The organism is Corynebacterium bouchesdurhonense, from assembly GCF_900078305.2.
In the GTDB taxonomy this organism is placed as follows: domain Bacteria; phylum Actinomycetota; class Actinomycetes; order Mycobacteriales; family Mycobacteriaceae; genus Corynebacterium; species Corynebacterium bouchesdurhonense.
This window is the reverse complement of sequence record NZ_LT546025.1, coordinates 1-55,360: the sequence shown is the minus strand read 5'-3', so window position 1 is coordinate 55,360 and position 55,360 is coordinate 1. Positions and strand designations below refer to the sequence as shown.

Genomic DNA, 55,360 nt, shown 5'->3' with positions numbered 1-55,360 from the left:
CGCGACGATGGGGATGCCGGCGTGCTCGGGGCCCGCGGCGGAGCGGAACAATAGGTCGCCGCTTGGGTGGGGCAGGTGGCGCACGGTGGGATCTAGAGTGGGATCGGCCATGCCAGCCACGCTAGCGGGCCCCGGCCGTAGCCCGCGCGGTAGGATTGCCCCATGCAGACACCGGTTCCCCGCGAGCAGGTCCATCTCAGCGCCGCAGAAGTACAGGAGTTCTCCGAGCTCGCGGCGGGTTTTGAGCGGGTGGAGGAGCACCTGCTGGATCAGTCTCTGATGCTCTACATCACCCGCTAGCCGGGCAGCTGGTCGGCGGCGCCGGGGTAGGAGGGCTGCGCGCCGGGGCGGGTCACGGAGTACGCGCCCACCCTCGCGGCGTAGCCCGCGGCCTCGCGCAACGTGTCTCCGGCCACCAAACGGTGGCACAGCGCGCCCGCGAACGCGTCGCCGGCGCCCACGGTGTCCACGGCCTCAACGTGGGGCGAGGCCACGTGCGCCACACCCTCGCCGTCCGCCACCAGCGCGCCCGCCGCGCCGAGGGTGAGCACCACGGAGGCGAACCCGGCGCCGCGCAGGCGCTCGGCCAGCTCTTCCGGCTCGCCGCCCGCCGGCAACCCCAGCTGCTCGAGGATGAGGCCGGCCTCGTGCTCGTTGGCCAGCAGCGGGTCCGCGCGCAGCAGCGCCTCGCGCGGCACGTCCACCACCGGCGCGAGATTGATCACCACCCGCCCGCGCGCGAGCTCCGCCGCCCGCATGATGCCGTCCGCCGGGATCTCGCCTTGCATAAGCACCAGGTCAGCGGCCGCAATGGGGGCTGCATGCTTGTCGACGTACCCCGCGTCCACCGCCCGATTCGCCCCCGGCGCCACGATGATGGTGTTCTCGCCGTCGGCGGACACCGTGATCACGGCCAGGCCCGTCACCACCGGCTCGCCGCCGAGGGCGGCAACCTCCTCCACGTGGCTGAGGTCCACCCCAGCCTCGCGCAGCAGGGCGGTGGCGGGCGCGGCGTTGGCGTCCGTGCCCACAGCGCCGACCAGCGCCACCTCCGCGCCGAGCTTGGCGGCGGCGACGGCCTGGTTCGCGCCCTTCCCGCCGGCGGTGACGGCGCCCCCGCCGCCGAGCAGGGTCTCGCCCGGCAGGGGGTGGCGCTCGACGTTGACGGTGAGGTCCGCGTTGATTGATCCGACGACGGTGATCATGCGCCCCAGGTTAGGTGATTACGGCGGCCAGCAGCGCCCGGGTGTACTCGTGGCGCGGGTTGCGCCATATCTCCTCCGTCTCCCCGTGCTCCACGATGCGCCCGCCGGAAACTACCGCGATGCGCGGGCAGACCTCTCGCACCACCGAAAGGTCATGGGAGACGAAGATGAGCGTGCTGGCCGGGCCCTCGGCCCGCGGGGTGTCGACGGTAGCGCGGATCAGGTCCAGGACTTCGGCGCGTAGGGAGACGTCGAGGGCTGAGACGGGTTCGTCGGCAAGCAAAATGCCCGGGCTGGGGGCCGCGGCGCGCGCGATCGAGATGCGCTGACGCTGGCCGCCGGAGAACTCCCTTGGCAGACGGTTGTCCGTGATACCCACGCCGGCGAGCACCTCGCGGGCGCGCGCCTCGGCAACGCCGCCCTCGCGCACGCTGTCCACCACGCGCATGCGGGGGTCGAGGGAGGAGTACGGGTCCTGGAACACCATGCGCATGTCGCCGCGCGCGGTGACCGTGCCCGCGTCCGGCGCGATCAGCCCCGCAATGGTGTGCAGCAGGGTGGTCTTGCCGGAGCCGGAGCCGCCGACGATGCCGAGCTTCTCACCGGCTCGCACGGTCAGCGAGACGCGGTCGAGGGCGAGCGTGCGGCCGCGGCGCACGGTGACGTCTGCAAGTTCCACCACGGGCTCGCCGAGCGGGTTCGGCGCGGCCGGCGGGCCAGGGCGCGCCGCCTCCTCCAGGTGGCGGGCGTAGGCGGAGTCCGGCGAGGCGATGCGGCCGTCCTTGACCACAAGCTGGCGCGACGTCATGCGCCGCACCACGGCGAGGTCGTGGGAGATGAAGATCAGGCCCATGCCGCGCTGCGCCACCAGCCGGTCGATCAAATCCAGCACGTGGCGCTGCGAGGTGGCGTCGAGTGCCGTGGTGGGCTCGTCGCAGATGAGGTAGTCCGGGTTCTGCGACAGCGCCAGCGCCACCAGCACGCGCTGCCGCTGGCCGCCGGAGAGCTCGTGCGGGTAGGCCTCGGGGCGGTCCACACCCACCTCCGCCAAAAGCTCCCTGGGCACGAGTGCGCCCACGCGCTTCAGCGGATCCAGCGCCGTCATCGGCTCCTGGAACACCATGCCCACCTTCGCCCCGCGCACCTTGCGGCGCACGCGGTCGGGCGTGCCCACCATCTGCACGCCGTCGACGGTGACGGAGCCCGTGGCGGGGAGATCCGCAAGCCCCATGATGGACAGGGCGGTGAGCGACTTGCCCGAGCCGGACTCACCGATGATGCCCAGTCGCTCCCCGCGGTCGACCGTAAGCGAGACGCCGTGCAGGATGCCGGGGATGGTCAGCTGCTCAACGACGATCACGAGCGCCTCCGATTAGGTTGCATGCCAGCACGGTGGCCGCGATAGCAATACCGGGCCACAGGGCGAGGTGCCACGAGGTGGCCAGGTACGGCTGGGAGGCCTGTAGCATCCGTCCCCACGAGGCGTAGGGCGCGGGCGCGCCGAGGCCCAAAAAGCTCAGGCCCGCCTCCGCGAGGATGGCCAGCGCCGCGGCCACGGTGGCCTGGGTTACAAGCAGGTGGGCGATGTTGGGCAGCACGTGGCGCACCGCGATGGCGGGGCCGGAAACCCGGGCCATGCGCGCGGCGAGGATGTAATCGCGGCTCATCACCTGCAGGGTGCCCACGCGCGCCACGCGCACGAACCCGGGGATGCCCGCGATGCCGATGGCCAGCACCACGATCCAGATGGAGGCCCCGAAGACGGCGGTGAACACGATCGCGAGCAGCAGCGCCGGGAAAGCAAGCAGCAGGTCGCTCGCCGCGGTGATCGCCCGGCCGGCGCCGCGCCGCATCCCCGCCCAGACACCCAGCGGCACGCCCACCAGCGCGGACAGGCCCACCGCGCCGAGAACCACCAAAACGGTGAGGCGCGCACCCGCCATGACGCGGCTCAGCTCGTCGCGACCGAGCTCGTCGGTGCCCATCCGGTGCCGCAAGCTGGATCCCTCGAGGCGCGCCGCGGGGTCCGCCTGCAGTGGGTCGTACGGCGTCCACACCGCGGACAGCACTGCCGCGAGAACCACCAATCCCAGGATGACGTATCCCGCGCGCTTCATCGCCTGCTCCTCGGATCCACCGCCGCGTACAGCAGGTCCACCACCAGGTTCACGGCCAGGGTGAACGCCACCAGCAGCATCATCACGGTCTGCACGGCGGTGAGGTCCCGGTTGGCCACCGAGCTGACCAGCAGCGAGCCGAGCCCGGGCACCGCGAAGACGCGCTCGACCACCACCGCGCCGACCACCATGGTGGACAGCTGCAGCCCGGTCACCGTCAGCACCGGCAGGGCCGCGTTGCGCAGCACGGAGGAGTAGAGCACTTGGCTTATCGACGCCCCCTGCGCACGCCCCGTCCGCACATAGTCTTTCCCCATTTCCTCCGCCACCGCCGCGCGCACGTAGCGGGTGAGGATGGCCGCCTGCACCAGCGCCAGCGAAGCAACCGGCAGCACCGCGTGCGCCGGGGTGCCCCACCCGTTGGCGGGCAGCCACCCGAGGCGCACGGAGAACAACGCGACCGCGAGGATGCCCACGAGGAAGGACGGCACCGCCATACCCACCTGCGTCAGTGCGTCGAGGGCGAAGCTGGGCCGGCGGGCCAGGCGCACCCCCAGCGGCACCGCCACCACGAGCGCGAGCGCCATGGCGGTTAGCGTCAGCGTCAGCGAAACCCCGGCCCGCTCGAGGACGGTGTCGGTGATGTCGCGGCCCGAGGCCATGGACACGCCGAAGTCCCCGGTGACGAGCCCGCCGACCCAGTCCCCGTATTGGGTGAGCAGCGGGCGGTCCGTGCCCAGGCGCTGCGAGAGCTCGGCCACCGCCTCGTCGGTGGCGTTCACGCCGAGGGCGACGCGCGCCGGGTCCCCCGGCACCGCCCGGAGGAGCACGAAGATCACGGCACTGGCCGCGGCCAGCAGGCCGAGGAAGCGGCCAAGGCTGCGTAGCATCCTTCCGGTCATTGCACCTCCCTAATCGTGTTGTCCTTGATGCCGTTCAGCGGCAACGAGTCCGTCACCACGTTCGGGTTCACACCACTGACACCAGGGCGCATGAGCACAATGTTCGGCGCGTTCACGAGTGTCAGCGCTGCCGCGTCGCCCATGATCTGGTCCACGGCAAGCCGCATGCTCTCCGCGTCGCCCGCCTGGATCAGCTCGCGGGCGCGGGCGGAGTCGTAGCCAAGGTAGTAGTCCGGATTGCCAAAGAGGTTGCCCATGTCCCGCGGCTCCACGTGGGCCACGATGGAGGCCTGATAGTCGGCCTGCTTGAGCACTTTGTTCAACCAGACGGCGGGGAACTCGACGGTTTCCAACCGCACGTCGAAGCCGACGTCGCGCAGCTGGGAGAAGATCAGCTCCGCCGCGGTCTGCGCGTACGGCAGGCTCGGCACCGTGATGGTCACTTCAGGGGTGCGGCCGGCGAGGAGGCGACGCGCCTCGTCTGGGTCGAAGGGGAAGTAGTCCTTGCCGGTGAACCACGGGTCAGTCGGCGGCACGGGGGCGCCGCCGGTATCGGTGGCCAGGCCGTCGTAGACCACCTGGTTGACGGCCTCGCGGTCGATGGCGTGGGCGGCGGCTCGGCGCACGTCCGGGTCGTCGAACGGCGCCGCGTTGTTGTTCATGGACAACAGCACCTCGCCGTTGGTGGTGCCCACCGCTACCTGGATGTCCTCTGGCAGTGTGTGGATCAGCTGCGGCGCCTGCATCGACCACACCACGTCCACGTCCCCGGCGCGCAGCGCGTTGACAGCGGAGGTGGCATCGGCGAAGTAGCGGATCTGGGCGTCGCGGCCCTGCTCGCCCCAGTAGTCCTGGCGGGCGTGGAAGCGGATCGCGGTGCCCTCGTCGAAGCGGGCAACGGTGTAGGGGCCGGTTCCCAGCGGGTCCGTGGCCAGGCGGTCGACGCTGCGCTCGCTCATCATCGCGCCGGTGAAGGTGCCCATGGACCACAGCCAGCCCTCCGTCGGCTCGGTGAGCTCCACGCGCAGCGTCAGGTCGTCCACCGCCTCCGCACTACGCACTGGGTCCATCTGGGCTTTCAGCCCGTTGGTCCAGCCATTTTGGACGTAGTTGATGGAAAACGCCGCGTCGTGGGCGGTAAAAGGCGCCCCATCGGAGAAGGTCACCCCCTCGCGCAGGTGGAACGTGTACACGGTTTTATCGTCGCTGATGTCCCACGACGTGGCGAGGAAGGGTTGCGGTGTGCCGGAGGCGTCGATAAGCACGAGCGTCTCGTACACGTTGCCCATGAGCGCCTGCGGTGCGGCGGCGCCGCCGGTGGTGGTGAAGTCCAGGCTGGCGGGCGGTGCGGAGGCGGCGACCGTGAGCAGGTCTTGGCCGCCGTGAGGGGAGGCGCAGGCAGCAAGCGTTGCTACGGCGGCGAGTGGGCCGGCGAGCCGGGAGCACTTCATGCGTGGGAAGCGTACATGAGGTGCAGGCCGGGGCCTGCGCCGCCTCATCTGCTCCTAGCCTCGCAGGCCCCAAGCGTCCGCGAGGATCTCCATGGACGCGGCCTGCTCCTCCTCGGAAGCGGACTGCAGCGAAATCATGAGCTCGTCTGCCTTGGCGTGGTCCTTGAACCACTCCAGGTACTCCTTGACCTCTTCGCCGGTGCCCACTGCCGTGTAGCGGAGCATGTCGATGATCTGGCGGCCCTGGTAGGAATTAACGATGGTGTCCAGCTGCCCTTCCGTCAGGACCGTGCCCTGGCGCTGCACGAAGGCGCGGACGCGCTGGCGGTGCACGATCTCCTGCTGGCGCTTCGCGTCCTCGGTGGAGGAAGACGCGGTGACGTTGACGGCCGCGATGCAGTAGGGCTCGGGGTAGCGCTCGGAGGGCTCGTAGTTCTCCCGGTAGTACGTGGTTGCCTGCTCGAGCTGCTGCGGCGCGAAGTGGGAAGCGAAGGAGTACGGCAAACCCAGCTTCGCGGCCAGGGAGGCACCGAACATGGAGGAGCCCAGGATGTACAGCGGGACGTTGGTGCCCACGCCCGGGAACGCGGTGACGCCCGGGATGGGGGAGTTGTTAGAGAGCCACGCCTGCAGCTCCTGCACGTCCTGCGGGAAGTTTTCGGCGGCGCGGGGGTCGCGGCGCAGCGCCCTGCCAAGGGTCTGCTGGTCCGTGCCCGGGGCGCGGCCGAGGCCCAGGTCGATGCGGTCCGGGTAGAGCTCGGCGAGCATGCCAAACTGTTCCGCGCTGACGTAAGGGGAGTGGTTGGGCAGCATCACGCCGCCGGAGCCGAGGCGGATCTTCTTGGTATGAGCGCCGATGTGGGCGATGAGCACCGCCGGGGTGGAGGAGACGATGGTGCTCATGTTGTGGTGCTCCGAGTACCAGATGCGCGAGTACCCCAGCGATTCCGCCTGTTGCGCGAACTTCACGGAGCGTGCCGTGGCGTCGCGGACGGATTCGCCGGGGTACCGGGTGCAGAAGTCGATCAGCGAGAGCGGAGTGGTCATACCACTACGCTACGCCGTGACCACCTCGCCGTCGACTGCCTCGTTGGTGCCCACGATCATCGGCGGCTTAGGGTTGGCAAAGTCGATGATCAGGCCGATGACGAAGGCCACGAGCACGGGGACAACCCAGCCCAGACCGTCTTCCGCCAGCGGCGCCCAGTCCACGACGTTGCTCAGCGCATCGGCCGCCCAGCCCTGCGCAATGAAGGTCTCGAAGGCGGACCAGATGGTAGCCACCCAGATCGGCACGAACATGGCCCACGTGAAGCGGGTGCGGGAGCGGAACGCCGGCTCGATCAGGGTGACAAAGATCAGGGTGATCGCCGGCGGGTAGAGGAAGCCGATCACCGGGGCGGCGATGGACATGACAAACTCGAGACCCTGGGTGGCGAAGATGATTGAGGTGGCGGTGAAGATCACGGCCCACACCTTGTAGGAGCCGGCGAAGTTCTCAGAGAAGTACTCGGCGGTGGCGGTGATCAGGCCCACGGCCGTGGTCAGGCAGGCCAGCAGCACCACGAGGGAGAAGATGACCTGGCCGGGCTTGCCCATGGTCAGATTGGCGGCGTCAGCCAGCAGGCCGGCTCCGTTGTCGTACTGCTCGGGGTTGGGGATCACGCGGCCGATGCCGGCCAGGCCGAGGTAGATCAGGGCGAGTAGCACGCCCGCGCCGATGCCGGCGGTGATGGTGCCGTTCACGATCTCCTTGCCCTCGGCGTAACCCTTGGCGCGCAGGTTGGAGATGATCACGATGGAAAACGCGAGCGCCGCGATCGAGTCCATGGTGAGGTAGCCCTCGAGTAGGCCGGAGGTGAACGCGCCCTCTGCGTACTGCTCCGCCGGCACGCTCGCATCGGCGTCCCAGCGGGTCAGCGCCACGGAAATCATGATGATCAGCAGCACCACCAGGGCCGGGACCAGGAACTTACCCAGCTTGTCCATGATGGTGGAGGGGTTCCACGCCAGCGCCAGCGCGACGCCGAAGAAGATGACGTTGAATACGCCCGAGGCAACCAGCCCGTCAACGCCCAGCAGCGGCGTGATGGCGGTTTCCATGGACACGGCGCCGGTGCGCGGCAGCGCGTAGAAAGCGCCGATGGACAGGTAGGCCAGCACCGGGAAGAGCACGCCGAAGACGGTGCCGGCGCGCTGCGCCAGGTCGCGCACCGAGGCGCCGGACAGGGCGATGGCGATCACGGCCAGCACCGGCAGCAGCGCACCGGTGCTCAAAAAGCCCAGGATGGCGGGCCAAAAGTTGTCGCCCGCCTGCACGGCGAGCATGGGCGGGAAGATCAGGTTGCCCGCGCCGAAGAACATGGAAAAGAGCGCGAGCGAGGTGATGAGGATCGTCTTGGTGGATCCGGATCTACCCCGCGGAACCGCGGTGGAGCCCATGGGTGCCTCCTTGTAGTGGCCTGTGAGAAACAATTTCGTTCACAGTACCGCCCGTACCCGCCTGCGGGAAACTAATTCCACTAGGTGGAACAAATCTCCTCCACGGCCGCCAGCGGGATGCCCACCCAGTCCGGCCGGTTGTTGGCCTCGTACACCACCTCGTACGCGGCCTTGTCCGCCACATACGCGGCCAGGAGGCCCCCGTCCACCTCGCCGTAACCGAGCTTGAGCTTGTCGACGCACCCCTGGTACCACCCCTCCCGGAATCCCCCGACAGCCCGGGCGTAGCCGAACGAGCGGATCATGCCGGCCAAGTCGCGCGCCGGGACATCGGGCAGGCGACGCTCGGCGAGCGGGCGCGCCGGCTCGCCCTCGAAGTCGATGAGGAACCAGGTGTCCTCGCCCCGCAGGGTCTGCCCCAGGTGAAGGTCGCCGTGCACGCGCTGCACCCGTGCATCCCCATCGGCGAGCGAGCCGTAGAGGGCGCGCAGCCGCCCCTCGTATGGGCGCAGCGCCTCCGCGCGGCGCACGTACGCGTCCAGGTTCGTGTTGAGGCGGTCGCGCACGCGGGCGCCGGAGAGCATCTCGGTGCCGAACTCGGCGGCGAGGGACTCGTGCACGCTGCGCACCGCCGCGCCGAGCTCGTACGCGTCGGCGGGTTCCATGCGGCCCGAGGTGGCCAGCTCGAAGCCGTCTACGCCGCGCACCAGCTCCTGCTGCATCGCCAGCGTGCGGCCCTCGTCGGTGACGTAGCCCGTCACCTTCGCCACGTGCGGGTTGTCGATGCGGCTGAGCAGCTCCACGTCCGGGTTCAGCCCGTCCTCGAGCTTGCGGAACACCTTCACAATGCTCGCGCCCACGATCAGGTTGGTGTTGGACTGCTCGGCGCCCATCGGCCGCGCGCGCCCCGCCTCCAGGCTGCCGTGCACCTCGCCGAGCTCAGGGGCGTGCGCCACGTAGGCAGTGGCGCCGGCGGGGGTGGACAGCGCGTCTCCGGAAGCGTCGACAAGCAACTGGTAAAGCTCCGTGCGGTGCTCGAGCTCGACCCGCACGAGCTGCCAGGTGTACTCGCCGAGCGCGCGCTGCTTCTCGACGCCCACCTCGAGCACCCGCTCCGATTTCGAGGCGAAGAACCGCTCCCGCGTGATGTCGATGGTGTTGTGCATGACGGCTGCCCCTTTTATGAGATGTCGAACCAGAAGAACCCGTGCGGCGCGAGCGTGACCAGCCACGGCAGCTCGCCGATGGCCGGGAACTGCACCCCGCCGGAGAGCTCGCGTGGGACGACACCGTTGTACTGGGACAGCTGCATCTGCACCGGCTGGGGGCGCGAGCTCATGTTGTGCACGCAGAGGATGCGCTCGGTGCGCCCGCCCTCGTCGGTGTACTCGCGGATGAAGGCGAGCACCTGGTCGTTGCCGTGGTCCACTTCGGTGTAGGAGCCGCGTCCGAACGCCCTGTACTGCTTGCGGATGTGCACCAGCGTGCGCACCCAGTGCAGCAGGGAGTTGTCCCGGTTCATCTGGGACTCCACGTTGACGGCGTGGTACCCGTAATTGTCGTTGCGCACCGGCGGCAGGTAGAGGCGCTCGGGGTCCGCGGTGGAGAAGCCGCCGTTGCGGTCGTTGGACCACTGCATCGGGGTGCGCACCCCGTCGCGGTCGGTGAGCCAGATGTTGTCGCCCATGCCAATCTCGTCGCCGTAGTAGAGGAACGGCGAGCCGGGCAGGGACAACAACAGGGCATGCGCCAGCTCGAGGCGGTCGCGGTGCCCGCCGAGCAGCGGCGCGAGGCGGCGGCGGATGCCCACGTTCGCGCGCATGCGCGGGTCGAACGCGTAGGACTTGTACATGTAGTCCCGCTCTTCCTCGGTGACCATCTCCAGAGTCAGCTCGTCGTGGTTGCGCAGGAAGATGCCCCACTGCGCGCTGTCCGGGATCGCCGGGGTCTCGCGAAGGATGTCGATGATCGGCTGCGCCGACTCCTTGTGCAGCCCCATGAAGATGCGCGGCATGACGGGGAAGTGGAACGCCATCTGGCACTCGTCCCCGGTGCCGTCCTCACCTTGGCCGAAGTACTCCACCACCTCGTTTGGCATTTGATTCGCCTCCGCCAGGAGGAAGCGGCCGGGGTACTCTTCGTCGAAAAGCTTCCGCACGCGTTTGATGAACTGGTGGGTCTCCGGCAGGTTCTCCGAGGTCGTGCCCTCGCGCTCGAAGAGGTAGGGGATGGCATCCAGGCGGATGCCGTCCATGCCCAGGTCCAGCCAGAAGCGGATGACGTCGAGGACCTCCTCCTGCACCCGCGGGTTGTCGTAGTTCAGGTCCGGCTGGTGGGAGAAGAAACGGTGCCAGAAGTACTGCTTGCGCACCGGGTCCCACGTCCAGTTCGAGTCTTCCGTGTCGATGAAGATGATGCGGGTGCCGCTGTACTGGGTCTCGTCGTCCGTCCACACGTAGTAGTCGCCGTAGGGGCCGTCCGGATCCTGGCGCGACTGTTGGAACCACTCGTGCTGGTCCGAGGTGTGGTTGATGGGGAAGTCCGTGATGATGCGGATGCCGCGTTTATGGGCTGCGTCGACAAGCGAAACAAAGTCCTCCACCGTGCCGAACTCCGGCAGCACCTTGCGGAAATCCCGGATGTCGTACCCGCCGTCTTTCAGCGGCGAGTCGTAGAACGGGGGGATCCACAGGCAGTCCACGCCCAACCACTGCAGGTAGTCGAGTTTCTCCTCCAAGCCCTTGAGCGTGCCCGAGCCGGTGCCGTCCGGGTCGTAGAACGCGCGGACGAGCACCTCGTAGAACACCGCGTCCTTGTACCACTCCGGGTCAGGCCGCTCCCACGGCTGCTCGACGGGTGCGGGGGGCGTGAAGTCAGAAGCCTGGGGAGTATGGTCCATAGCCCGCTAGCGTAGCCGGACGGCGTCCCCGATGCGGGTGAGCGCCTCCTCCAAAATGGCGGGGCTCGTGGCGAAGTTCAGGCGTGCTTTGTGCTCGCCGCCGGGGCCGAAATCCGCGCCCTCGCTCATCGCTACGCGCGCGTGCTTGAGCAGCCACGCCGCCGGGCGCTCATCGGTGAGCGCGGTATTGCGAAAGTCTAGGAACATCAGGTAGGTGGCCTGCGGGACGTCGAACTCGATGCCCGGCACCGCCTGGGGCAGGTGCTCCGCCAGCCAGATGCGGTTGGCCTCAAGCTGGGCCACCTCCTCGTCCAGGAACTCGCGTCCTAGGTCGTAGCACGCCTCCGCGGCGACGATGCCGAGCGTGCCCACCCCGTCCTTGGCTACGTGGTTGATGGCGTTCCAGCGCCGCACGTCATCTTTGTTGGCGAAGATGATCTGGGCGCACTTCAGCCCCGCCACGTTCCACGCCTTGGAGGTGGCGGTGACCGTGATGCACACGTCCGGGTTTCGCTCTGCGGCGCACACGTGGCGGCCGTCGAACACCAGCGGCGCGTGGATCTCGTCCACGATGACGCGCCCGCCGTAGCGCCGGGCGATGGCGCAAATCTGGTCCAGCTCCTCCGCGTCGAAGATCCACCCGCCCGGGTTGAACGGGTTAGTCACTACGATGCTGCCAGCGCCGTTTTTGAACGCGGCCTCCACCTCCATCAGGTCGAGCCCGTTCAGGGAACCGACGTCAACGCGCTCCCGCCCGGCCGCCTCGGCAATCTCGAGGAAGGGGAAGTAGGCCGGCACCGGCACGATCACGTCGCCCTCGGTGAAGTACTGGATGGCCAGCAGCACGCCGCGCACCACGTCCGCCACCGGGAACACCATTGCCGGGTCCGGACGCCAGCCGTAGCGGTGCTCGTAGAAGTCCGCCACGGAATCGCCTAGGCGGTGGGCGCGCGGGGCGGGCGTGTAGCCGAACATCTCCCGCTCGCAGGCGTCGACGATCGCTCGCTTGACCGCCGGGGCGGTGGGGAAGTCGCTCTCCGCGATGAACAGCGGCAGCACGTCCTCGTCGTACTGCGTCCACTTGCGGGTGCCGCGGGCCTTCAGTGTCTCGATGTCGGGGAACTCCATGCGGCCCACGGTAGCGCGGGCCCGCGGCGGTCCGCTCCTATATATCCGTGTCCCCGGTGTCGGTTTTGTCGGTGTCTTCTGCTTCGTCGGCGTCGTCGGAGGCAGGTTGGCCGTCGTGGAAGCCGAACGCCTTCAGCCGCGCGCGGTCCGCCGCCGAGGAGGACGCCGTGAGCCGCAACAGCTCGGAGTAGATGCCGCCGGATGTGGCCAGCTGCGCCGGCGAGCCGATCTCGTCGATCCGGCCGTCGCGGAGCGTGATGATGGTGTCCACGCCCGCGATGGTGGACAGGCGGTGGGCGATCATGATGGTGGTGCGGCCCTCCATCAGCTCGTCCAGGCCGGCCTGCACGGCGCGCTCGGCCTTGGTGTCCAGCGCGGATGTGGCCTCGTCGAGCACCAGGATCGGGGCGTCTTTGAGCATCGCGCGGGCGACGGCAACGCGCTGCTTCTGCCCGCCGGAAAGGCGCAGGCCCCGCTCGCCGATCACCGTCGCGTACCCGTCGGCGAACTTGGAGATGAACCCGTGGGCGTTGGCCCGCTTCGCCACGGCAACCACCTCATCCATCGTCGCGTCCGGCTTGCCGTAGGCGATGTTCTCAAACACCGTGCCGGAAAACAGCGCCGGCTCCTGGAACACCACGCCGGTGGAGGCCCGCAGGTCCTCCACGCCGAGCTCCGTCACATCACGGCCGCACACCGTGAGCCGGCCGGCGGTAATGGGGTAGAGGCCCAGCAGCAGGTTGACAATGGTGGACTTGCCGCCGCCCGACTCGCCCACCAGGGCAATCTTCTCGCCTTCGCGGGCGGCGAAGGTGACGTCGGCAAGCACCTGCTCCCCCTCGGTGTAGGAGAAGTCCACGTGGTCGAACGCGATCACCGGCTCGCGCACGGGCAGCGCCCGGTGCGCGGCGGTGCTCAAGCGGGGCACGTCCGCGGCGGCGGTTGCGGCCACCAGCTCGGCGTTGGCGGTGGGCTCCACCGGCTCGTCCATCACCTTGAAGTAGTCGCGAGAACCGGCGATGGCGCGCTGCGCGGAATCGACGATCCAGCTCATCATGGTCACCGGCTGGCGGGCCATGGTGGTCATCTGAATGAGCATCACCATCTCGCCGATGGTGAAGAAGCCGTGCAGGGTGCGCAGGAACAAGATGAGGTAGATGCCGAAGAAGATCAGGTTCATGGCCACGCCGCGAGCGGTGTCCATGGAGTGCCACCAGCGCGACTGCGGGCGGGTGATGTCCACCGTGTTGGCGTAGTGGGAGCTGAATTTGTCCAGCTCGCGAGTCTCCGCCACGAAGGACTTCGTCACCTTGACTTGGCCCACCACCTCCGCGAAGCGGCCGTTGCCCTGGTCCACGTTGGCGTTCTTCTCCGATTCGAACTTCTGCCAGCGCTTGGAGGTCAGCGCCGTGAGCCACGTGTAGAGCGGAAACAGCAGCGCGAGCAGCACCGCGAGCGGCCAGTAGTAGTAGCCGGTGATGGCCAAGATGGCCACCACCTGCAGCAGCATCGGCAGGAAGTTGTTGGCGAAGGACTGGATGAACTGCGTGACGTTCGCAATCGAGCGGTCCAGGCGCGCGATGATGGTGCCGGTGACCTGATTATCAAAGTAGCGCTGGGGCAGCGCGAGCAGCTTGGCAAAGTACCGGGTGGACAGGATCTGGCGGAGGCGCGCCACCATCACGTCGCCCAGGTAGCCGGAGACGTTGCGCAGGATGGACGCACCCGCCTCCGCCGCGAAGAGGGCGAACGCGAGCAGCGCTACCCGGCGCACGGACTCGGCACCCGGGGCATCCGCGACGCCGCCCCCGCCGCCCCCGCCGGAGAGGTGCCCGACGATCGTGTCCGTGGCCTCGCGCAGGATGAACGGGGAGACTAGGCCCAGCGCCGCGACCGCGGAAGACACGAGAACCACGGCGAGGTAGAAGGGCCACAGGGCGGAGGCGCTGCGCAAGACTCGGACGAAAGGCTGCATGGCCGCCCACGCTACCGCGGGCTGTAGGATGGCGAGGAACTGTCAACGCCGAGCCGCCCAGCCTCGGCCGACCCATTGGGAGCTGCACCATGACCCACCGCCTCGCCACCACGGTTGTTGCTCTGGCGGTGGCCCTGCCGCTGGCGGCCTGCGCCGGCGCGGAGGATGATGCGGCGGAAAACGCGGCGGACCAAGCCGCGGAGGCCACCGAGGTGTCCGCTACCAGCACGATCGGCCGGCCGCAGGAGACGTTTGAGAAGCAGGAGGCGCCCGCCGCGGTCTCCACCGAGATCCAGGGCGAGCGCGTCAAGGATCCGGCGATGGACCTCTCCTACAAGTGGCAGGGCACTTCCTACGCGCCGAACGGCGGCACAGTGGTGGTAGTGGCGGTGACCAACCAGTCCGACGCGCCGATGCCCGCGGACACCCTGCAGCCCAAGCTGGAGTACAACGCCGGTAACAAGGACATGCGCGAGGCGAAGCCGATGGATGCGGAGGCCGCCGGCGTGGACACGGTCGGCCTCGACCTCCCGCTCGGCCCCGGCGCCACCGCCAACGTCAAGTACGCCTTCGACGTGGCCACCGGCAATCTCTGGGATGCCCGCTTCAGCATCGGCAACGTCACCTTCGAGGGGAACTTGAACAACTAATGGAGCTCGTTGTGCTTGTCGACGACTCCGGGCACCCCGTAGGCACCGCCGAGAAACACGCCGTCCACACCGACCACACCCCGCTGCACCTGGCGTTCTCCTGCTGGGTGCTGGGCGCGGACGGGCGGGTGCTGCTCACGAGGCGCGCCCTGGGCAAAAAGACGTGGCCGGGTGTGTGGACCAACGCGTTTTGCGGCCACCCCGGCCCTGGCGAGGAGACCCAGGCCGCCGTCTACCGCCGCGCGGAGGCGGAGCTGGGGCTCGCACCCGGCTCGCTTGCGTCGCTCGAGCTGGTGCTGCCGGACTTCCGCTACCGCGCGGTGGACGCGTCGGGGACGGTGGAGAACGAGATCTGCCCCGTTTACCTCGCCGTCCTCGCCGAAGACACGGGGAGCGCGGTGGGCGCGCAGCTGCGCCCCAACCCGGACGAGGTGGCCGAGTACGCCTGGGCCGACCCCGTCGGCCTGATCGCCGCGGTGGATAGCGCGCCCTTCGCATTCTCGCCATGGCTGGTGGAGGAGCTCGCCTGCGAGCCGCTGCGCCGCCGCCTCACAGGCACCGAGGCGGGCACCTAGGCAGTGCCGGCCACAGCGCCGAGGCTGCGGCGCTCCACGTGGCCGCCCTCGGCGAATGGCGCCCAGCCCACCTCGCCGGTGCGGAGGAATCGCAGCAGCCACGGGTCTGGGGCGAACAGCGCCGGCAGGTCCTCCGAGTGTCCCAGCGGCGCGCCGCCGGGGCGCACGTGCTCGGCCAGCCACACCGGGCCCGGCGCGCCGGCGGCCACCGCGCGGGCGGGGCGGCGCACGGAGGCGTCGGAGATGCGTTGGCGGGTGCGTCGGAAAGCAAGGCCCTCCCTGTAAAACTCCCCGTCCGCGTACGTGACCACGGTGGGCACCGGAGCGAGCTCAGTCGGGTCGAGCGGATGGGGGCCGAGGGCCATGTCGGTGGGGTAGTGGGCGCGGAAACGCTGGTAGGCGCGGTCCAGCTTGGCGGGGTTGCGCTCCGCGAGCTCGTTGAGCGCCTCGCGGGTAAGCGGGACGCCGAGCGCACCGCGCGCCGCCCACTTCCGCGCCTCGAAGCCGCGGCGGGGGAACGCGGGGGAGATGGCCAGGGCGCGGCGGAACTCGCCCCGGTAGTGGTCGCGGCGCGTCAGCCACAGCGCGAGGGACCCGCCCGCGGACTGGCCAACCACCGTCACGTTGGTGGGGTCCCCGCCGAATGCCTCGATGTTGCGCTGGATCCAGGTCAGCGCCGCGGCGCAGTCCGCCGCCGCGCGGTAGTGCCCCGGTGCGTCGGCCGTGACCGGCAGCATGCCCGGGAACTTCAGCCGGTAGCCCACCCGCACGTGCACCACGCCCGCGGCGGCAACGCCGGTGGGGTTCGACACCAGCTCGGTGTGGCTGCCCTCCTCGAATCGGCCGCCGTGGATCCACACCACCACCGGCAGGTCCGCCATCGCCCGCGCCCCGGCGGGGGTGGTGATGGACAGGGCTGGGGTGGCGGGTGCGTCTGAGGTTGCGTCGATAAGCATGCCCCGCTGCGGCGCAACCGGATCGTCGAAGGGGCGCGCAACGCGCGCGTACGGCACGGAGCGGAAGTGGTTGCACCTCCCGTCGCGCACCCCGATCACGGTGCCGGCGGGGCAGGTGACCTCGGCGGTGCGCGCTGGGGAGCTCATGCGGAACATCGTAACCCCGGCGCGGCGCGCGGCGTTTTATAGAGTGTTCGCATGACCAACCCCCTGCTGGAAGCGTCCGCCCTGCCGTACAACCTGCCGGACTTCGCCGCGATCCGCCTCGAGCACGTCGAGCCCGCCTTCGAGCAGGCGCTCGGCGCGCACGCCCGCGAGATCTCCGACATCCTCACCGAGGCTGAGCCGACGTGGGAGAACACGGTGGAGGCCTTCGAGCTGTCCGGGCGCGACCTGGAGCGCGTGCTGGCCTGGTTCTTCAACCTGCAGGGCACGGACGCCACCGACGAGTTCGACGCCGTGGCGGACCGGATCGTGCCGAAGCTGTCCGCGCACACGGACTCGATTTACCAGAACGAGGAGCTGTACCGCCGGCTGCGGGAGGTGGTCCCCCCCGCGGACGAGGAGTCGCGGCGGCCCCCCGGGCTGCTGCGGCGGCGCTTCGAGCGGCGCGGCGCGAGGCTGGCCGCCGCCGGAAAGACCCGCCTGCAAGAGATCAACCGGCGCCTCTCGGAGCTCTCCGAGCGCTTCGGCCGCAACCTGCTCGCGGACACGCGGGCCCTGGCCGTGCGCTTCGAGCGCGCCGAGCTCGCGGGCCTGGGCGAGGAGCAGCTCGCCGCCTACCGCGAGGAGGACGGCACCTACCTCGTGCCCATCGAGCTGCCCACCACCCAGTCCCTCCAGGCGGAGCTGCAGGAGGCCTCGGCGAGGCGCAAGCTTTTTAACGCCTCCCGCGCCCGCGGTGCCGACTCCAACCGCGACCTCGTTCTCCAGTCCGTCGCCCTGCGCCGCGAGCGCGCGCAGCTGCTCGGCTTCAACTCCCACGCGGATTACGTAATTGCGGAGGAGACCGCCGGTACCGCGGCGGCCGCCCGGGCCCTGATCGCCGACCTCGCGCCGGCCGCCGCCGCCAACGCCGAGGCGGAGCGCAAGCTGGCAGCCGAGCTCGCCGGCCACGACATCGACGGCGCCGACTGGCCCTACTGGCAGGCCCGCCGCCGCGAGGCGGAGCTCGACGTGGACGAGGCCGAGCTGCGCAAGTACTTCCCGCTTGAGCAAGTGATTGTCGACGGCGCCTTCCACGCCGCCAACCTCCTCTACGGCGTGAAGGTGCACAAGCGCGAAGACCTCGCGGGGTACCGCGACGACGTGGACGTGTGGGAGGTCACCGAGGAAGACGGCACCGGCATCGGCCTGCTCTTGACCGACTACGCGGCGCGCCCGTCCAAGCGCGGCGGCGCGTGGATGAGCTCGTTTGTGGACCAATCCACGCTGGCGGGCACCAAGCCGGTGGTGGTCAACGTGATGAATGTAGCCGGCGAGCTGCTGAGCATCGACGAGGTGACCACCGTCTTCCACGAGTTCGGCCACGCACTGCACGGCCTGCTGTCCCACGTGCGCTACCCCTCGATGTCCGGCACCAACGTGCCCCGGGACTGGGTGGAGTTCCCCTCCCAGATCAACGAAAACTACGCCTTCGCCCCCGAGATCGTGCGCAACTACGCCCGCCACGTGGACACCGGCGAGGTGATCCCCGACGCGTTGCTCGACGCGGTGCGCGCCTCGCGCCAGTTCGGCCAAGGCTTCGCTACCGCCGAGTACCTCGCGGCGTCCGCCATCGACCTTGCTTGGCACTCCCTGAGCGCGGCAGACGGGCCGCTGCGGGAGGGACCGGGCGCGATCGAGGCGTTCGAGGCCGAGGCGCTGCGCGAGGTGGGCCTGGACGTGGAAGGCCTGGAGCCGCGCTACCGCTCAACCTGGTTCAACCACATCTTCGCCGGCGGGTACTCTGCCGGCTACTACTCCTACCTGTGGGCCGAGGCCCTGGACGCAGACGGCTTCGAGCTGGTGCAGCGCGAAGGCATCACCCGCGCCACGGGCCAGAAGTTCCGAGACGCGATCCTGTCCAAGGGCGCCTCGCGCGACTACACCGAGGCCTACCGCGCCTTCCGCGGCCGCGACAAGGACACGCGGCCCCTGCTGGTGCGCCGCGGCCTGGCCGGGGTGGATCTGTAAATGGGCTGGCTGCTCGAGCTCAGCCCCTGGCTGCAGCTGCCCATCGTGCTCGCGGTGCTGCTGCCGCCGGCCGGCCTCGTCGCCTGGGCGGGGTTGAAGCTGGTGGACTGGCTGGGTGGCCTCGCCGCCCGGTGGGCTACCCTTGAACACCATGGCTAACCCGGAGGAGTTGCGGCGCCGCGACCAGGAGCTGCCGAAGGCGCAGCGCAAGTACCCGCGCTCGCGCGTCACGCAGGTTATGTGGATCATGATCGCCCTGGTTGTGGTGGCGGCGATCGTTAGCGCGCTCTAGCGCCCGTCCCCGGGCACCGAGCGCGCCGGGCTGGGCCCCGCCGCAGCACCCTCGCCCCAGAACTCGAAAGTAGCAATTCGTTATTCCCCGAAAACACGGCCTTAACGAGCTGCTACTTTCGAGTTCTGGCTGTCCGGGCCGCCGCCTGCCCGCGCCGCGCCGCCGCCGCGCTACGGCCGGCGGGAGGCCTCCGCGACGCGGTGGAAGAGCTCCATGTCGGCGAGGTCCTCGATCAGCACCGCCTCGCCGCCGCCGGTGCACAGCGGGATGCACCAATTGGAGTACTGCGTAGCGTTTGTGCCAGGCTGGTTTTGGATGCGCACGTCACCCACCATGTCCACGAGGTTGGTGCACGTCATGGCGGACGGGGTGGAGGCCACAAAGCGGGTCAGGCCTACCAGGAGGGACTCCACATCCTCGTACTCGCCGAGGTCTTTGTCTAGGAAGTCGACGCGCGCAAGCGGCGTGCCCTCGAACGCGCCCTCCGCCTGCGCGTGGGCGAGCACCTGGCTGATCCACACCGCGTCGGAGGCGTTGAGCTCCTCGAGGGACTCTTTGACCAGGCCGAGCTCGTGGCGCAGGGCGTTGTGGGCGCCCACCATGTAGCCGGCCGTGGGCGGGAGGTCGTGGGTGCCGATGGCGGTGAGGGAGAGGTTGCGGTACTGCTCGCTCGGGCGCGGTGAATTGTCCGGCGGGGTCGACTCGAACCACACCACGGTGGTGCCCAGGATGCCCTTGTCGCGCAGGACCTCCTGCACCCACGGCTCGAAGGTACCCAGGTCCTCGCCCACCACCACGGCGCCGGCGCGCTGCGCCTCGAGGGCGAGGACGCCCACCATGGCCTCGTGGTCGTAGTTCATGTAGGCGCCCTCAGCCGGTGTGCCCATGCGCGGGAGCCAGAACAGGCGGAACAGGCCTAAGACGTGGTCGACGCGGATGCCGCCGGAGTGGCGCAGCACTGTGCGCAGCAGGTCGCGCCAGGGGGCGTAGCCGGACTCCGCCAGGGCCTGCGGGTTCCACGGCGGCTGGGACCAGTCCTGGCCCTGCTGGGAGTACTGGTCGGGCGGAGCGCCCACGGAGGCGTCGGCCACCAGGGAGGCGGCCAGGGTGTGCGCGTCGGCGCCGTCGGGGTGGATGCCCACCGCCAGGTCGGTCATGATGCCGATGCGCATGCCGGCGGCCAGCGCCTGCTCCTGGGCCACGCGGCGCTGCTCGTCGGCGATGAACTGCAGCCACATGTAGAAGCGGGTTGTTTCGGCCAGCTCCTCGCCACCGCCGTGCCGAGTCACCCCGCCGCGCCCCGCAGCCCCCGTAACCTCCGCGGCCTCTGCAGCCAGCGCAGCCTCCGCGGCCAGCGCCGCCTCGGCGCACCAGCGCGCGAAGTCCTCCAGGCCCTCGCCCTCGTCCAGCGCGAACAGCTCGAAGCTGCGGGTGCGCTCTTCGTCCTCGCCGGAGAGGTAGAACAGCTCGCGCAGCACCTGGAGCTTGGCGGCGAAGATGGCGTCCCGCTCAAGCGGGGAGGCGGAGCGGTTCGCGGCCTTCAACGGGGCAGCTAGGGCGGCGACCTCGGCGCGGACGTCGTCAGGCAAACGCCCGAACTCCGGCACGGACTCGACGGAGATGTAGATGGGGTTGACAAACCTGCGCGAGGTGGGCAGGTACGGGGAATCCTCCACGGGCGGGACGGGCTGTGCGGCGTGGACGGGGTTGATCAGCAGGTAGTCGGCACCCTCCGCCGCCACCACCTGCGCCAGGCGCCCGAGGTCCTCGAAGTCCCCGATGCCCCAGGATTGAGCCGAGCGCACGGAGTAGAGCTGCGCCATCACGCCCCACACCGGGTCCTGGATGTAGCGCTGGTTGGTCTCCAGCTGGGCGGGGGTGACAATCAGGGTGCAGGTTTGGGTGAAGTCGTCTGACTCGAGGTGCAGCTCGTGCCAGCCCGCGGGCAGGTCCCCGGGGACGTGGAAGGTAGCCTCGCCCCACACCACGCCGTCGGCGGCGGTGACGGGCGGCGCCCAGTTCTCGTCCTGGTACGCGTCGCGGGAACCGCCGTCCTCCAGGCGGATCCAGCAGTGGGCCGGGTGGCCGTCGTGCACGTGCACGTTGAAGTGGCGCTCCTCGCCCTCTGTGGCCACCACGCAGGGCGGCAGGGGGCGCGTCGCCTGCTCGCGGCGGCGGGCTTCGAGGTAGAAGCGGAGGGTTTCTTCCGAGGGGTCGTCGTCAAGCTCGAGCCCCAATGCGCGGAGCAGCTTCAGAAACGACGTTTCGGGAGGCGCCGTGATCAGGCCGTTCGAGGCGCGGTAGACGGTGCCGAAGCCGTAGGCCTCGGCGAGTTCGAGCAGCAGGTCCCCGTTCATCACAAGTGGCCATTGTGCCAAACGTCCCGCTTCAACGCCGAGCCGTGTGGGGAGTGCGGGGTACAGTTGCCCCTATGCCGTCGAAGACGTATGCAACCGAATCCGGTTTCACCCTGAAAGACACGGACAACTGTCTGCGCCGCCTGATCACCCTGTGCCGCGAGCAGCCGCACCTGGTGCTGTACTACCGGCCGCGCAACTACGAGTGGGTGTCCGTGACCGCGGGCGAGTTCCTCACCGAGGTGTTCGAAGCGGCAAAGGGGCTTATCGCCGCAGGGGTGGAGCCGGGGGACCGGGTGGCTATCTTCTCCAGCACCCGCTACGAGTGGTCCTTGATGGATTTCGCCATCTGGGCCGCCGGCGCGGCGTCCGTGCCGATTTACCCCACCAGTTCCACGCACCAGATCCAGTGGATTTTGGAGGATTCGGGCGCCAAGATCGCGTTCAGCGAGACGCGGGACCACACCCAGCTGCTTGAACCGTTTTTGCCGGACGGCGTGTACAAGAACTCGCGCCTCGAGCGCGTCTACGAATTCAACGCCTCCGGGGTGGAGACGTTGAAGTTCGAGGGGCGCTCGGTGGAGCAATCGCTTGTCGACGCACGGTGGGAGGCCATCCGCCAGCCGGACCTCGCCTCCATCATCTACACCTCCGGCACCACCGGCCGGCCCAAGGGCGTGGAGATCACCCACGGCAACTGGGCGCACCAGTGCTGGGCGCTGCTGGAGAACAAGATCGGCGAGGTGTCCTACCCCGGCCAGCGCATGGTCACCTTCCTGCCGCTGGCGCACGTGCTGATGCGCGCGGTGTCCATCTCCTGGACCATCTCCGGCGCCACCCAGTCGCACTGGTCCGACATCTCCACTTTGACCGTGGAGCTGCAGCGCGTTCGCCCGAACCTGGTGGTGGGCGTGCCCCGCGTGTTTGAGAAGGTGCGCGAGGCTGCCTACAACAAGGCCGCGGACGGCTCGGCCGTGGGCAAGCGCGTCTTCCTGGAGGCGGAGAAGGCCGCCATCGAATATTCCCGCGCGCTGGACACCGAGGCCGGCCCCACCAGGGTGCAGAGGGCCAAGGTGGCGCTGTACGACAAGCTGGTCTACAGCAAGATCAAGGCCGCGGTGGGCGGCTCCGCCTGGTACGGCATCACCGGCGGCTCCGCGATGAGCCAGGACCTGGGTCACTTCTTCCGCGGCATGGGCCTGCCCATCTACGAGGGCTACGGGCTCACCGAGACCTGCGCCGCCTGCTGCGTGAACCACGCCGACGCGCACAAGGTGGGCACCGTGGGCCAGCCGGTGAACGGCTACGCGGTGCGCATCAACGATGACGGGGAGATCGAGTTCTCCGGCCCCGGCGTGATCAGCCGCTACTGGAACAACCCCGAGGCCACCGAGGAGGCCTTCGATGACGGCTGGTTCAACACCGGCGACTTGGGCGAGGTGGACGAGGACGGCTTCGTCTCCATCACCGGCCGCAAGAAGGACCTGATTGTCACCGCCGGCGGCAAGAACATCTCGCCCGGGCCGATGGAGGAGATCATCCGCCAGGACCCGCTGATCTCCAACGCCCTGGTGGTGGGGGACGGCAAGCCGTTCGTTGGCGTGCTGGTCACCCTCGACGAGGAGGAGCTGAAGCGCTGGAAGGCAAACCACAACATCCCGGCCAACCGCAAGCTCTCTGACCTGGCGCAGGACCCGGCCCTGCGCGCGGAGGTGCAGGACGCGGTGAACATGGCCAACGCCACGGTCTCGCGCACCGAGGCCATCAAGAAGTTCCGCATCCTGGACCGGGACCTCTCCGAACAGCACGACGAGATGACCCCGACCATGAAGGTCAAGCGCAACGTGGTGTTCCAGCGTTTCCAGGAGGACATCGACAAGCTGTACCAGCGCTAGATTTCGGCGCGCCTCAAGCCCGCCGCGCCCCCGTTGGCCTAGCATCCGTTTCCGAGCACTTCGCCATGGATTCCACACTTGCTGCAAAGGGGGCGCACGCCATGCACAAAACCGCGGCCGTGCTGCGCCACCGCGAGCTGACGCAGGAGATCTACAACATCGGCGACGAGGTGGCGGAGTACATCGAGCACATCGCGGAGGCGGTGGCGGATTATGACGGCGAGCTGGCAGACGACTGCCTCGCCGAGTTCTCCGAGATCGTGGACGACGCGCGCCAGGACGCCCGCCGCGTGGTCGGCGAGCTGATTGGCCTGCGCCAGGCGCTGACCTCCGGCATGCGCGCCGGGATTCTCTCTGCTTCCGCGCGCGAGGAGGAGAAGGTTCCGGAGCCCGAGCTTCTCGACGCATCCGGGTTGGTCGACCTCTACCCCCTGGAAGCGCCCTACTCCGTGCAGACCATGCACGACTCGCTGACCGGCCGCACCGACTTGGTGGTGCAGCACCTGGGCGAGGTGGTGCAGTACGTGCTGGAGCAGACCGAGATGGTGGCACGCGAGCTCGGCGCGGTGAGCCTGCCGCACCTCTACGCCCGCGCCGGCGAGCTGGTGGAGGCCGCGGCGGAGGGGTGGATCGAGACGGTGTGCGAGGACCACCCGGCGTTCACCCGCACCATGCGCGGCTCCAACCCTCCCGAGTTTTTGGAGGAGCGCGCCCGCATCGACGCGGTGGTGGCCAAGGTGGCGGCCAAGCGGAGCCGCCGCGGCGCCTAGGTATCCATAGGTATCGCCTAGGTGTCCCTAGAATGTCCGCCATGGACAACTTTGGCGTGTACATCCACGTGCCCTTTTGCGCGAGCCGCTGCGGGTACTGCGACTTCAACACCTACACGCCCACGGAGGTAGACACCTCGCACGCCACCTACCTGGAGGCGCTGGGCCGCGAGCTGGAGCTGGCGGCGGCGGGGGCCGAGCTGCCGGAGGCGGACACCGTGTTCATCGGCGGCGGCACCCCGAGCCTTCTGGGGGCGGAGGGCCTAGGCCGCATCCTGGGCATGATCCGCCAGCACATCGGCATCCGCCCGGGCGCGGAGATCACCACCGAGTCCAACCCGGAATCCACCAGCCCCGCCTACTTCGATGGCCTGCTCGACCACGGCTTCACCCGCGTCTCGCTCGGTATGCAGTCCGCCTCGGCCCCGGTGCTCAAGGTGCTGGACCGCCGCCACACCCCCGGGCGGGCCACGGCGGCGGCGAGGGAGGCGCTGGCGGCCGGGTTCGAGCACGTGAACCTTGACATGATCTACGGCACGCCCACGGAAACCGACGATGACGTGCGCGCCACCCTCGAGGCGATCCTGGGTACGGGCGTGGACCACGTCAGCGCCTACTCCCTGATCGTGGAGGATGGCACCGCCATGTCGCGCAAGATCCGCCGCGGTGAGCTGCCCCCGCCGCAGGAGGAGGCCTACGCTTCGCGCTACGAGCTGATCGCGGACACGCTCGAGGCCGCCGGCTACGGATGGTACGAGGTGTCCAACTGGGCCAAGGCGGGCGGGGAGTGCCGCCACAACCTGCTTTATTGGCGAGGCGGCAACTGGTGGGGCGCGGGCCCGGGCGCGTACAGCACCATCGGGGACAGCCGCTTCTTCAACGTCAAGCGCCCCGAGCGCTACGCCGAGACCCTCGCCGCCGGCCGGCTGCCCGTCGCGGAGACGGAGGAGATTACCCCGGAGATCCGCCACTTCGAGGAGGTCATGCTCGGCCTGCGGCTGCGCGAGGGGGTGCGGAGGGGCAGCGTTACGGGGGACGTCGAAAAGCATGCTCGAGCTGGGCTGATCACCGTCGGTGAGCGCATTGCGGTGACGGACAAGGGGCGATTGCTTGTCGACGGCATCGTGACCGACCTACTGGCGTCCGAGTAGCGCGCGGGTACCATTTGCCACTATGAGTGCCGCCGACGCAAGACGCAAAGCCGTGCTGCGCGCCATCGTTGCGGACTACATCGCCAGCCAGGAGCCGGTGGGCTCCAAGTCGCTGGTGGAGCGCCACGGCCTGAAAGTCAGCCCCGCAACCATCCGCAACGACATGAGCGTGCTGGAGCAGCAGGGCTACATCGAGCAGACCCACGCCAGCTCCGGGCGCATCCCCACCGAGGCCGGTTACCGCGCGTTCGTGGACGCGTTGCACGACGTGAAGCCGCTCTCCGCCGCCGAGCGCCGGGCGATGCTCACCTTCCTGGAGAGCGGCGTGGACATGGAGGATGTGCTGCGCCGCTCGGTGCAGCTTCTGGCGCAGCTGACCAACCAGGCCGCCGTGGTGCAGCTGCCCACCCTGAACGTGTCGCGCGTCAAGCACTGCGAGGTGGTTGCGCTCACGCCCACCCGCCTGCTGCTGGTGCTGATCACCGACGCCGGGCGCGTGGACCAGCGCAACGTGGAGCTGGATACGCCGGTGGGCGAGGAGGCGGTGCGCCAGCTGCGCGACGTGCTCAACCAGGTGCTGGTGGGCAAGACCATGCGCGAGGCTGCGGAATCGCTCAGCGCGTTGGCCGCCGGCGCGCCCGCGGACATTGCGCACGCGGCGCAGCGCGCCACGGGCGTGCTGATCGGCACGCTGGTGGAGACGACCTCGGACCGCCTGCTCATCGCCGGCGCCGGCAATCTCACCCTCTACGGCACGGGCGACCTGCACAGCGTGATCGACGCGCTGGAGGAGCAGGTGGTGGTACTGAAGCTCCTGGCCAGCGCGCAGGAACTCGAGCACGTCTCGGTGCGCATCGGCCGGGAGAACGAGGACGAGGAATTATCGCGCGCCGCGGTTGTTACAACTGCATATGGTGCCGGGGCGGAAGCGCTGGGCGGCTTGGGAGTAGTCGGTCCGACGCACATGGACTATCCGGGTACCATTCAGAAAGTTGCGGCGGTGGCCGGCTACATCAGCCGCATTCTCAGCGGCGAGTAGACGCCCGCGGCGCCGCTTGAACCTTGAGACGCGGCAACGTGTAAACGCAGCACAGGTGTGGAAGGGAAAGAGTTACAACCTTGGCTCGGGATTACTACGGCATCCTCGGTGTGGACCGGGAGGCGACGGAGCAGGAGATTAAGAAGGCGTACCGCAAGCTGGCGCGCAAGTACCACCCGGACGTGAACCCGTCCGAGGAAGCGCAGGAGCGGTTCGCCGAGATCTCGCTGGCGCAGGAGGTGCTGCTGGATCCGCAGAAACGCTCGATTGTGGACCGCGGCGGCGACCCGATGGAGCAGGGAGGCGGCGCGCCCGGCGGCTTCGGCGGGGGATTGGGCGACATCTTCGAGGCCTTCTTCGGCGGCGGGGGCACCACCCGCGGGCCTCGCTCGCGAGTGCAGCCGGGCAACGACGCGCTGTTGCGCACCACCATCACCCTCGAGGAGGCGTTCTCCGGCGTGAAGAAGGAGGTGGCGCTGGACACGGCCGTGCTGTGCGAGCAGTGCCACGGCACCGGCTCCGAGTCCGAGTCCGCGCCCGTGACGTGCGACCACTGCGCGGGGACCGGCTCCGTGCAGGAGGTGCAGCAGTCCTTCCTGGGCAACGTGATGACCACCCGGGACTGCCCCAAGTGCCACGGCTACGGCGAGATTATTCAGGACCCGTGCCGCCAGTGCGCGGGCGACGGCCGCGTGCGCGCCACCCGCGACCTCACCGTCAACGTGCCGGCGGGCATCGCCTCCGGCATGCGCATCCGCATGGCCGGCCAGGGCGAGGTGGGCCACGGCGGAGGCCCGGCAGGTGATCTCTACGTGGAGGTGCAGACCGAGCCGCACCCCTACTTCGTGCGCGAGGGCAATGACCTCTTCCTCCAGCTCAACGTGCCGATGTACGACGCGGCGCTGGGCACCTCCGTCACCGTGGAGGACCTGGCGGGCGGCCAGACCCGCATCGACGTGCCCGCCGGCACCCAGCCGGGCGACACGGTGCACCTGCCCGGAGAGGGTATGCCGCTGATCCGCTCGGACCGCCGCGGCGACCTGGTTGCGCACGTCCAGGTCACCGTGCCAACCGAGCTCAGCGGCGCGGAGCGCGAGGCGCTGACCCAGCTGCGCGACGGCTCCCCGCACAACGCCGAGGTGCACACAGACCAGGGCGCGGGCGGGGAGGGCTTCTTCTCCCGCATGCGAGACAGGTTCCGCCGCTAGTGTCGCTGGCCTACTTCCTCACCCCGGACCCGCTTTCCGGCCGGCTCACCGGAGCGGAGGCGCAGCACGCCCACGTGAAGCGGATCGCGCCGGGGGAGAGCATTGTGCTTACCGACGGCGCCGGGCTCACCGCCACCATCACCGTGACCCGCGCCTCCAAGGAGGAGGTGGTGGGCGAGGTCATCGCGCATACCGAAGTGCCCGCGCCCACCCCGCGGGTGACGGTGGTCCAGGCCATCCCGAAATCCGAGCGCGCGGAGTTGGCCGTGGACCTGGCGGTGCAGGCCGGCGCCGACGAGATCGTCCCGTGGATCAGCCACCGCACCATCGCGCGCTGGCCCGAGCAGAAGCAAGCCAAGCAGGTGGAGAAGTGGCAGAACCAGGCGGTGGCCGCGGCGAAGCAGGCGCGGCGGGCGTGGGTGCCGGAGGTGCGGATGCCGGTGGGTACCCGCGAGCTGGGAAGCGTGGACAAGCAAAAGCTCGTCCTCCACGAGGACGCGCAGACCTCGATCAAGGACGTGGCGTTCTCGGACGACATCTGGCTGGTGATCGGCCCCGAGGGCGGCATCGGCGCGGACGAGCTGCAGCTGATCGGCGGCGAGCCGGTGCGGCTGGGCCCGGAGGTGCTTCGCACGGCGAGCGCCGCCTTTGCCGGGCTCTGCGCCATCGGTGCGCTGACCGGGCGCTGGTAGTTTAGGGAGCATTATGGAAGAACTGGTCACCCGCAAGATCGAACTGGACTCCGCGTACGCGCAGTCGGTGCTCGGCATCAACGACGACAACCTGCGGGTGCTCAACCAGCACCACGCCGCGGACGTGCACGCCCGCGGCACCACCGTCACGGTGCGGGGCGCGGAGCGCGACGTGGCCTACGTGCTGCGCGTGCTCGACGAGCTGGAATCGATGGCGAGGCGGGGTGTGCCCATCACCGGCGACACGGTGGTGCACGCCACGCGCATCATGGAAACGGAGGCGCCTGAATCCGTAGCCGAGATCCTCGGTGCCGAGATCGTGGCGCGCAAGGGCAAGGTGATCCGCCCGAAGACGGCCGGCCAGCGCCGCTACGTCGACGCGATCGACGAGAACACGATCACCTTCGGCATCGGCCCCGCGGGTTCCGGCAAGACGTACCTGGCCGTGGCGAAGGCGGTGCAGGCGCTGCAGAACAAAGAGGTCAAGCGGATCATCCTCACCCGCCCGGCCGTCGAGGCGGGGGAGAAGCTCGGTTTCTTGCCGGGCACGCTGTCGGACAAGATCGACCCGTACCTGCGCCCGCTGTATGACGCGCTGCGCGACATGCTGGACCCGGAGATGATTCCCAAGCTCATCGAGGCCGGCATCATCGAGGTCGCGCCCCTGGCCTACATGCGCGGACGCACCCTGTCCGATGCGTTTGTGATCCTGGACGAGGCGCAGAACACCACCGGCGCGCAGATGAAAATGTTCCTCACCCGCCTGGGCTTCGGCTCGAAGATGGTGGTCACCGGCGACGTGTCCCAGGTGGACCTGCCGCGCGGGACCGTCTCCGGCCTGCGCGTGGCCCGGCGCATCCTGGGCGACATCGAGGGCATCTCATTCCAGGAGCTCGCGGCCGAGGACGTGGTGCGCCACCACCTGATCTCTCGCATCGTGGCCGCCTACGACCGCCACGACGCCCAGAACGCGGCCCGCTACGAGAAGCGCCAACGCGACATCGAGCGCGAGCGCGCGGCCGAAGCGGGCGGGGCCGGCGCGGCCATTGCGATCGGAACGGATGCGGAGGAGGAGTAGTGAGCATCGAAGTTCTCAACGAGTCCGGCGAGGCCGACGTCAACGAGGAGATGCTGGTGGATGTCTGCTCCTTCGCCCTGACCGCGATGGACGTCCACCCCGACACGGAGGCCACCATCACCCTGGTGGACGAGACCACCATGGCGGACCTCCACGTGCGCTGGATGGACTTGGAAGGCCCCACCGACGTGATGAGCTTCCCCATGGATGAGCTCACCCCCGGCGGCGGTCGGCCCGACGCGTCCCCGTTCGGGGCCGCCATGTTGGGCGACATCATTTTGTGCCCGGCGTACGACCGGAAGCAGGCCGAGATGGCGGGCCACGACCTGGCCCACGAGATGGCTCTGCTGACGGTGCATGGCGTGCTGCACCTGCTGGGCTATGACCACATCGCGCCGGAGGACGAGCGCGAGATGTTCGCACTGCAGAACGAGATTCTGGCGGACTGGTACGACTCGCTGGCCGCCCGCGGCGTGTCCTACCAGCCGAAGCCCACCGGCCCGCACGCATTCCCCTCGGCAGCGGACCGCGACGAGCTGGACAAGCTGATGCGCTCCCGCGAGGCCGGTGGGGCCGGCGCGGACGGGGCGGGGGAGTAGCCCGGTGGGTTTCACGTTCGCGTACCTGGCCACTGCGGTCATCGCGCTGCTGCTCTCTGGGTTGCTCGGCTCGGCGGAGTCCGCGCTCGCACCGATCTCGCGCGCCCGCGTGGAGGGGATGGTCAAGGACGAGGTATCCGGCTCCCAGGCGCTGCTGCGAGTGGTGGACCACCGCGCCAGCCACGTCAACACGCTGGTGATGCTGCGCACCGTCCTCGACGTCACCGCCGCGGTGTTCGCCGCGATGTTGGCCATGGAGGTGATCGACTCCGACGCGTGGGCAATTACCGCCGCCGTGGCCGCGGTAACGCTGCTGCAGTTCGGCATCATCGGCGTCTTCGCCCGCACCGCGGGAAAGCGCAACCCGTACACCATCTCGCTGCGCTCGGCGCAGTGGCTGGTGGCGTTCCACACTATCTTGGGCCCGCTGTCCGGCCTGCTGATCAAGGTGGGCAACCTCTTCCACCCGGGCGAGGACTTCCGCGAGGGCCCGTACTCCACCGAGGTGGAGCTGCGCGAGATGGTGGACATCGCCCAAGAGCAGGGCGTGGTGGAGACCACCGAGGGCCGCATGATTCAGAACATCTTCGACCTCGCTTCCACCCACGCCCGCCAGGTGATGGTGCCGCGGCCGGAGATGATCTGGATCGAGTCGGACAAAACGGCCGCCCAGGCCACTCGCCTCATGGTGCGATCGGGGCACTCGCGCGTGCCGGTGATCGGGGAGACGGTGGACGACATCGAGGGCGTGGCCTACCTGAAGGACATGTTCGGCGAGTCGGGCGCGCCCATCGACCGCGAGACCGTGATCACCGACGTGGTGCGCGAGCCCCTCTTCGTGCCCGACTCCAAGCCGCTGGACGTGCTGCTCAAGGAGATGCAGCGGGAGAACACCCACATCGCCATCGTCATCGACGAGTACGGCGGCGTGGCGGGCCTGCTCACCATGGAGGACCTGCTGGAGGAGATCGTCGGCGAGATTACGGACGAGTACGACGAGGACGAGGTCGCCCCCATCGAGCACGTGGGCGAGCGCACCCTGCGCGTCCAAGCTCGCCTGCCGCTGGATGACTTGGTGGACCACCTCGCCGACCACCTCGACTACGAGCTGGAGTACGACGACGAGGTGCGGGACTCCGTGGACACCGTCGCCGGACTGCTGTCCTACGAGCTCGGGCGCGTGCCGCTGCCGGGCTCCTCCATCACCATGGACGGGCTGTCCTACACGGCCGAGGGCGGCCGGGACCGCCGCGGCCGGGTGAAGACGCGCAGCGTGCTCATTGAGGTGCCGGAGCGCGCGGAGGTGGAGGGGATTGGTGAAATGTGAGCGTCGAAAAGCAAAATAGCCCTATGAAGAACGTTCTCTCGATCCAGTCCGCCGTCGCGTACGGGCACGTGGGCAACTCCGCCGCCGTGTTCCCCCTGCAGCGCATCGGGCACGAAGTGTGGCCCGTGTACACCGTGAACTACTCCAATCACACCGGCTACGGCTCGTGGAAAGGGCCGATGATCCCGGCCGCCGATGTGGCCGCCGTCATCGAGGGCATCGGCGAGCGCGGGGCGTTTCCGCGTATCGACGCAATCTTGTCCGGCTACCAGGGCGGGGACGACATCGCGGACGTGATCGTGCAGGCCGTCGCGCAGATCAAGGCCGCCAACCCGGCCGCGATCTACGCCTGCGACCCGGTGATGGGCAGCGCGAAGTCCGGCTGCTTCGTCGCCGACACCATCCCGCCGCTGCTGCGCTCCAAGGTTGTGCCAGTAGCCGACCTGATCACGCCGAACCAGTTCGAGCTGGGTTACCTCACCGAGCGGGAAGCGAACGACTTAGATTCCACCCTGGCCGCCGTGGACGCCGCCCGCGAGATGGGGCCGAGCACCGTGCTGGTCACCTCCGTGGAGCGCCCCGACGCCCCCGCGGACACCCTCGAGATGATCGCGGTGGACGACCACGGTAAATGGATCGTGCGCACACCGCGGCTGCCGGTCAAGCGCAACGGCTCGGGCGATGTGACGGCGGCGCTGTTCACCGGCCACTACATCGAGTCCGGCGACGCCGCCGACGCGCTGGCCCGCACCGCCTCCGCCGTGTACGACATGCTCAAGCTCACCCACGACGCCGGTGCGAACGAGCTGGAGCTGGTGCGGGCGCAGGAGTACTTTGCCAACCCGGCGATGCAGTTCGAGGTCGAGGCGCTGTAGGTGTAAATCGTTTCCCTCCAATCCGCGGTGGCCTACGGCCACGTGGGCAACTCCGCCGCCGTCTTTCCCATGCAGCGGCTGGGCAATGAGGTCTGGCCCGTCTACACGGTGAACTTTTCCAACCACACCGAGTACCCCACGTGGCGCGGGCCCGTGATGACCCCGCAGCAGGTCGCGGACGTTTTGGACGGCATGTCCTTCACCTAGCCGGGACCATGTTTGACGTGGTCACTGAGGTGCGCGAGCAAAATCTCGCCGAGCTGCCGCTGGTGCAGTGCCAGGATCTAATCGTCTCGCCGCACTCCCGTTTCACCCCGGTCGCGGTGGGATGGGCTGGGGGTATGGGGTGAGTAGGCGGTGTGTGAAGGCGGGGTGGAAGGGCTACGGGGCAACCGTAGTAAGAGGATGAAACCGGGGGAGTTCGGCGGAGGCGTGGGGTGTGTAAAAGAGAGAGCTCAGGACCAGCCTTAACGATGTGCGCTTTTCGAGTTTTGGCTTCGGCCGCGGGCGACGACCGGGCGGAAGCCCGCCTACCCCCGGGCGGAAGCCCGCCTACCCCTCGAATGACGAGCGCGGCGCGCCGATACCCGGGTCAATCTTCGGGGTCTCGCCGCTGCCCGGCCGGATGTCGATGTCGAAGATCTCGGTGGGCAGGTACACGGTGGCGCAAGCGTTCGGGATGTCCACCACGCCGGAGAACCTGCCCTCGATCGGGGCCGCGCCAAGCAGCAGGTAGGCCTGCTCGGGGGACCAGCCGAAGGTGGTCAGGTAATCAATGGCGTGGAGGCAGGCGCGCTGGTAAGCAAGCTGGGAGTCCAGGTAGCGCTGCTCGCCGTCGAGGGTGACGGAGGTGCCGGAGAACGCGAGCCACTGGCTGTAGCGCGGCTCGACGTTGCCCGGCATGAAGATGGCGTTCTCCTTTACGCCGTACTTGGCCATACCGTCCTTGATGATGTCCACGTGGATGTCGATGAAGCCGCTCATCTCGATGCCGCCGCAGAAGGTGATCTCGCCGTCGCCCTGGGAGAAGTGGAGGTCGCCGACGGAGAAGTTCGCGCCGTCCACATACACGGGGTAGAACACGCGGGTGCCCTTGGACAGGTTCTTGATGTCCTGGTTGCCGCCGTTCTCGCGCGGGGGAGCGGTGCGTGCGCCCTCGGAGGCCACGCGGTCGAACTCCTCGCCGGTCAACGAGCCCAGGATGGCCTGATCCGGCTCGGGCGGGAGCGCCAGCGGCGGCACGCGCTCCGGATCGGTGGCGATGAGCGCCGCCTCACGGGTGTGCCAGGTGTTGAGGAGCTCGTGGGAGGGCGCGGTGCCCATCAGTCCCGGGTGGATGATGCCGGTGAAGCTCACGCCGGGGACGTGGCGCGAGGTGGCGGTCTGGCCGGTGAAGTCCCACACCGCTTTGTACGCGTCCGGGAACTGGTCGGTGAGGAAGCTGCCGCCGTTTTTCTTGGCAAAGATGCCGGTGTAGCCCCAGCCCTGGCCGGCTAGCGGGCCCTCCTCCTGCGGGATCGGCCCGACGTCGAGGATGTCCACAATGAGCAGGTCGCCGGGCTTGGCGCCTTCGATGCGGAATGGGCCGGACAGTGCGTGGACGCGGTTGAGCGGCGCGTCGCGGATGTCGTCGGCGCTGTCGTCGTTCTTGATGTACCCGTCAAACCACTCGCGGCAGTCCACGCGGAACGTGTCGCCAGGCTGCACGGTCACGGCCGGCGGGATGTCGGGGTGCCAGCGGTTGTGGCCCACTTTCTCCTGGTCGGCGAAGCGCTTGGACGAGTCGAGCGGGAACAGATTGGTTGGCATGGGTCGTACCTCCTCAGGGTTTCGGAAGCTTTGCGTGTTGCGGGTTGCGGCTCACCGGGGTGGCCCGCCTGTTGCCGGATGCGGGCAGCGAATTGACCACGGCCGGTTCGTGCGCGCTCTTCTGGGTCGCTTCGACAGCGGAGGCGATCTTCGAGTCTGTTCGGCGCACGCTCGGTGCGCTGATTATGCGCCTGGCCATCTGTCCGCAGTCGGGGCACTCGATTTCGCGTTGCTCGCTGGACATCGGCAGGTGGCGCTCGGCCAGGTGTCCCTCGCCGCACTTGAACTCGTAGATGGGCATCGTCGTACCTTTTGTTGTAGCGATCACAGAAGCGCCGCCAGTGTAACGCCGATCGCGAAGGCGCGGGAGGGGCTCGTGCTTTTCGACGCTCCCGCAACGCCAACCCCCAGCCGCCATGCGGGAAGGTTGATGCGCGCGCCTGCGCTAGAATTGCAGGCCATGAGCAATGCGGATCCCGTTTTCGGCGCTGGTTTCGACCCCTTCGACCCCTTCGATGAGGCGAACTTGCCCGCGGACGCGACGGCGCAGGCGGGCCCCGGCGCATACGGAGGCTTCACCGACACGCCCGAGGGGTTCCGCTCCGGCTTCGTCGGCTTCGTGGGCCGCCCGAATACCGGCAAGTCCACCCTCACCAACGCGCTGGTGGGGGAGAAGATCGCCATCATGGCGGACCAGCCGGAAACCACCCGCCACCCCATCCGTGGCATTGTCAACCGCGAGGATGCGCAAATCATTGTGGTTGACACGCCGGGGATCCACCGCCCGCGCACGCTGTTGGGCGAGCGGCTCAACGAGGTGGTGAAGGACACCTACGCGGACGTGGATGTCATCGGGTTCACCGTGCCAGCGGACGAGAAGCTGGGCCCGGGCGACCGCTTCATCTACGAGCAAATCCGGGCGGTGAAGCCCAACGCCCCGGTGGTGGGAATCGTGACCAAGCTGGACAAGGTGGGCAAGGACGTCGTCGGCGAGCGCCTGATCGAGCTGCACGAGATGCTCGGGCCGGACAGCGACGTGGTGCCGGTCTCCGCCACGCAGCAGGTGCAGCTGGACGTGCTGACGGACATTTTGGTGAGCAAGCTGCCGGAGGGGCCCCGTTTCTACCCGGAGGGGGACGTGACGGACGAGGACACCGAGACTCGCATCGCCGAGCTGATCCGCGAGGAGGCACTGCACGGCTTGCGCGAAGAGCTGCCGCACTCCGTCGCCGTGCAGATCGACGAGATGCACGAGGACGCCGAAGACACCCGCGACCCGAAGCGGATGAAGATCTACGCGGTGATCTACCTGGAGCGCCCAGGCCAGAAGCGCATCATCGAGGGGCCGGGCGGGCGGCGCCTGAGCGGCATCACGCACCGCGCCCGCCAGCAGATCATCGAGCTTTTGGGCCGAAACGTCTACCTGGACCTGCGCATCAAGGTGCTGAAGAACTGGCAGTCCGACCCGAAGGCGCTCGGCCGACTTGGCTTCTAGGCGCACCTCCCCAGGCAGGCCGAGCTGGCGCGATCGCGCCTTTGTGGTTCGCACCTACGACTTCGGGGAGGCGGACCGGGTAATCGTCCTGCTCACCCGCGGCCACGGGCTGGTGCGGGGCGTGGCCAAGGGGGTGCGCAAATCAAAATCCCGCTTCGGCTCGCGCCTCCAACCCTTTGTGGACGTGGATGTGCAGGTCTACCCCGGGCGGGACCCGGCGAAGAACCTGGCCACTATCACCGCCGCGGACACCGTGGACTATTACGGGGCGCGCATCATCGACGACTTTGACCGCTACGCCGCCGCCTGCGCGGTGATGGAGACGGCGGAGAAGCTGGCCTACGAGGAGGCGGACCCGCACCTGTTCGACCTGGTGCGCGAGGCCCTCGCCGCGCTGCAGACGCCTTCTTTGCCCACGCTGGTGCTGGACGCCTTCATTCTGCGCGCCACCGAGCACGCCGGCTGGGGCTTGAGCCTGTACAACTGCGCCAACTGCGGCACCCCGGGCCCGCACAAGGCCTTCAACGCGGCCGTGGGCGGGGCGGTGTGCAACAACTGCCGGCCCCCGGGATCGTTGGACGTGGACCCGGAGGCGCTCCACACCATGTGGCTGATCCAGCACGGCCACCCGGCCCCCGGCGAGCACGTGGGCCAGGTGCACCGCGCCACCACGGCCCACCTGCAGTACCACCTGGAGGCAGGTCTGAAAACGCTGCGGATCATGGAGCAGGCATAATGGCGGGGTGACCAGCCCCGACCAGAAGCCCTCCCTCGGCGCCAACCCGAGTGCCAACCCGAGCGCCGTCCTGCCTGCCGGTTTCCCCGCCCCGCCGCCGCTCGCCCCGGAGTTCATCCCTCGCCACATCGCGCTGGTGATGGACGGCAACGGTCGCTGGGCCCAGGAGCGCGGCCTGCCGCGCACGGAGGGGCACCGCCGCGGGGAGAACGTGCTGATGGAGTGCGTGGACGCATGCATCGCTCTCGGCCACGTGGAGTGGCTCTCGGCGTACGCGTTCTCCACCGAGAACTGGCGCCGCTCACCCTCCGAGGTGCGCTTCCTCATGGGTTTCTCGCGCGACGTGCTGCGCCGCCACCGCGACGAGCTGCACGAGAAGAACGTGCGCGTGGTGTGGTCGGGCCGCCGCCCGCGCCTGTGGCGCAGCGTCATCCGCGAGCTCGAGGCTGCGGAGGAGCTCACCCGGAACAACACCGGCGTCACCCTCGCCATGTGTGTGAACTACGGGGGAAGGGCCGAGCTTGTCGACGCCACCCGGCGCCTCGCCGAAGACGCCCGCTCGGGCGCCCTCGACCCGGCGGCCATCTCGGAGGAGACGATCGCGCGCTACCTCTACCGGCCAGACATGCCGGACGTGGACCTGTTCCTGCGCCCCTCCGGCGAGCAGCGCACCTCCAACTTCCTGCCGTGGCAGTCCGTGTACGCCGAGATGGTGTACCAGGACACGCTGTTCCCGGACTTCACGCCACAGCACATGTACAACGCGGTGCTCGAGTACGCGCGCCGCGACCGCCGATTCGGCGGTGCGGTGGACAAGTTCGCGGCTCAGTAGGCGTCGATAAGCATTAGCTCACGCCTGCGCCTGGCACGCGCGGCACACACCGTACACCTCCGCGTCATGGGCGACGAGGTCGAACCCGTAGCGCGCCGCGACGAGTTCGGCCCACTTCTCCACGGGCCCGCCCTCGACCTCCACGGTGCGACCGCACACGGTGCACACCAGGTGGTGATGGTGGTGGTCGGTGAGGCAGTGGCGGTAGAGCGTCTCGCCCTCCGGGGTCTGCAGCACGTCCACAGCGTCGATCTCCGCCAAGGACTGCAGCGTGCGGTACACCGTGGTCAGGCCGACCTTCTCGCCCCGTGCCTCGAGCTCGGCGTGGATGGCCTTGACGGGCGCGAACCTGTCTAGGTCCCGCAGCGTCTCCACCACTGCGGTGCGCTGGCGGGTCGTGCGCGGGCCCAGCTTGGGCATCGGCTGCTTCTGCTGCGACATACCCGGCAAGGCTAGTCCCTCCGCGGTTTGGGGGTGCGCGGCGCCAGGCCCGGGTCCTGCTCGGGGCGGACCGCGGCGGGCGGGTCCACGATCGCCGCGGACCCGCTCCCGCTGGCAAACCGCATGCCGCGCCGGGAGATCAGGCCGGCGATCCGGCGGCGGTCTACGTCACCCGTGGCGCTCAGCGACGCCAGGCGCAGGATGATGTCGATGACAGCGGGCTCGGTGAGTGAGTAAATCACCTCGCGGCCCGCGCGCCGGGAGTCCACCAGCCCCGCGGACTTGAGCACCCGTAGGTGCTGCGAGATGAGCGGCTGGGATTTGCCCAGCTCATCCACCATCTCGTGCACCACGCGCTCGCCGGAATCAAGAAGCAGCAGGATGCTCAGGCGCAGCTCCGAGTCGAGGGCCCTGATGAGCTCGGCGGTGCGCGCGAGGTCGCGCGGGGACAGCCTCTCGCCGCTCATGTGGCCTCCTCACCGGAGCTGATTGCTTGTCGACGCCCCCTTCGAGCGCCCGTAACCCCCGAATTTTACGACACTTGACACCCGTATGCGCCTGTATGCTTCCCAGTCCAGCTTTCCCACTTCGCATTCCCCGTTCTGCGGCGAGCGCGGTCGTGCAGGCCGCGGCGGGCCGTTCGCTACACTGGGCACGTTATATTTTCCCGACGTGTTTCAGTGTGTTCTACGCTCACCGCAGCAACAGGAGGCTTGAAGTAGTGCCCGCCAACAAGATCGATACCGTAGTAAACCTCTGCAAGCGCCGCGGTCTGGTGTTCCCGGCCGGAGAAATCTACGGCGGCACCCGCTCTGCGTGGGACTACGGCCCGCTGGGCGTGGAGCTGAAGGAGAACCTCAAGCGCCAGTGGTGGCGCCACATGGTGCAGCGCCGCCGCGACACTGTTGGCGTGGACACCTCCATCATCCTCCCGCCCAAGGTGTGGGAGGCCTCCGGCCACGTCGAGGTGTTCACTGACCCGCTGGTGGAGTCCTTGCACACCCACAAGCGCTACCGCGCCGACCACCTGCTGGAGGCGTACGAGGAGAAGCACGGCCACCCGCCCGTCAACGGCTTGGCGGACGTCCCGGACCCGGAGACCGGCCAGCCCGGCAACTGGACCGAGCCGCGCGAGTTCTCCGGGCTGATGAAGACCTACCTCGGTCCGGTGGATGACAAGGAGGGCCTCCACTACCTGCGCCCGGAGACCGCCCAGGGCATCTTTGTGAACTTCAAGAACGTGATGACGTCCGCGCGCCTCAAGCCGCCGTTCGGCATCGCCAACACCGGCAAGAGCTTCCGCAACGAGATCACCCCGGGTAACTTCATCTTCCGCACCCGCGAGTTTGAGCAGATGGAGATGGAGTTCTTTGTCAAGCCCGGCGAGGACGAGCAGTGGCACGAGTACTGGATCAACGACCGCCACCAGTGGTACATCGACCTGGGCATCAACCCGGACAACCTGCGCCTGTACGAGCACCCCAAGGAGAAGCTCTCCCACTACTCCAAGCGCACGGTGGACATCGAGTACGCCTTCGGCTTCACCGGCTCCAAGTGGGGCGAGCTGGAGGGCGTGGCCAACCGCACGGACTATGACCTGAAGACGCACGCGGAGGCCTCCGGCGAGGACCTGAGCTACTTCGACCAGGAGACGGGCGAGCGCTGGTTCCCCTACTGCATCGAGCCGGCCGCCGGCCTGGGCCGCGCCATGATGGCCTTCCTCATCGACGCGTACGACGAGGAGGAGGCGCCGAATGCGAAGGGCGGCACCGATACCCGCGTGGTGCTGCGCCTGGACCGCCGCCTGGCCCCGGTGAAGGTTGCCGTGCTGCCCCTGTCTAAGAAGCCGGAGCTCTCGGGCCCGGCCGAGGAACTGGCCGACACGCTTCGCCAGCACTGGAACGTGGACTTCGACACCTCGGGTGCGATCGGCCGCCGCTACCGCCGCCAGGACGAGATCGGCACTCCGTTCTGCGTGACGTACGACTTTGACTCCCTGGAGGACCAGGCCGTCACCGTCCGCGAGCGCGACACGATGGAGCAGGAGCGCGTGCCCCTGGCCGAGCTGGAGTCCTACCTGGCCGCCCGCCTGGTGGGCTGCTAGGTACCCGGCCATGCACTACGTCAGCTGGGATCGCACCGACCGGGACGCTCCGAAGCTGCTCGCCGAGGGGGGCCCGGAGGTCCTCGGCGTGTTTCAGGACAACCGTGCGAGCGTGAACGGCGAGATCTGGGACCTCACGCTCACCCCTGAGGCGGGCGCGGTGGCCACCCGCGGCGGCGAGGAGATTGTGCGCGCGCTTGACCCGCTGCGCCGCGGCGACCGCGTGCGCGTTGACATTCAGGGGCGCGGCTACACCATGGTGGGCGAGACATCGCGCAACTGGATCATCGAGGATGCGTCCGGCTCAAAGGTTGCCCAGTTCTCGCGCGAGAACTCCGGCGTGCGCAAGGCCATCCTCGAGTTCGAGGGCGAGACGGATCTGCCGCTAACCCACGTCGCCGGCCTGGCGTGGCTTTCGCGCGAGCTGATGGAGTCTCGTCAGGTGGGCTCCGCCAACGCGCTGATTGCCACGCTCACGCTGCTCTCGGCCGTGGCCCTGGTGGTGTTCTTCCTGTGAAGTGGCAGGGGCAGGTGCTGCGCGGTGCGCCCGTGCCCACCGCCTACCTGCCCGAGTCCCGCACCCTCGCGGTGGGCGCGGAGGAGCTGCGCGTGGTGTCCGACGATGCCACCGACGCCCGCGCCGTCACCCCCGACGGTCAGGCGTTCCGCCTGATCAAGCGCAGCACTACCGTCGCGCGCTACGAGGCGGTGTGCGGCGGCCGCCGCTACAGCGCGCGCCGCACCGGCGGCGGCTTTCGCTCAAAGCGCCGCGAGATCACCGACGAGCGCGGCCGCCTCGTGGCCGCCACCCGCGGCCTTCCCAACGGCGACCTCGAGCTGGAGATCTCCGGCGGCAGCGCCAACTTCACGGTGGATCTCGCCTTCATCTCCTGGGGGCTTCTGCTTGTCGACGCACCCGTGAGGCGCACCCTCCACTAGCCAGCTAGAAGGTGCCGCCGCGGGCCGAGGGGCCGCCGAAGCCGCCGCCACCACCGGAGAACCCGCCGCCGCCGCCGAACCCTCCTCCGCCGTGGTAGCCGCCGCCGAACCCTCCGGAGAGCAGGGAGCCCCACAGCACGGCCTGCGCCATGCTGTTGGCCGTTTGGCGGTTCTGGGCCGCGCGGTAACGGTCAATGTCGTCGTTGGCGGCCTGGGCGGCGCGGCGCGCCGTCTCGGTTGCTGCCCGGGCGAAGTCAATCGCCGAGCGGGTATCGCTCACCCGCCGCTGCTGGGCCTCCGCGAACTGGCGCTTGGACTCGGCGAGGAGGGTGCGGGCGTGGGAGCCGATGATGCGGCCGCGGGAGCGGATCAGGTCCTCCGCGCCCTGGATCTGGGCGACGGCCACGCGCAGTTGCTGGTCGAGCAGCTGCAGGGCCCGGCTCTGGTCGCCGGCCACGCCCTTGGCCACGGCGAGCTGCTGGTCGATGCGCGCGTCCACGTCCGTGAGCTCGGTGTAGAGGGCCAGCGGGTCCTTCTCGGCGCGGGCGTCGGCGGTGGCGAGCACTTGGCGCGCCGCCGCGGACACCTCGTCGAGCGCGCGGGTGTCGATGCGCGCGCCCTGCCGCGTGGCGCCCTTGACCTGCTCGATCTCTCGCAGCTCGTCCTCGATCTCGCGGCGCAGCGCGGCGAGGTTGGACTGGGCGGTGCGGATGTTGTCCTCGGCGTGCTCGATGGCGGCGAGGTTGGTATCCGAGATGTCCACGGCGCGGGTGGCGGCGGAGAGCTCGTCGATCAGCCCGCCCTGCTGGCCGGCGGCGCGGTCCGCGATCCGGCTGGCCTGATCCAGGTGCTTCTCCGCCTCGTCGAGGGAGGCCGCGGCGATGCCGACGTTCTCCGAGATGGAGCCGAGCATCTCCTCGGAGTAGCGCTGTCGCAGCTCGTCGAGGGTGCGCCGGGCCGGCTCGAGGCGGGCGCGGATGTCAATGGTGCGGGCGCGCACCTTCTCCACTTCCTCGGGGGCGCGCATGAGCACGCCGCGCATCTCGTTGAACTCGTGGGTGCGGTCCCGCAGCGCCTGCTCGGCCTGCCCGGCCGAGGAGATGATGTCCACCAGCATGGCGCGCTTCTCCGGCTCGGTTTCGGGAATCGCGTCGTAGAGGCGCTGGTGGGTGCGGAATGCGCGCTGCAGCGTGGAGGTGGCCTGGTTCATCGCCGCGGTGAACGGGCGCACGCGCTCCGCACCGAACTCCGAGGTGGCCAGGCGCAGCTCCTCCTTGCCCTGGGTAATGGACTCGTCCGCGGAGACCAGCGCGTCGCGCGCCACCTGCTCCAGGGTGGGCGTGGGCAGGCGGCCCAGGGAGTCGGTGTCGGAGGGGTCCAGTGCCTTGGCGGATTCGAGCTGCTTGGCCTGCGTCTTCTTGCCGTCGCGCCGCGACGCGGCGTAAATGCCGCCGCCCGCCAGCGCCGCAACACCGAGGCCGCCGGCAACCCAGCCGGCGCCGTTGCCCGAATCACTGCCGGAGCTGCCGGAGCCGCCGGCGGGCGCGCCTGTGCGCCCGGACGCGGCCGCGTCGGCGGCGGCCACCGCAGCACCCGCCCAATCTTCCCGCGCAAGGTGCTCATAGGCGGCGGCATCCATCGCGTCCACCTGGGACTGGGTCCACTGCTCGCCAGCGGCCACCGCGTAGCCGCGCTCGGAGGGAGACACCGCCAGCACGGCGGTGTTCGGGCCGTTGGCGTCCGCGGCCTGCTGCGCCCAGGTCGCCGGGGTTACGCCGCCGAAGCTGTCCACGAAGACCACGCGCAGGGACTTTCGCTGCTCCGCGCTGACCTTCTGGATGGCGCTCTCAATGGCGGACACGTCGCCGGGGGAGAGCACCCCGGCATCATCCGTTACCGGCTGGGTGAGCAGCCCCGGCCGTGTCGCCGTGCCGGCGGCCTGTGCCTCGATGCGGGTGGTGGGGGAAAAGGGTGCGTCGCCAAGCGAAAGCGCGAACGCCGCGGGCGCGGCAGAAAGAACGAGCCCGCCACCGAGCGCGGGGGCGGCGATGAGGAGGCGGAGGAAGCGGTTTTTCATGCTCACTAGGGTAGTCGCAACCAGGCGGGCGCGGCCCGAGCGCTTACGCTGGACGGTTGTGTATAGCTACAGCGCCGAAGACGCAGAACGCTTCGCCCCGGAGGGACCGAAGGGCGCGCAGATTGCGCCCGAGACCGACACCCGCGGTGCCTTCGCCCGCGACCGCGCCCGTGTCCTGCACTCCGCGGCGCTGCGCCGGCTCGCCGACAAAACGCAGGTGGTGGGCCCGCAGGACGGGGACACGCCGCGCACGAGGCTGACCCACTCGCTGGAGGTGGCGCAGATTTCGCGCGGCATCGGGGAGGGCCTGGGGCTCGATCCGGACCTGTGCGAGCTGGCGGGGCTTTCCCACGACATCGGCCACCCGCCGTACGGCCACAACGGCGAGCGCGCCCTCAACGATGTGGCGGAGTGCGGGTTCGAGGGCAACGCGCAGACGCTGCGCATCCTCGCCAGGCTCGAGCCAAAGGTGTTGGTAGGGGAGCGCTCCTTTGGCCTCAACCTCACCCGCGCCTCCCTGGACGCGGCCTGCAAGTACCCGCGCACCCGCACCAACGCCGACGGCTCCGTGAACGCGAAGTACTCGGCGTACGACGAGGACGCAGAGCTTTTGGCCTGGATCCGCCGCGGCCACAACGACGAGCGGGCACCCATCGAGGCGCAAGTGATGGACTTTTCTGACGACATCGCTTACTCCGTGCACGACGTGGAGGACGGCATCATCTCCGGGCGCATCTCGCTGAAGGTGCTGTGGGATCTGGTGGAGCTCGCCGCGCTGGCTGACAAGGGCGCGGCCGCCTTCGGCGGCACCGCGGATTCTCTGGTTGACGCCGCCTCCCGGCTGCGCTCCCTGCCCTCCATCTCGCACGCCGCGGACTTCAACTACACGCTCGCCTCATGGGCGCAGCTCAAGCAGCTCACCTCAGAGCTGGTGGGCCGCTACATCGGCGCTGTGACCGAGGCCACCCGCGTGGCGGCGGGTGGCGAGTCGATGGGGAGGATGCACGGGGACCTGGTGATCCCCGCGGACATCGAGGCCGAGGTGCGGCTGCTGAAAACGGTCGCGGTGCTCTACGTCATGGACGCGCCCGCCCACCTCGCGCGCCAGGACCGGCAGCGCGAGCGCATCTTCCGCGTCTACGACTACCTCTCCGCGGGCGCGCCCGGCACCCTGGACACGATCTACCAGCAGTGGTGGCTCACCGCCGAGACGCCGAGGGAGCGCGAGCGAGTCATCGTGGATCAGATCGCCTCCATGACGGAGTCCCGCCTCGAGCGCGCCGCGAAGAAGGCGGCCGCGCTGTCGTCCTTCATGGGCTAGCCGCGCCGGCGCAGCCGCACGCCGTTGTCGCGGAAGACCTCCTCTACCCGCTCACCCGCGGCGGCGCTGAGGCGCCAACCGTGCACCGTCACCTCGCCCACGCGGGCCTCGCGCAGCAGGTCCGCGAGCCCGTCGAGGTTGCGCGGGGCGGGGCGGCGCGGGCCGAACACCGCCGCCGACAGCGCCTCGGCGAGCTCCGCTGCCGTGCCCACCGGGCCCGCGATGTCCACCCGCCGCGGCGCCCGCGCGCCCGCGCCCTCCGGTTGCCAGGGGCTGCTCACCGTGTCGCCTCCGTGTTTGTTGCCGTGTTCTTTGCCACGTCCTGCCCGCTGATCTCGCAGAACGTCTCGTAGTGGTCGGCGGTGTAGAACCACTCGTCCACGTCCCCGTCAGCGCCGCCACCGGTGACAATGCGCCGCGCCCCGCGGTGGTGAACACCCGGGGTGTCCACGGTGTACTCGCGGTAGTAGCCGGACTTCTGCTTCGGCAGTGCACCCTCGTAGTTGCCAAAGCGCTTGTCGTCGTTGTCCGGGTAGGGGAAGGGGCCGCCGAGCTCAACCAGTGAGACGGTCTCCCACGCCTCGCGCGGCAGGGCGCCGCAGGCGTCGAGCCCCGACGCGCCGGCGGGGGTGGCGGCGGCCGTGGGGGTTGTTGGGCTGGCCTCAAGGGGCGTCGACAAGCGAGGAGAAGCTCCCTGCGCGCAACCACCCAACAACAGGCACGCGCCGAGCACCGCAATCCGCCGATTCACAACCCGAATTGTCCCACACCGCGGTGGCGCTACCATGAGCGCATGGCAAAGGGGAGAATTCCGGATAGCGATATTCAGGCTATCCGCGAGCGAGCGTCGATCGAGGAGATCGTGGGCGAATACGTGCAGCTCAAGCCCGCCGGCCACGACTCAATGAAGGGCCTGTCCCCGTTCAAGGACGAGAAGACGCCGTCCTTCCACGTCCGCCCCGCGCGCGGCTACTTCCACTGCTTCTCCACCGGCAAGGGCGGGGACGTGTTCACCTTCCTCATGGAAATGGAACAGCTCACCTTCCCCGAGGCGGTGGAGGCGGTGGCGGACCAGATTGGCTACCGCATCAATTACCAGGGCGGCACCGCCGGCGCCCGCGACGTCAAGCCCGGCACCCGCTCGCGCCTGCTTGCCGCAAACAAGGCAGCTCACCAGTTCTACCGCGAGCAGCTGGAAACGCCGGAGGCGAAGCCGGGGCGCGACTTCCTGCTGGACCGCGGCTTCACTCGCGAGCACATCTACCACTTCGAGTGCGGCTACGCGCCGGACGGCTGGGACACCCTGACCAAGCACCTCCTGCGCAAGGGCTTCACGGTGGAGGAGCTCCAGGAGGCGGGCATCAGCGCGATGGGCAGGCGCGGGCCCATAGACAAGTTCCGCCGCCGCCTGATCTGGCCCATCAAGGATGCCGCCTCCAACGTCATCGGTTTCGGCGCGCGCAAGCTTTTCGACGATGACCCGATGGGCAAGTACATGAACACCCAGGACACCCTGCTGTACCACAAATCTAAGGTGCTCTTTGGGCTGGACCTGGCTAAGAAGCACATCGCCGAGGGCCACCAGGCGGTGATCGTGGAGGGCTACACCGACGTGATGGCCATGCACGCCGCAGGGGTGGAGACGGCGGTCGCGGCGTGCGGCACCGCCTTCGGCCCGGACCACCTGAAGACTATCCGCCGCCTCATGCTGGATGACAGCTTCTTCCGCGGCGAGCTCATCTACACCTTCGACGGGGACGAGGCGGGCCAGAAGGCCGCCATGCGCGCCTTCAACACGGACGCCGAGTTCACCGGCCAGAGCTTCGTCGCCGTCGCGCCAGACGGCATGGACCCGTGCGACCTGCGCCAGGCCAAGGGCGACGCCGCGGTGCGCGACCTGGTGGCGCGCCGCGTGCCCATGCTCGAGTTCGTCCTCGAGTCGATCCTGGCGGACTACCCCCTCGACTCGGCGGAAGGGCGCATCCAGGCGCTGCGCCGCACCGTGCCCCTGATCGCGGACATTTCGGACCCGGTGTTGCGCAACGAGTACGCACGGCGGCTCGCGGGGTGGGTCGGCTGGCCCAACCCGGACGAGGTGGTGGAGCAGGTGCGCCAGGAGGTGGGCAAGCCGAAGAGGAGCAACCGCTTCGCCGCGCCTTCGCAGCCTTCCCCCAGCGCAGCCACCGCCGCTCCCGGCCAGCCGCCGGCGCTAGTGCCCCCGCACCCGCAGGACCCTGTGCTGTGGCCCCAACGCGAGGCGCTGAAGGCCGCCCTGCAGTACCCGGAAAAGGCAGGCAGCTACTTCGATGGCATCAACCCGGAAGCCTTCACCAACGACGCTTACCGCCAAGTCCGCGATGCGATCACCCGCGCCGGCGGTGCGAGCGCGGCCAACTCCGGCGCCGGTTGGCTCGCGGCGGTGGCGGGCGAGATGCGCGACCTGGCCGGGCGCAACCTGGTTTCCCAGCTGGCGGTGGAGGAGATCCACGCCGACGCGCTGGACGTCTACATCGACTCCGTGCTCTCCCGCCTGCAGGAGACCAGGGTGGGGGACCAGATCGCACAGCTCAAGGCGCAGCTGCAGCGCATGCGCCCCTCCGACGATGAGCAGGCGTACAACGCGCTCTTCTCAGACCTGCTCGCGCTGGAGCAGGCGCGCCGCGAGCTTAACGCCCGGGCGCTCCGGGTGCCCGATGTTGGGTGAGGAGGTTGATCTCCAACAGCGTGTTCTTCGCGTGGGGATGCTCGGGCGACAGTAGCTGGCACTGGGCCCGGTAGACGGCGTAAAGGCTGTCCAGTGCCGAGTCGTCTCCCAGCTGGTAAAACAGTGAGTACAGGGTGCGCTTGGCCAGCAGCGTCTCTTTCGCAGTGGGGCCACTGACCCGGTTGCGCCGCTGCACGACATCGGTGAGCGTGTCTACCGCGTCGCGATCGCCGTTGACCATCTGCGCCTGCCCCAGTTGCAGCTGCGAGGTGAGCGTCTGGTGGTCATCCGGTCCAAACAGACTGGCCCGGAGGCGGTAGACGCGGCTGAGGGTTTCGGCGGCGCTGGCAGTATCGCCCACCTCCCGGTAGCACACGCCCAGGTTCATCTCGATTGTCAGCACCGTCGGGTCGGTGGCGGTGTACTCGGCGCGCGCCTTGGCAAGTGCGCGAGTGAGTACGGGGATTGCCTGGTCGAATTGACCGTGCTGCATGAGTAGCCGCGCCAACTGGTTGGTAAGGATGATTAATTCTCCGGTTGAGCACTCCGGGAGTTGCTCGTACTGGGCCAGGAGCGTTTGGAACGCGCCGATCGCGGAGGCGTCGCCTGCGCGGGCGCGTTGTTCTGCCGCGGAGAGTTGCATGATCAGCGCCTCCGCGTCGGCGAACGCACCGTCGGCCACACCGACGTCAACCGCGTCCTGGTAGTCCCGCGCGTCGGCGGGGCTGCCCTCGCTGAAGGAACCGAGGGAAATAGCCTCGCGGCGCGTCAAGACGTGATCGGGCCCAAGCGCCTCGGTCAAACCCGCTACCACGTCGAGCTGCAGTTGCCGCGCCACTTCGCGCTGGCCCATGCCCGCAAGAAAGCGTGCGACCTGGCCGTGGAGCAGCAGCACCTGGGGGTGTCGCTCGTTGCCGTACGTGGCCGCCGCGGTGCCCGCCATGGCGCGCACCATGGACAAAGCCTCCTCGCGATCCCCGCTGTCGAACTGCCACTCAGCCACCTGCGACGCCATCGAAGAGAAGAAGGGAAGCGCCTCTCGCGGAGCGCCCTGCATGAGCCTCAGCGCACGCTTCCCTCGGTCGATCGCTTCCGCGTAGTTGTGCCGCTGGCCGGCCACGCGCGCCAGCAACTCCTGCACGCTGAGCCACAGCTGATCCTGAACTTGGTTGTCGGTGGTCCATCCGTCGTACCACTGGGCGGCGAGCAGCGTCTCCGGCGTCTCCGGCAAGTGCAGGCCGTCGCGCTGTGATTCGAGGAAGTCGAACACCTCCTTCAGCGCGAGCTCCCGGGCCACCACCACGTCCGCGTGGAGGAGCTCCGTCGGCCGATTGCGCACAGCGCAATCCACTAAGGAAGATTCGACAAACATTTGCACCCCGCTCGAGCGCCTGCACCAGTGGGCATGGGTAACCAGCGCCTCGAGTTCGCTGGCCACGTGCTCTAGGCTGGCCAGGGTCAAACTGTTCACCACGCGGGCAACCACGTCCGGCAAGAACGCGCGCAGCGGGTCGTTCAGCGGCGAGATCGCGCTCACGAGGGCGAGGCAGAGCTTCTGGGTGGGCGAAAGCTCGTTCCACCGGGCATCGTGCACGGAGCGCATCACGGTTTGCAGCTCCGAGATGTCGTCCTCAGTGGGGTTGAGCGCGCCCCGGTTGATGCTCTGGTGGCGGCGCACCGGCGGCAGCGCGAGCCACAACTTAATGGCCAAGGGGGTGGTCAGCTGCGCGGCAATTGCGGCGCACGTTTCGCGCGGGGTGCCCGGCGCGTGCACCGACACGAGGCGCTCCCGCTGCTGCTGGGTCAGGCCCTGCACTGTCCGGGTCTCGATGAGGCCGTCGGCGTCGGCGCGCCATTGGGCGTAGACCGGTCGGCCTGCCGTGCCCGGCCACGCCGTGGCAACAACCAGGACGGGTAGCACCGGCTCGGCGGTGACGCGGTTGAGAAACTCCGCGAGCTCCGGCGTCATCAGGTGGATGTCTTCCACCACGATCACGGTAGGCAGCTCCGGACGGGTCACGTCGCGCACCACCTCGGCGAAGGACGTGGCTTCGGCGTGCCGGCGCTGCGCGGACTCGCCGCCCAAGTCCACCCGGCTGTGCAGCTGGTTCTCGCGGTGCTGGTGCTCGCTCACCGCGTCCATGGCATCCCGGCCCCAGTCGAGCAGTGCACGCGCCCCGGGGAAGGTGAGCCCGGCAGCTTCGATGAGCGCGTCGGTGGCAAGGCTCGCGCTCTCCGAGAACACGCGGTTCATCGCGGCCGTTCCGCGCTGCTTCCAGCGCGCTTTCGAAGCTCCACGCGAGTGGATGTTGTCCACGGCCATCGCCACCGGCACCCGGTGGTCCTCCCACTGGCTGCGGGCCGCCCCGATAACGTCGAGCGCGCCGCCCGAGGCGAGCTCCTCGCAGTTGAAGCTCCACCACGTGAAGGTAGGCAGCGCACCCGCCTCCCACACAAAGTCGGCCATATCGGGCCCGATGACCTTGCGCAGGGACATGGGGTCGCTCGCCGGGGATGGCAGGTCGGGCCAGTACTTCTGGGAGTCGGCGAGCTTGGAGTAGAACTCCCGCACGATGCGGCTCTTGCCGTAGCCGGACGGCGCCTCCAGCAGCACGATCGGCTTGAGGCTCTCTCCGGCGACGAGATCATTGAACCGCTGCTCGAGGTAGGTGACCTCTTCGCGGTGGCTCCCCAGGAACGGCCCCTCCTGCATTAGTCGCCCTTGCTCAGCGCGTACTCGACCGCGTCTAGCGGCAGCGCGTCGCCGGCGGCCTCGGCAGCCTTGGCCAGGTACTCAGCGTAGCCGGACGCGCCCATCGCGCTAGCCGCGGCCTCGGTGTAGATAATCGGCTTTGCATCACCGGCCTGCTGCGGGCCTGCCAAGAAGTAGGCCAGGCCGGAGGCGTACTTGGGCGCGAGCCCGGTGCCGGCCAGCGCCTCGTACGCCGCCTCGGGGCCGGTGACCTCCTGCAGCGTGCGGATCGCGCCGAGCAGCTTGGCGGCGTTGCCCTTGTTGCGCAGGAACGCCTGCATCTGCATCACCTCGTTGGACTGGCCCGCCAGGTACGCGAACGCCGCACCGAGGAAGTCGATGATCTGGTCGCGGTTCCAGCCGGACTCGCGCACGTCGGCCGCGAACTCGAACACCTCGCCGCGGGTGATGGAGGCACGCGCGTCGTCGCGGAAGGGCGGGACGCGGCGCAGGTGGTGCGGCCAGCCGGTCTTCCAGCGGATGGGGGAGAAGGCCACCGCATCGCCCAGCACGTCCTCGGCGGTTGGCGCAACGCGGTTCACAGTTTCAGCTACCTGGTTGGTCATGGGGGCTATTGTCGCATGCATGCCCACGCTCGTGCTCGACCCCCGCTGGCCGGATATGGTGCCGGCGCACATCGCGCGCCTGATCGAAGGCCCGGTGGAATACACCCCCGAGGTGCCGGAGCACGCCCGCGCGTGGCCGCACGAGGAGGGGTCGGCGTGGGTGCTCACCACTCTTGACCGCCCCGGGATCCGCGTCCCCTCCCTGGATGATCCGGTGCATCAGGCCAGAGCCGTCATGGGCGCCGCCCGCGCCCGCGGGGAGTGGGAACGGTCGATGACGCACGCGTCGCTCGTTCCGTACCTTCGGGAGGAGAGCAGTGAGCTTATCGACGCAATCGAGAACCCAACCTCCGACACCGAGCTGAAAAATGAGCTCTCGGACGTGCTGCTCCAGGTGCTGTTCCACTCGGAGATCGCCGCGGAGCGCGGGGCCTTCGACTTCGGTGATGTCGCCGCCGCGTTCGTGGACAAGATGCGCTCCCGCGCCCCGTACTTCTTCGACGGCTCGACCGGGCCCGTGGACAAGGCCACCCAGGACCGCCTGTGGGCCGAGGGCAAGGCCCGCGAGCTTGGCCAGTGCCCCCGCGCCGGCACGCCGAAGTAGAATCTCCCGCCATGACCAACCAGCGCGCGCCCCTACCCCCGCGCGCGCCGTCCGCGCATTCTGCGCAGTCCACGCCTTCGGGGCCGTCGAGGCGCCGCCGGGCGGCACGCGGCTGCGGCTGCGTCGGGCTCGTCGCCGTAACCCTCGCGGTGGTGCTCACCGTCGCCGTCGTCGCCTGGCTGCTCTCTATCAACCAGGCCCCCGGCCCCGGCCAGCAGCAGGAGCCTGCGCCGGCCACCATGCCGCCGGCGGCCGCGCCGAACCCGCCCGCCATCGACGTCAACGCGCCGGGCCGCACCTCGGACCAGCTCGCCGAGTGGGCTGCGCCGATTTCCGAGCAGACCAGGATCCCGGCCCAAGCCCTGCGTGCCTACGGCAACGCCGCGCTGATCGCGCAGGAGTCCTGGCCAGCCTGTCACCTGCACTGGAACACCCTCGCGGGCATCGGCTGGGTGGAAACGCGCCACGGCACGTACTCCGGCCGCTTCGATTCTTCGGCACTCAACGCCCAGGGCATTCCCGAGCCGGAGATCATCGGCCCAGCGCTCGACGGCACGGGGGGCTTTTTGCTTGTCGACGACACCGATGCCGGCGCGCTCGACCACGACACGCGCTTCGACCGGGCCGTCGGCCCCATGCAGTTCATCCCCGAATCCTGGGGGCGCTACGGCCGCGACGCGGACGGCGATGGGGCGGCCAACCCCCAGCAGATCGACGACGCAGCCCTCGGCGCGGCCAACCTCCTGTGCGCCTTCGGCCGGGACTTGGACACCGAGGAGGGCTGGCGCGGCGCGATCGCGTCCTACAACCACTCGAGCGACTACCTGGCCAAGGTGCGCGACGCGGCGGCCAATTACGCCATGAACCAGCCTGCGCACCGCTGAAGCTGGCACAATGGGAGGGGTACAAGCACCCGGAACCCAAGGAGTTGAACCGGCATGTCCGACATCATCCACGTTTTCGCCCGCGAGATCCTCGATTCCCGCGGCAACCCCACCGTCGAGGCGGAGGTTTTCCTTGATGACGGCTCGCACGGAATCGCGGCGGTGCCGTCGGGTGCGTCGACAGGCGAGCACGAAGCGCACGAGCTGCGCGACGGCGACGAGCGCTACGCCGGCAAGGGTGTGCAGAAGGCGGTGCACAACGTCAACGAGGCAATCGCGGACGAGCTCGTGGGCATCGAGGCGGACGACCAGCGTCTGGTGGACCAGGCGATGATCGCGCTCGACGGCTCCGACAACAAGAAGAACCTCGGCGCCAACGCTATTCTCGGCGTGTCCATGGCCACTGCGAAGGCGGCCGCCGACTCCGCGAACCTGCCGCTGTACCGCTACATCGGCGGCCCGAACGCCCACATCCTGCCGGTGCCGATGATGAACATCCTCAACGGTGGCGCGCACGCGGACTCCGGCGTTGACGTCCAGGAGTTCATGATCGCACCGATTGGTGCCGAGAGCTTCAGCGAGGCGCTGCGGATGGGTACCGAGGTCTACCACGCCCTGAAGACCGTGATCAAGAGCAAGGGCCTGTCCACCGGTCTGGGCGACGAGGGCGGCTTCGCGCCGTCCGTGGAGTCAACCAAGGCGGCGCTGGACCTCATCGCGGAGGCCGTTGAGCAGGCCGGCTACGCGCTCGGCGAGGATGTCGCGCTGGCCCTTGACGTGGCCTCCTCCGAGTTCTTCAAGGACGGTGTCTACCACTTCGAGGGCGGAGAGCACACCGCCGAAGAGATGGCGCAGGTGTACGCCGACCTGGTGGCTTCCTACCCGATTGTCTCCATCGAGGACCCGCTGGATGAGAACGACTGGGCGGGCTACACCAAGCTCACCGCCGAGCTGGGCGACAAGGTGCAGCTGGTGGGCGACGACTTCTTTGTTACCAACCCGCAGCGCCTCGCCGAGGGCATTGAGAAGCAGGCCGCGAACGCACTGCTTGTGAAGGTCAACCAGATCGGCACCCTCACCGAGACCTTCGATGCCGTGGACCTCGCGCACCGCAACGGTTACCGCACGATGATGTCCCACCGCTCCGGCGAGACCGAGGACACCACCATCGCTGACCTCGCTGTGGCGCTCGGCTGCGGCCAGATCAAGACCGGCGCGCCGGCCCGCTCCGAGCGCGTGGCCAAGTACAACCGCTTGCTGCGCATCGAGCAGGAGCTCGGAGACGCGGCGGTGTACGCCGGCCGCTCCGCCTTCCCGCGCTTCAAGTAACAGCGCCCCCACCTTGCGCCCCGCGGCACCGTTTGCTTGAGGTGCCGCGGGGCGCTGCCCTGTGCGGTGGCGTGCGCGCTACACTTTTGAATCACTATGACCACACGCGCCACACCCCCGGGCGGGCCGCGGCCCGCGAAGCGTACGCGACGCCGCACCCCGCGCAGCGTTCCTGTGGCCTCCCGCGACCACGAGCGTCGCGAAGCTCAAGCGGCCAAGGCCGCCAAGGCCGGAGCCAGGTTCAAGCCCGGCTTCTTCCAGCGCGACATCGCCTCGTTGGCCATCCTGATCACCGTTCTCCTGCTCATCCTCCTGGCCATCGCGGTGCCGCTGCGCAACTACTACGAAGGCCGGGGGGAGATCGCGCGCGCCCAGGCATCCATTGAAGCGCTCGAGGCGGAGAAGGCCCGCTTGGAGACGGACATTGCGCGCTACCAGGACAAGGACTTCGCCGACCAGGAGGTGCGCCGGCGGCTCTCCGTGCTGCAGGAGGGCGAGACGCAGTGGCGCATCATTGACCCGCGGATGACGGCGCAAAACCCGACCATCACCACCGAGGACGCGGAAGTGGTCGATGACCGCATGTGGGCCGAAGTGCTGTGGGACTCCCTGCGCGAGGTAGAAGCGCCCGACGCCGAGGAAACGCGGGTGCCGGAGGAAGCGCCGGCGCCCGCCCCGCCCGTGGCGGACCAGCCGGCTCCCTAGCCCCGCGGTTGTGGGACAATTGCGCCCATGCCCGTGGAGAAGCAAGACCTAGAAACTGTCGCCGCTCAGCTCGGCCGCACCCCTCGCGGGGTGCTCGACATCGCCTACCGCACCCCAGACGGTCAGCCGGCCGTGGTGACCACCGCGCCCAAGCTTGACGACGGCACCCCGTTCCCCACCCTCTACTACCTCACCGACCCCCGCCTGACGGCCGAGGCGTCGCGCCTTGAGGTGGCGCAGGTGATGAAGTGGATGGAGGCCCGCCTGGGCGCGGATTCCGGAGAGGGCGAGCAGCTGCGGGAAGACTACCGCCGGGCGCACGAGCATTACCTTGCGAAGCGCAACGCCGTTGACGATCTGGGCACCGACTTCTCCGGCGGTGGGATGCCCGACCGCGTCAAGTGCCTCCACGTGCTGATTGCCTATGCCCTCGCGGAGGGCCCCGGCCACTTCCGCTTCGGGGACGAGGCGGTGGCCCTCGCCGCCGAGCACGGCAACCTGCGCGGCACCGCGATCCCGGCGGACTGGCCGACACTGTCCCAGCTCAGCATCAGCCTCGACGAGGCGGGGGAGGGCCTGGCGTGAGCGCTCATGAATCCGCCTTTGCTACCCGGCCGCGCCGCGTCGCGGCCATCGACTGCGGCACCAACTCGATCCGCCTGCTGATCTCCGAGATTGACCCGTCCACCGGTGCTGTGTCCGAGGTTTCGCGCCGCAACACCATCGTCCGTCTCGGCGAAGGCGTGGACGAGACGGGAAGGTTCCAAGCCGGGGCTATCCAGCGAGCGCGCGCGGCGCTGGAGGACTACGTCTCCGAGATGGGGCGCGAGGGTGTGGCCCGGCTGCGCATGGTGGCGACGTCGGCCACGCGCGACGCGGCCAACCGCGAGGACTTCTTCGCCATGACGCGGGAGGTGCTGGGACGGATCCAGCCAGGCGCCCAGGCGGAGGTGATCTCGGGAGACGAGGAAGCCGCGTTGTCCTACGCTGGCGCCACCGCGGACCTCGAGCCTGGTCGCGGCCCAGCGTGCGTGATCGACCTCGGCGGCGGGTCTACCGAGTTTGTGATGCGCGTTGACGGCCAGGTGCGGGCGCTGTCCACGCAGATGGGGTGCGTACGCGTGACCGAGCGGTTCATGCGCACCGACCCGCCCACCGCGCGGGAGACCGAGGAGGCGCGCGCCTACATTCGGGAGCGCATCGCCGATGCTGCCGCCGTGGTGCCGTTCGAGCGCGCCCACACGTTTGTGGGCTGCGCGGGAACCTTCACCACGCTTTCGGCGCTGGCGCAAGGTTTGCCCTCCTACGACCCGGCGCGCATCCACATGTCCGAGATCCCGTTTACCCGCATGCGCGAGGTGACCGCGGAGCTGCGCGGGAAAACCGCGGCGCAGCGGCTGGAGGATCCGGTAATGCACCCGGGCCGCGCCGACGTCATCGCCTCCGGCTCAGCCGTGGTGGAGGAGATGATGGACGCGTTCCAGGCCGCCGCGAACGCCATCAGCTTCGTCGTCAGCGAGAAGGACATCCTCGACGGCATCGTGGCCGGCCTGGCGGCTGAGGACTAGTCCACGTCGGGCTCGAGGATCTGGTCCCCGGTCGCCTTGCCCTTGCGGCCTAGGCGCTTGCGGCCCTGGTTCGCGTCCTTGACCTCGCGCATGCGCGGCTCCGGGTCGATCTTGTCCGCGAGCGCCTTGCGGGCCGAGTTGCTTAGTTGCTTGGTCACTGGCGAGTTGGCCACAGCCTGCGCGGCGTTGACAATCTGGTGGTAGCGCTTGCGCCCAGCCTTCGTCCCCATGACGTAGCCCGCGGCGGCGCCGACGATGTACTGATACATAGCCTTCACCCTACATACCGCCCGCTCACGTTTTGCTCGGCCGATAGCGGGCGGGTCCGGTTGGCCCCAAAGGGCGCGCTATAGTGAGCGGAGCGCAAAGCGCGGTTGGGGCTATAGCTCAGTCGGTTAGAGCTACGGACTCATAATCCGTTGGTCGCGGGTTCGAGCCCCGCTGGCCCCACCGGCCGGAACTCCCAGGTTGTTTCTTACCTGGGAGTTCGCTCGTTTTCCGGTACCTGGTCGCTACTTCGGGCGCTTCTCGCAGCCCACCCCGTCACCATCGCGGTCAAGGTGGGAGCCGTAGCCCGGCTCGTTGCTGCGGATCGGGCGGCCGAGGTCGTTCCACACTGCGCGGCAGTTGGGGTACGCTTTCGCGGGGGCGGGTGCCGCAGCCGGGCGCGGCGCCGGGGCAGGCGCCGGTCGGGGCGCGGGTGCCGGCTGCGGTGCTGGTGCGGCCGGCGCAGGGG

At 69.1% G+C, this 55,360-nt stretch carries 56 protein-coding genes, 1 tRNA gene and 1 pseudogene (1 of these 58 cut by a window edge); 33 read left to right on the top strand and 25 right to left on the bottom strand.

The window, feature by feature from the left end; genetic code table 11:
* Positions 1-111 carry the start of an aldose epimerase family protein gene (locus BN4252_RS01510; protein WP_187370906.1) on the bottom strand. It extends 585 nt beyond the left edge of the window, so the window shows 111 of its 696 coding nt (coding positions 1-111); its start codon is at positions 109-111; its stop codon lies off the left edge, out of view.
* Between the two features lie 51 nt (positions 112-162).
* On the opposite strand from BN4252_RS01510, the gene BN4252_RS11250 reads away from it, so the two are divergent.
* Complete coding sequence (locus BN4252_RS11250; RefSeq protein WP_187370905.1) at positions 163-300, top strand: hypothetical protein; 138 nt, start codon at positions 163-165, stop codon at positions 298-300.
* Here BN4252_RS11250 and BN4252_RS01505 read toward each other — a convergent pair.
* The 11 genes from BN4252_RS01505 to BN4252_RS01455 all read right to left on the bottom strand — a co-directional run bounded on the left by BN4252_RS01505 (position 297) and on the right by BN4252_RS01455 (position 14,119).
* Positions 297-1,205, bottom strand: a complete 909-nt coding sequence (locus tag BN4252_RS01505; protein ID WP_066524519.1) for a ribokinase — start codon at positions 1,203-1,205, stop codon at positions 297-299. The two genes, BN4252_RS11250 and BN4252_RS01505, sit on opposite strands and share 4 nt — an antisense overlap.
* Before the next feature lie 10 nt (positions 1,206-1,215).
* Complete coding sequence (locus BN4252_RS01500) at positions 1,216-2,565, bottom strand: ATP-binding cassette domain-containing protein (protein WP_066524516.1); 1,350 nt, start codon at positions 2,563-2,565, stop codon at positions 1,216-1,218.
* On the bottom strand, positions 2,552-3,322 hold the full coding sequence (locus BN4252_RS01495; RefSeq protein WP_066524513.1) for an ABC transporter permease: 771 nt from the start codon (positions 3,320-3,322) through the stop codon (positions 2,552-2,554). Before BN4252_RS01495 ends, BN4252_RS01500 begins: the two co-directional genes overlap by 14 nt.
* A complete protein-coding gene (locus BN4252_RS01490) occupies positions 3,319-4,224 on the bottom strand; it encodes an ABC transporter permease (protein ID WP_066524511.1) in 906 nt (301 codons plus the stop codon). The genes BN4252_RS01495 and BN4252_RS01490 overlap by 4 nt, the downstream gene beginning before the upstream one ends.
* Positions 4,221-5,675: an ABC transporter substrate-binding protein gene (locus BN4252_RS01485; RefSeq protein ID WP_066524508.1), complete on the bottom strand. Its 1,455-nt coding sequence runs from the start codon at positions 5,673-5,675 to the stop codon at positions 4,221-4,223. Before BN4252_RS01485 ends, BN4252_RS01490 begins: the two co-directional genes overlap by 4 nt.
* A 54-nt stretch (positions 5,676-5,729) precedes the next feature.
* Positions 5,730-6,722: an LLM class flavin-dependent oxidoreductase gene (locus tag BN4252_RS01480; RefSeq protein ID WP_066524506.1), complete on the bottom strand. Its 993-nt coding sequence runs from the start codon at positions 6,720-6,722 to the stop codon at positions 5,730-5,732.
* Positions 6,723-6,731: 9 nt separating this feature from the next.
* Positions 6,732-8,117: a branched-chain amino acid transport system II carrier protein gene (brnQ, locus tag BN4252_RS01475; RefSeq protein ID WP_066524505.1), complete on the bottom strand. Its 1,386-nt coding sequence runs from the start codon at positions 8,115-8,117 to the stop codon at positions 6,732-6,734.
* Positions 8,118-8,197: 80 nt separating this feature from the next.
* Entirely contained in the window at positions 8,198-9,283 is a 1,086-nt protein-coding gene (locus BN4252_RS01470; RefSeq protein ID WP_066524500.1) for a phosphotransferase, read from the bottom strand.
* Positions 9,284-9,297: 14 nt separating this feature from the next.
* On the bottom strand, positions 9,298-11,016 hold the full coding sequence (gene treS / locus BN4252_RS01465) for a maltose alpha-D-glucosyltransferase (RefSeq protein ID WP_066524498.1): 1,719 nt from the start codon (positions 11,014-11,016) through the stop codon (positions 9,298-9,300).
* Positions 11,017-11,022: 6 nt separating this feature from the next.
* Positions 11,023-12,144 (bottom strand): MalY/PatB family protein, encoded by a 1,122-nt coding sequence (locus BN4252_RS01460; protein ID WP_066524493.1) that lies wholly within the window; start codon positions 12,142-12,144, stop codon positions 11,023-11,025.
* A 37-nt stretch (positions 12,145-12,181) separates the two neighbouring features.
* Positions 12,182-14,119 (bottom strand): ABC transporter ATP-binding protein, encoded by a 1,938-nt coding sequence (locus tag BN4252_RS01455; RefSeq protein WP_066524491.1) that lies wholly within the window; start codon positions 14,117-14,119, stop codon positions 12,182-12,184.
* Between the two features lie 89 nt (positions 14,120-14,208).
* Here BN4252_RS01455 and BN4252_RS01450 point away from each other — a divergent pair, with 89 nt between their 5' ends.
* The gene (locus BN4252_RS01450; protein WP_066524488.1) at positions 14,209-14,769 is read left to right on the top strand and encodes a hypothetical protein; all 561 of its coding nucleotides are present in this window, start codon (positions 14,209-14,211) and stop codon (positions 14,767-14,769) included.
* Positions 14,769-15,344 carry an isopentenyl-diphosphate Delta-isomerase gene (gene idi / locus BN4252_RS01445; RefSeq protein WP_066524487.1) on the top strand — a complete coding sequence of 192 codons (576 nt, stop codon included), beginning with the start codon at positions 14,769-14,771 and terminating at the stop codon, positions 15,342-15,344. Before BN4252_RS01450 ends, idi begins: the two co-directional genes overlap by 1 nt.
* Here the strand turns inward: idi and BN4252_RS01440 are convergent.
* The gene (locus BN4252_RS01440) at positions 15,341-16,447 is read right to left on the bottom strand and encodes a carboxylesterase family protein (RefSeq protein ID WP_066524486.1); all 1,107 of its coding nucleotides are present in this window, start codon (positions 16,445-16,447) and stop codon (positions 15,341-15,343) included. The genes idi and BN4252_RS01440 overlap by 4 nt on opposite strands.
* Positions 16,448-16,498: 51 nt before the next feature.
* On the opposite strand from BN4252_RS01440, the gene BN4252_RS01435 reads away from it, so the two are divergent.
* Genes BN4252_RS01435 through BN4252_RS11245 form a run of 3 tightly spaced genes read left to right on the top strand, consistent with a single transcriptional unit; the run spans position 16,499 to position 18,767 of the window.
* Positions 16,499-18,475 carry a M3 family metallopeptidase gene (locus BN4252_RS01435; protein ID WP_066524485.1) on the top strand — a complete coding sequence of 659 codons (1,977 nt, stop codon included), beginning with the start codon at positions 16,499-16,501 and terminating at the stop codon, positions 18,473-18,475.
* A complete protein-coding gene (locus tag BN4252_RS11155; RefSeq protein ID WP_154670150.1) occupies positions 18,476-18,634 on the top strand; it encodes a hypothetical protein in 159 nt (52 codons plus the stop codon).
* The gene (locus BN4252_RS11245) at positions 18,627-18,767 is read left to right on the top strand and encodes a hypothetical protein (protein ID WP_096877742.1); all 141 of its coding nucleotides are present in this window, start codon (positions 18,627-18,629) and stop codon (positions 18,765-18,767) included. Before BN4252_RS11155 ends, BN4252_RS11245 begins: the two co-directional genes overlap by 8 nt.
* Positions 18,768-18,937: 170 nt before the next feature.
* On the opposite strand, the gene malQ is transcribed toward BN4252_RS11245, so the two are convergent.
* The gene (gene malQ / locus BN4252_RS01425; protein WP_066524484.1) at positions 18,938-21,124 is read right to left on the bottom strand and encodes a 4-alpha-glucanotransferase; all 2,187 of its coding nucleotides are present in this window, start codon (positions 21,122-21,124) and stop codon (positions 18,938-18,940) included.
* A 74-nt stretch (positions 21,125-21,198) separates the two neighbouring features.
* Between malQ and BN4252_RS01420 the strand changes: the two genes are divergently transcribed.
* The 12 genes and pseudogenes from BN4252_RS01420 (at position 21,199) to BN4252_RS11530 (ending at position 32,108) form a co-directional block, all read left to right on the top strand.
* Complete coding sequence (locus BN4252_RS01420) at positions 21,199-23,019, top strand: AMP-dependent synthetase/ligase (protein WP_066524483.1); 1,821 nt, start codon at positions 21,199-21,201, stop codon at positions 23,017-23,019.
* Positions 23,020-23,120: 101 nt separating this feature from the next.
* Positions 23,121-23,789, top strand: a complete 669-nt coding sequence (locus BN4252_RS01415) for a hypothetical protein (RefSeq protein ID WP_066524481.1) — start codon at positions 23,121-23,123, stop codon at positions 23,787-23,789.
* 41 nt (positions 23,790-23,830) lie between these two features.
* Complete coding sequence (hemW, locus tag BN4252_RS01410) at positions 23,831-24,940, top strand: radical SAM family heme chaperone HemW (protein ID WP_066524746.1); 1,110 nt, start codon at positions 23,831-23,833, stop codon at positions 24,938-24,940.
* A gap of 22 nt (positions 24,941-24,962) precedes the next feature.
* Entirely contained in the window at positions 24,963-25,979 is a 1,017-nt protein-coding gene (gene hrcA, locus BN4252_RS01405) for a heat-inducible transcriptional repressor HrcA (RefSeq protein ID WP_066524479.1), read from the top strand.
* Between the two features lie 80 nt (positions 25,980-26,059).
* Positions 26,060-27,187, top strand: a complete 1,128-nt coding sequence (dnaJ, locus tag BN4252_RS01400; RefSeq protein WP_066524477.1) for a molecular chaperone DnaJ — start codon at positions 26,060-26,062, stop codon at positions 27,185-27,187.
* Positions 27,187-27,879, top strand: a complete 693-nt coding sequence (locus BN4252_RS01395; RefSeq protein WP_066524475.1) for a 16S rRNA (uracil(1498)-N(3))-methyltransferase — start codon at positions 27,187-27,189, stop codon at positions 27,877-27,879. Before dnaJ ends, BN4252_RS01395 begins: the two co-directional genes overlap by 1 nt.
* 13 nt (positions 27,880-27,892) lie before the next feature.
* A complete protein-coding gene (locus BN4252_RS01390) occupies positions 27,893-28,957 on the top strand; it encodes a PhoH family protein (protein ID WP_066524474.1) in 1,065 nt (354 codons plus the stop codon).
* Entirely contained in the window at positions 28,957-29,556 is a 600-nt protein-coding gene (ybeY, locus tag BN4252_RS01385; RefSeq protein ID WP_066524473.1) for an rRNA maturation RNase YbeY, read from the top strand. Before BN4252_RS01390 ends, ybeY begins: the two co-directional genes overlap by 1 nt.
* 4 nt (positions 29,557-29,560) lie before the next feature.
* Positions 29,561-30,883, top strand: a complete 1,323-nt coding sequence (locus BN4252_RS01380) for a hemolysin family protein (protein ID WP_066524472.1) — start codon at positions 29,561-29,563, stop codon at positions 30,881-30,883.
* Between the two features lie 23 nt (positions 30,884-30,906).
* On the top strand, positions 30,907-31,758 hold the full coding sequence (pdxY, locus tag BN4252_RS01375; protein ID WP_066524470.1) for a pyridoxal kinase PdxY: 852 nt from the start codon (positions 30,907-30,909) through the stop codon (positions 31,756-31,758).
* 6 nt (positions 31,759-31,764) lie between these two features.
* Positions 31,765-31,953, top strand: a pseudogene (locus BN4252_RS01370) (pyridoxal kinase); the annotation flags it as partial.
* A 20-nt stretch (positions 31,954-31,973) separates the two neighbouring features.
* A complete protein-coding gene (locus BN4252_RS11530) occupies positions 31,974-32,108 on the top strand; it encodes a hypothetical protein (RefSeq protein ID WP_262360141.1) in 135 nt (44 codons plus the stop codon).
* A 202-nt stretch (positions 32,109-32,310) separates the two neighbouring features.
* On the opposite strand, the gene fmdA is transcribed toward BN4252_RS11530, so the two are convergent.
* On the bottom strand, positions 32,311-33,567 hold the full coding sequence (gene fmdA / locus BN4252_RS01365; RefSeq protein WP_066524467.1) for a formamidase: 1,257 nt from the start codon (positions 33,565-33,567) through the stop codon (positions 32,311-32,313).
* Positions 33,568-33,580: 13 nt separating this feature from the next.
* The gene (locus BN4252_RS01360; RefSeq protein WP_066524462.1) at positions 33,581-33,868 is read right to left on the bottom strand and encodes an FmdB family zinc ribbon protein; all 288 of its coding nucleotides are present in this window, start codon (positions 33,866-33,868) and stop codon (positions 33,581-33,583) included.
* Positions 33,869-34,027: 159 nt separating this feature from the next.
* Between BN4252_RS01360 and era the strand changes: the two genes are divergently transcribed.
* The 3 genes from era (at position 34,028) to BN4252_RS01345 (ending at position 36,630) form a co-directional block, all read left to right on the top strand.
* Positions 34,028-35,062: a GTPase Era gene (gene era, locus BN4252_RS01355; RefSeq protein ID WP_078056701.1), complete on the top strand. Its 1,035-nt coding sequence runs from the start codon at positions 34,028-34,030 to the stop codon at positions 35,060-35,062.
* Positions 35,052-35,798, top strand: a complete 747-nt coding sequence (gene recO / locus BN4252_RS01350; RefSeq protein WP_066524460.1) for a DNA repair protein RecO — start codon at positions 35,052-35,054, stop codon at positions 35,796-35,798. The genes era and recO overlap by 11 nt, the downstream gene beginning before the upstream one ends.
* Positions 35,799-35,868: 70 nt before the next feature.
* Positions 35,869-36,630, top strand: coding sequence for an isoprenyl transferase (locus BN4252_RS01345; RefSeq protein ID WP_066524740.1), 762 nt, complete (start codon positions 35,869-35,871; stop codon positions 36,628-36,630).
* Between the two features lie 18 nt (positions 36,631-36,648).
* Here BN4252_RS01345 and BN4252_RS01340 read toward each other — a convergent pair whose 3' ends face one another.
* Both BN4252_RS01340 and BN4252_RS01335 read right to left on the bottom strand, forming a co-directional pair.
* A complete protein-coding gene (locus BN4252_RS01340) occupies positions 36,649-37,071 on the bottom strand; it encodes a Fur family transcriptional regulator (RefSeq protein WP_066524455.1) in 423 nt (140 codons plus the stop codon).
* Between the two features lie 11 nt (positions 37,072-37,082).
* The gene (locus BN4252_RS01335; RefSeq protein ID WP_066524450.1) at positions 37,083-37,538 is read right to left on the bottom strand and encodes an ArsR/SmtB family transcription factor; all 456 of its coding nucleotides are present in this window, start codon (positions 37,536-37,538) and stop codon (positions 37,083-37,085) included.
* Positions 37,539-37,792: 254 nt separating this feature from the next.
* Here BN4252_RS01335 and BN4252_RS01330 point away from each other — a divergent pair, with 254 nt between their 5' ends.
* The 3 genes from BN4252_RS01330 to BN4252_RS01320 are packed head-to-tail and all read left to right on the top strand — an operon-like array spanning position 37,793 to position 40,114.
* Positions 37,793-39,175 carry a glycine--tRNA ligase gene (locus BN4252_RS01330; protein WP_066524448.1) on the top strand — a complete coding sequence of 461 codons (1,383 nt, stop codon included), beginning with the start codon at positions 37,793-37,795 and terminating at the stop codon, positions 39,173-39,175.
* A gap of 10 nt (positions 39,176-39,185) precedes the next feature.
* On the top strand, positions 39,186-39,692 hold the full coding sequence (locus BN4252_RS01325) for a hypothetical protein (protein ID WP_066524446.1): 507 nt from the start codon (positions 39,186-39,188) through the stop codon (positions 39,690-39,692).
* Positions 39,689-40,114, top strand: coding sequence for a hypothetical protein (locus BN4252_RS01320; protein ID WP_066524444.1), 426 nt, complete (start codon positions 39,689-39,691; stop codon positions 40,112-40,114). The genes BN4252_RS01325 and BN4252_RS01320 overlap by 4 nt, the downstream gene beginning before the upstream one ends.
* Before the next feature lie 4 nt (positions 40,115-40,118).
* Here the strand turns inward: BN4252_RS01320 and BN4252_RS11525 are convergent, their stop codons facing one another.
* Positions 40,119-42,191, bottom strand: coding sequence for a TPM domain-containing protein (locus BN4252_RS11525; RefSeq protein WP_066524442.1), 2,073 nt, complete (start codon positions 42,189-42,191; stop codon positions 40,119-40,121).
* 58 nt (positions 42,192-42,249) lie between these two features.
* Between BN4252_RS11525 and BN4252_RS01310 the strand changes: the two genes are divergently transcribed.
* Positions 42,250-43,512, top strand: coding sequence for a deoxyguanosinetriphosphate triphosphohydrolase (locus BN4252_RS01310; protein WP_066524440.1), 1,263 nt, complete (start codon positions 42,250-42,252; stop codon positions 43,510-43,512).
* On the opposite strand, the gene BN4252_RS01305 is transcribed toward BN4252_RS01310, so the two are convergent.
* Together BN4252_RS01305 and BN4252_RS01300 are read right to left on the bottom strand one after the other, a co-directional pair.
* Positions 43,509-43,793 (bottom strand): hypothetical protein, encoded by a 285-nt coding sequence (locus tag BN4252_RS01305; protein ID WP_230208533.1) that lies wholly within the window; start codon positions 43,791-43,793, stop codon positions 43,509-43,511. The genes BN4252_RS01310 and BN4252_RS01305 overlap by 4 nt on opposite strands.
* The gene (locus BN4252_RS01300) at positions 43,790-44,299 is read right to left on the bottom strand and encodes a ribonuclease domain-containing protein (RefSeq protein WP_078056700.1); all 510 of its coding nucleotides are present in this window, start codon (positions 44,297-44,299) and stop codon (positions 43,790-43,792) included. The genes BN4252_RS01305 and BN4252_RS01300 overlap by 4 nt, the downstream gene beginning before the upstream one ends.
* Before the next feature lie 6 nt (positions 44,300-44,305).
* On the opposite strand from BN4252_RS01300, the gene dnaG reads away from it, so the two are divergent.
* On the top strand, positions 44,306-46,216 hold the full coding sequence (dnaG, locus tag BN4252_RS01295) for a DNA primase (RefSeq protein WP_066524434.1): 1,911 nt from the start codon (positions 44,306-44,308) through the stop codon (positions 46,214-46,216).
* Here the strand turns inward: dnaG and BN4252_RS01290 are convergent.
* Positions 46,179-48,929 (bottom strand): tetratricopeptide repeat protein, encoded by a 2,751-nt coding sequence (locus BN4252_RS01290; RefSeq protein ID WP_066524432.1) that lies wholly within the window; start codon positions 48,927-48,929, stop codon positions 46,179-46,181. The genes dnaG and BN4252_RS01290 overlap by 38 nt on opposite strands.
* Positions 48,929-49,534 (bottom strand): 8-oxoguanine DNA glycosylase OGG fold protein, encoded by a 606-nt coding sequence (locus BN4252_RS01285; RefSeq protein ID WP_066524427.1) that lies wholly within the window; start codon positions 49,532-49,534, stop codon positions 48,929-48,931. The genes BN4252_RS01290 and BN4252_RS01285 overlap by 1 nt, the downstream gene beginning before the upstream one ends.
* Before the next feature lie 19 nt (positions 49,535-49,553).
* Here BN4252_RS01285 and BN4252_RS01280 point away from each other — a divergent pair, with 19 nt between their 5' ends.
* The 6 genes from BN4252_RS01280 (at position 49,554) to BN4252_RS01255 (ending at position 54,624) form a co-directional block, all read left to right on the top strand.
* Positions 49,554-50,138, top strand: coding sequence for a MazG nucleotide pyrophosphohydrolase domain-containing protein (locus tag BN4252_RS01280; RefSeq protein WP_066524425.1), 585 nt, complete (start codon positions 49,554-49,556; stop codon positions 50,136-50,138).
* Between the two features lie 11 nt (positions 50,139-50,149).
* Positions 50,150-51,022, top strand: a complete 873-nt coding sequence (locus BN4252_RS01275) for a lytic transglycosylase domain-containing protein (protein WP_143341143.1) — start codon at positions 50,150-50,152, stop codon at positions 51,020-51,022.
* Between the two features lie 54 nt (positions 51,023-51,076).
* The gene (gene eno / locus BN4252_RS01270; RefSeq protein ID WP_066524422.1) at positions 51,077-52,351 is read left to right on the top strand and encodes a phosphopyruvate hydratase; all 1,275 of its coding nucleotides are present in this window, start codon (positions 51,077-51,079) and stop codon (positions 52,349-52,351) included.
* 96 nt (positions 52,352-52,447) lie between these two features.
* Positions 52,448-53,056 (top strand): septum formation initiator family protein, encoded by a 609-nt coding sequence (locus BN4252_RS01265; protein WP_066524420.1) that lies wholly within the window; start codon positions 52,448-52,450, stop codon positions 53,054-53,056.
* A 27-nt stretch (positions 53,057-53,083) separates the two neighbouring features.
* Positions 53,084-53,641, top strand: a complete 558-nt coding sequence (locus BN4252_RS01260; RefSeq protein WP_066524418.1) for a DUF501 domain-containing protein — start codon at positions 53,084-53,086, stop codon at positions 53,639-53,641.
* Positions 53,638-54,624, top strand: coding sequence for a Ppx/GppA phosphatase family protein (locus tag BN4252_RS01255; protein ID WP_066524415.1), 987 nt, complete (start codon positions 53,638-53,640; stop codon positions 54,622-54,624). Before BN4252_RS01260 ends, BN4252_RS01255 begins: the two co-directional genes overlap by 4 nt.
* Here BN4252_RS01255 and BN4252_RS01250 read toward each other — a convergent pair.
* A complete protein-coding gene (locus BN4252_RS01250) occupies positions 54,621-54,893 on the bottom strand; it encodes a hypothetical protein (protein WP_066524413.1) in 273 nt (90 codons plus the stop codon). The two genes, BN4252_RS01255 and BN4252_RS01250, sit on opposite strands and share 4 nt — an antisense overlap.
* 107 nt (positions 54,894-55,000) lie before the next feature.
* On the opposite strand from BN4252_RS01250, the gene BN4252_RS01245 reads away from it, so the two are divergent.
* Positions 55,001-55,074: transfer RNA gene (locus BN4252_RS01245), tRNA-Ile, on the top strand.
* A 62-nt stretch (positions 55,075-55,136) separates the two neighbouring features.
* On the opposite strand, the gene BN4252_RS01240 is transcribed toward BN4252_RS01245, so the two are convergent.
* On the bottom strand, positions 55,137-55,360 hold a 224-nt coding region (locus BN4252_RS01240; protein WP_143341142.1), incomplete at its 5' end, for an excalibur calcium-binding domain-containing protein.

What these genes read in the sequence shown, in the direction of transcription:
- BN4252_RS11525 (WP_066524442.1), bottom strand. Translation starts at nt 42,191, where the DNA reads ATGAAAAACCGCTTCCTCCGCCTCCTCATCGCCGCCCCCGCGCTCGGT.
- dnaG (WP_066524434.1), top strand. Translation starts at nt 44,306, where the DNA reads ATGGCAAAGGGGAGAATTCCGGATAGCGATATTCAGGCTATCCGCGAG.
- fmdA (WP_066524467.1), bottom strand. Translation starts at nt 33,567, where the DNA reads ATGCCAACCAATCTGTTCCCGCTCGACTCGTCCAAGCGCTTCGCCGAC.
- BN4252_RS01485 (WP_066524508.1), bottom strand. Translation starts at nt 5,675, where the DNA reads ATGAAGTGCTCCCGGCTCGCCGGCCCACTCGCCGCCGTAGCAACGCTT.
- BN4252_RS11245 (WP_096877742.1), top strand. Translation starts at nt 18,627, where the DNA reads ATGGCTAACCCGGAGGAGTTGCGGCGCCGCGACCAGGAGCTGCCGAAG.
- treS (WP_066524498.1), bottom strand. Translation starts at nt 11,016, where the DNA reads ATGGACCATACTCCCCAGGCTTCTGACTTCACGCCCCCCGCACCCGTC.
- BN4252_RS01340 (WP_066524455.1), bottom strand. Translation starts at nt 37,071, where the DNA reads ATGTCGCAGCAGAAGCAGCCGATGCCCAAGCTGGGCCCGCGCACGACC.
- BN4252_RS01250 (WP_066524413.1), bottom strand. Translation starts at nt 54,893, where the DNA reads ATGTATCAGTACATCGTCGGCGCCGCCGCGGGCTACGTCATGGGGACG.
- BN4252_RS01505 (WP_066524519.1), bottom strand. Translation starts at nt 1,205, where the DNA reads ATGATCACCGTCGTCGGATCAATCAACGCGGACCTCACCGTCAACGTC.
- BN4252_RS01325 (WP_066524446.1), top strand. Translation starts at nt 39,186, where the DNA reads ATGCACTACGTCAGCTGGGATCGCACCGACCGGGACGCTCCGAAGCTG.
- BN4252_RS01335 (WP_066524450.1), bottom strand. Translation starts at nt 37,538, where the DNA reads ATGAGCGGCGAGAGGCTGTCCCCGCGCGACCTCGCGCGCACCGCCGAG.
- idi (WP_066524487.1), top strand. Translation starts at nt 14,769, where the DNA reads ATGGAGCTCGTTGTGCTTGTCGACGACTCCGGGCACCCCGTAGGCACC.
- BN4252_RS01455 (WP_066524491.1), bottom strand. Translation starts at nt 14,119, where the DNA reads ATGCAGCCTTTCGTCCGAGTCTTGCGCAGCGCCTCCGCCCTGTGGCCC.
- BN4252_RS01435 (WP_066524485.1), top strand. Translation starts at nt 16,499, where the DNA reads ATGACCAACCCCCTGCTGGAAGCGTCCGCCCTGCCGTACAACCTGCCG.
- BN4252_RS01495 (WP_066524513.1), bottom strand. Translation starts at nt 3,322, where the DNA reads ATGAAGCGCGCGGGATACGTCATCCTGGGATTGGTGGTTCTCGCGGCA.
- BN4252_RS01415 (WP_066524481.1), top strand. Translation starts at nt 23,121, where the DNA reads ATGCACAAAACCGCGGCCGTGCTGCGCCACCGCGAGCTGACGCAGGAG.
- BN4252_RS01420 (WP_066524483.1), top strand. Translation starts at nt 21,199, where the DNA reads ATGCCGTCGAAGACGTATGCAACCGAATCCGGTTTCACCCTGAAAGAC.
- BN4252_RS11530 (WP_262360141.1), top strand. Translation starts at nt 31,974, where the DNA reads ATGTTTGACGTGGTCACTGAGGTGCGCGAGCAAAATCTCGCCGAGCTG.
- BN4252_RS01470 (WP_066524500.1), bottom strand. Translation starts at nt 9,283, where the DNA reads ATGCACAACACCATCGACATCACGCGGGAGCGGTTCTTCGCCTCGAAA.
- BN4252_RS11155 (WP_154670150.1), top strand. Translation starts at nt 18,476, where the DNA reads ATGGGCTGGCTGCTCGAGCTCAGCCCCTGGCTGCAGCTGCCCATCGTG.
- BN4252_RS01280 (WP_066524425.1), top strand. Translation starts at nt 49,554, where the DNA reads ATGCCCACGCTCGTGCTCGACCCCCGCTGGCCGGATATGGTGCCGGCG.
- BN4252_RS01260 (WP_066524418.1), top strand. Translation starts at nt 53,084, where the DNA reads ATGCCCGTGGAGAAGCAAGACCTAGAAACTGTCGCCGCTCAGCTCGGC.
- eno (WP_066524422.1), top strand. Translation starts at nt 51,077, where the DNA reads ATGTCCGACATCATCCACGTTTTCGCCCGCGAGATCCTCGATTCCCGC.
- BN4252_RS01300 (WP_078056700.1), bottom strand. Translation starts at nt 44,299, where the DNA reads ATGGTAGCGCCACCGCGGTGTGGGACAATTCGGGTTGTGAATCGGCGG.
- BN4252_RS01440 (WP_066524486.1), bottom strand. Translation starts at nt 16,447, where the DNA reads ATGAGCTCCCCAGCGCGCACCGCCGAGGTCACCTGCCCCGCCGGCACC.
- hrcA (WP_066524479.1), top strand. Translation starts at nt 24,963, where the DNA reads ATGAGTGCCGCCGACGCAAGACGCAAAGCCGTGCTGCGCGCCATCGTT.
- malQ (WP_066524484.1), bottom strand. Translation starts at nt 21,124, where the DNA reads ATGAACGGGGACCTGCTGCTCGAACTCGCCGAGGCCTACGGCTTCGGC.
- BN4252_RS01275 (WP_143341143.1), top strand. Translation starts at nt 50,150, where the DNA reads ATGACCAACCAGCGCGCGCCCCTACCCCCGCGCGCGCCGTCCGCGCAT.
- BN4252_RS01285 (WP_066524427.1), bottom strand. Translation starts at nt 49,534, where the DNA reads ATGACCAACCAGGTAGCTGAAACTGTGAACCGCGTTGCGCCAACCGCC.
- BN4252_RS01450 (WP_066524488.1), top strand. Translation starts at nt 14,209, where the DNA reads ATGACCCACCGCCTCGCCACCACGGTTGTTGCTCTGGCGGTGGCCCTG.
- BN4252_RS01265 (WP_066524420.1), top strand. Translation starts at nt 52,448, where the DNA reads ATGACCACACGCGCCACACCCCCGGGCGGGCCGCGGCCCGCGAAGCGT.
- pdxY (WP_066524470.1), top strand. Translation starts at nt 30,907, where the DNA reads ATGAAGAACGTTCTCTCGATCCAGTCCGCCGTCGCGTACGGGCACGTG.
- BN4252_RS01290 (WP_066524432.1), bottom strand. Translation starts at nt 48,929, where the DNA reads ATGCAGGAGGGGCCGTTCCTGGGGAGCCACCGCGAAGAGGTCACCTAC.
- hemW (WP_066524746.1), top strand. Translation starts at nt 23,831, where the DNA reads ATGGACAACTTTGGCGTGTACATCCACGTGCCCTTTTGCGCGAGCCGC.
- BN4252_RS01360 (WP_066524462.1), bottom strand. Translation starts at nt 33,868, where the DNA reads ATGCCCATCTACGAGTTCAAGTGCGGCGAGGGACACCTGGCCGAGCGC.
- era (WP_078056701.1), top strand. Translation starts at nt 34,028, where the DNA reads ATGAGCAATGCGGATCCCGTTTTCGGCGCTGGTTTCGACCCCTTCGAC.
- brnQ (WP_066524505.1), bottom strand. Translation starts at nt 8,117, where the DNA reads ATGGGCTCCACCGCGGTTCCGCGGGGTAGATCCGGATCCACCAAGACG.
- BN4252_RS01460 (WP_066524493.1), bottom strand. Translation starts at nt 12,144, where the DNA reads ATGGAGTTCCCCGACATCGAGACACTGAAGGCCCGCGGCACCCGCAAG.
- BN4252_RS01490 (WP_066524511.1), bottom strand. Translation starts at nt 4,224, where the DNA reads ATGACCGGAAGGATGCTACGCAGCCTTGGCCGCTTCCTCGGCCTGCTG.
- BN4252_RS01390 (WP_066524474.1), top strand. Translation starts at nt 27,893, where the DNA reads ATGGAAGAACTGGTCACCCGCAAGATCGAACTGGACTCCGCGTACGCG.
- BN4252_RS11250 (WP_187370905.1), top strand. Translation starts at nt 163, where the DNA reads ATGCAGACACCGGTTCCCCGCGAGCAGGTCCATCTCAGCGCCGCAGAA.
- BN4252_RS01480 (WP_066524506.1), bottom strand. Translation starts at nt 6,722, where the DNA reads ATGACCACTCCGCTCTCGCTGATCGACTTCTGCACCCGGTACCCCGGC.